Below are 57,671 nucleotides of genomic sequence, written 5' to 3'. Positions count from 1 at the left end.
GAGGGCAACCAGGGGGTCGTCTTCCTCGGCCGCGGCCCGTTGGGCGAGCAGGTCGCGATCAAGCTGCTCCACGCGCGGATGGCGAACGACACCGGCGCGCGCGAGCGCTTCATGCGCGAGCTGTCGGCCGCCAAGAAGGTCGCGCGCTTCTGCACCGCGCAGGTGCTCGACGCCGACGTCGCGGGCGACCATCCCTACATCGTCAGCGAGTACGTCGAGGGCCGCTCGCTGCGGTCCCACATCATCGCCGAGGGCCCGCGCGCGGACGGCGCGCTCGAACGCCTGGCGATCGGCACGCTGACCGCGCTCGCCGCGATCCACCGGGCGGGCATCGTCCACCGCGACTTCAACCCGCACAACGTCCTGCTGGGCCCGGACGGCCCGCGCGTCATCGACTTCGGCATCGCCCGCGCGCTCGGCGCCACGGGCAACCAGGAGTCCAACCGCGCCGGCACGCCGTCGTACATGGCGCCGGAGCAGATCACCGACGGCGAGATCGGCCCGCCGGCGGACATGTTCGCGTGGGGCTCGACGATCCTGTTCGCGGCCACCGGCCGCCCGCCGTTCGGCAACGAGGCCGTGCACGCCGTGATGCAGCGGATCGTGCACGACGACGCGGACGTCTCCGCGCTGCCCGAGCCGCTGCGCTCGGTCGTGGCCGCCTGCCTGGACAAGGACCCGGCCCAGCGCCCGACCGCCCAGCAGGCCCAGGCCGGCCTGCTCGGCCACGAGGCCACCGAGTCCCTGATGCCGCCTCCGGCCTTCGGCGCCACCACCCCGCACCCGGCCGCCCAGACCGGCCCCCACCATCCGGCCGAGTCACCGGCTCACGGCTTCCCCCCGCCCGGCTCCGTGCTGCCGGCCCCGACCGGCGCCGCCGCCCCACGACAGGACGGCGTGGCTTCCGCGCCGCCGGCACCCGGATCCGTGGAGCGGGCGACGGCCGTGCGGTCGCTCGCCGATCCCGCCCTACCGTCCGCCGCCCCGTCCACCTCGCATCCCACCGGGGCCGAGGCGCCGCACGACCGTGCGGTGGCCGGGGCGCCGCTGCACGCTCGCCCGGAACCGCCCGCCGCCGACGGTCCCGCGGTCTCCGGTGAGCGGCGTACGACCGGTCCCGGCGGATCCGCGGGCGGCAGGACGCCCGCGCGGTCCGCGCTGACGCCCGCCGCGAGCGCCGTCGTCGCGCGGCGGCGGCCCCGGGTCGGCTGGGCGCTCGGGGCGGCCGTGGCCGTCGTCGCCGCCGCGGCCGCCGTGGCGATCCCCCTGTGGCCGCACGGTGGTGACGCGGCCACCGAGCCGAAGGTACGCGTGGCCGCGGCCACCCCCGCCTCGCCCACGCCGCAGGCCACCGTCACCCACCGGCCGCAGTTCAACGGCGTGCGGTCCGGCGTGCCGAAGCCGACCCCGAAGAAGCACACGAAGCGCCCCGCCAAGGGCTGCCGCGACTACGACCGCACGTACGGCGTGACCGGCGCGGGCTCCGCCCACCTCAAGGGCTCGGTCTGCCGTGACCACTACAGCGGCACCGTGGTCCTGACCGACACCGCGCCGAAGGACGGCTGGAGCGTCTGCCTGCAGCTACGCGGCCACATCACCGGCACCGCTCCCACGTACGTCAGCACGATCGTGTCCTCCAAGGACGGCCGGGTGCGCGCCTTCGACAACGGCCCGAAGGCCCGGTTCGGCGCCAAGACCAAACGCACCGAGGACACGGTCACGGTCAACGTCGGCCGCTGCCGTGGGTCCGGCGCCGCCATCCAGACGTCCTGGCAGACCCAGCAGCAACTGGCCGCCGGATAGCCGGCGCCGCTTCCCGGACCGCCGGACGCGGCGTCGCCGGGAGCAGCAGGCCCACGAGCGCCCCGGCCAGCGCCAGCCCGGCGGCCGTGCCCACCGCCGGGGAGAACCCGTCGGTGAACGCCGCGGCCGACGCGTACCCGCCGGTCGCGCCGAACACGGCGGCCGGGACCGCCACGCCGAACGCGCCGCCGAGCTGGCGCATCGTGCTGTACGCGCCGGACGCCCGGCCGATGTCGGCCGGGGCGCTCGTGCTGACCGCCGCCTTGGTCACGGCCGGGATCGCGAGCGCGAACCCGATCCCGGCGATGCTCATCGGCGTGACCAGCGCCGCGTACGACAGGTCAGGCGAGGCGACCAGCGCGATCCAGCCCATGCCCGCGGTCTGCAGGACGAGGCCGGCGACGACCAGCGGGCGTACGCCGAGGCGGTCGGCGAGCGCGCCGGCGCGCGGCGCGATCAGGAACGGCGCGATCCCCCACGGCAGCATGCGCAGCCCGGCGCCCAGCGGCCCCAACCCCATGGCGACCTGCAGGTACTGCGTCATGAAGAAGATCGCGCCCATCATCGACCCGTTGAGCAGGAAGATCACCGCGTTGCCGGCCGAGAACGCGCGGGAGCCGAACAGCCGTAGCGGCAGCATCGGCGTACGGGCGCGCGACTGCCAGACGACGAAGGCCAGGGCGAGTACCGCGCTCCCGGCGAGCGGCCCCGCCACGGTGAGGGCGCCCCAGCCGGCGGAGTTCGCCCGTACCAGGCCCCAGACGAGCCCGAACGCGGCCAGCGTGAACAGGACGAGGCCGGGCAGGTCGACCGACGCGCCCTGGCCGAAGCCCTCCTTGACCCGGCTCAGGACGAACGGGATCGCGAGCAGGCCGATCGGCACGTTGAGCCAGAAGATCCACTGCCAGGCCAGTCCCTCGGTGATCACGCCACCGAGCACCGGTCCGAGCAGCGCGGCCAGCCCGGTGACGCTTCCGTAGACGCCGAGCGCCCAGCCGCGCCGCTCCGGCGGGAAGGCCGCGTTCAGCAGGCCGAGCGCCAGCGGCATGGTGATCGCCGCGCCGGCTCCCTGCACGACGCGGGCCGCGATCAGTGCGCCCGTGCTCGGCGCGAGCGCACACGCGACCGACGCCGCGGCGAACAGCGCGAGGCCCGCGACGTACAACCGCCTGCGCCCGAACCGGTCCCCCAGCGAGGCGCTGGTCATCAGCAGCACCGCGAAGCTCAAGGTGTAGGCGTTGACGGTCCACTCCAGGTCCTCGATCGACGCGTGCAGATCGCGCTGGATCGCGGTCAGCGCGGTGGCCACGATCAGCGCGTCGAGCACGACCATGAACGAGCCCACCGACGCCAGGACCAGCGCCCACCGCTGCTCGGCGGTCGCCCGGCCGTTATTCGTACGACTCACGGATTTTCTCCCATCACTTCGGTCGTACGTTGGGACACCGGGTGGCGGAGAGTCTGGGCGGTGACCACTTTCGGGCGTGGCCGGTGTCAGTACGGACGTGAACCGCACTGTGAAAGGTGACCCGATGCCGGGCGAAGACACTCTTCAGCGGGCGCAGGCCGGCGACGGGCAGGCGTTCCGCGAGCTGACCGAGCCCTACCGGCGTGAGCTGCAGGTGCACTGCTACCGCATCCTCGGCTCGATCCAGGACGCCGAGGACCTGCTCCAGGAGACCCTGCTGGCCGCCTGGCGCGGGCTCGACGGGTTCGAGGGGCGTTCGTCGCTGCGCTCGTGGCTGTACCGGATCGCGACGAACCGCTGCCTGAACGCGCTGCGGAACGGCGCCCGCCGCCCCGAACGCCCGGTGTTCGTCCCGGAGGTCACGTTGCCCGAGCCCACCCGCCACGGCGATCCGAGCTGGCTGGAGCCGTACCCGGACGTCCTGCTCGACGGGCTGCCCGACGGGGAGCTCGGGCCGGAGGCGCGCTATGAGAGCAAGGAGTCGGTCTCGCTGGCGTTCCTGGTCGCCCTGCAGCATCTGCCGCCGCGGCAGCGGGCGGTGCTGGTGCTGCGCGACGTGCTCGGCTTCCGCGCGGCCGAGGTGGCCGGCATGCTCGACAGCAGCGAGGACTCCGTCACCAGCGCGCTGAAGCGGGCGCGCGCGACGCTGACGGCCCGCATGCCCGAGACCGATCGCGAACGGGCGCCGCTGCCGCGGTCATCCCGCGAGCGCAAGATCGTCGAGGACTTCTCCCGCGCGTTCGAGAGCGGCGACGTGGACGCGATCCTCGCGCTGCTCACCGAGGACGTGTGGCTGACCATGCCGCCGCTGCCGCTGGAGTACCAGGGTCACGCGGCCACCGGCCACTTCCTGGCGACGATCGCGCTGCGCGACGGCCGGAGGTACCACCTGATCCCGACGTACGCGAACGGCCAGCCCGCGTTCGGCGCCTATCTGATCGATCCGGGGACGCCGATCCTGCGCGCCCACGGTGTGCTCGTGCTCACGCTGTCGGGCGACCGGATCTCCGCGCTGACCAGGTTCATGGACAACAGCCTGCTGCCGTACTTCGGCCTGCCCCGGACGCTGCGTTCGTGAGGTCACCGCCTGCCCGCCCGGACGGCCGGGCGGGCAGGCGGGAGATCGTCAGAGCAGCCAGACGGCGGTGTCCGCCGGCAGCAGGCCGCCGTCGACCGGGCCGCTCGCGAGGCAGATCTGCTGGTGCTCCGGCAGGCGTACGGGCTCGGTTCCGAGGTTGACCACGCAGGTCAGGCCGGACTCGCGGGTGAAGGCGAGCACCTCGTCGCCGAGCGGGACCCACGTGATCGTCCCGTCGCCGAGCTTCTCGTGGCGGATCCGCAGCGCCGTGCGGTACAGGTTGAGCATCGAGGTCGCGTCCGGCTCCTGGGCCTCCACGGTGAGCGGTCCCCAGTCGGCCGGCTGCGGCAGCCAGGGCTCCCCGCCGTACCCGTACGGCGGGGCGTCGCCGGACCACGGCACCGGCACCCGGCAGCCGTCGCGGCCGCGGTCGGTGTTGCCCGACCGGGCCCAGATCGGGTCCTGGAGCAGGTTGTCCGGGATGTCCTCGACCTCGGGCAGGCCCAGTTCTTCGCCCTGGTAGACGTAGACGCCGCCGGGCAGGGCCATGGCCAGCAGCGCCGCGGCCCGCGCCCGCCGGATGCCGAGGTCGCGGTCCGAGACCATGCCGTGCTTGCGGTCGTCGTGGGCGAACGAGGTGTCCGGGCGGCCGTACCTGGTGACCGGGCGGGTGACGTCGTGGTTGGACAGCACCCAGGTGGGCGGGGCGCCGATCGGCACGTGGGTGGCGAGCGTGGTGTCGATCACGCGGCGCAGCGCGGACGCGTCCCACGGGCAGGCCAGGAAGTCGAAGTTGAACGCCGTGTGCAGCTCGTCCGGCCGCAGGTAGCGGGCGAACCGCTCCTGGTCGGGCAGCCAGACCTCGCCGATCAGGAACCGGCCGGGGTAGGTGTCGGAGACCTGCCGCCACTCGCGGTAGATCTCGTGGACGCCGTCGCGGTCGGTGTAGGGGTCCAGGCCGTCCGGCTCGGCGTCCGGGTCCTTGATCAGCACGGCCGCGGAGTCGATGCGGATGCCGTCGACGCCGCGGTCGAACCAGAAGCGCAGGACGTCGAGGAACTCCTCGCGTACGGCGTCGCTGTTCCAGTTGAAGTCGGGCTGTTCGGGCGCGAACAGGTGGAGGTACCACTCGCCGTCGGCGACCTGCGTCCAGGCGGGGCCACCGAAGATCGACTGCCAGTCGTTGGGCGGGCCGCCGTCCTTGCCGGGGCGGAACCAGAACCGCTCCCGCGCCGCCGAGCCGGGCCCGGCCGCGAGCGCCTCCTGGAACCAGGCGTTCTGGTCGGAGGAGTGGTTCGGCACGACGTCAATGATGATCTTGATGTTGAGGTCGTGGGCCTCCTGGATCAGCTTCTCGGCCTCGGCGAGGGTGCCGAAGACCGGTTCGATGCTCCGGTAGTCCGCGACGTCGTAGCCACCGTCCGACATCGGCGAGGGGTACCACGGATTGAGCCAGATGGCGTCGATCCCGAGGTCTGACAGGTAGGCCAGGCGGCTGCGCAGCCCGGCCAGATCGCCGAGCCCGTCTCCATTGCCGTCGGCGAAACTCCGCAGGTAGACCTGGTAGATCGCGGCTCCCCGCCACCACGTTTCACGCATGCTGGGCTACTCCTTCTCAGGCGAAGTGTTCGTGATCGATCCGCGGCCTGCCGAGGGACGCACTCGGGCCCGCTAGGGCGGATCAGCCCTTGAGGCCACCGGCGGTGAGGCCGGCCATGATGTTGCGCTGGAAGAGGAAGAAGATCGCGACAGCTGGAATGCTCGCGATCACCAACGCGGCGATGAGTACGTTCTGCGGCATCTCCTGGGAGAGCTGCGAGATGGCGACACTGACCGGCATCCGGTTGGTGTCGGGTATCACCAGCAGTGGCCAGACGAAGTCCTTCCATACGTTGACCACGGCGAAGATCGACACGACACCGAGAATCGGCCGGGAGACCGGCAGGATGATCGACCACAACATACGTGGTGCCGAGGCCCCGTCGATGGCCGCCGCCTCCAGCAGCTCCGACGGGATGGAGTCGAAGAATCTCTTGAGCAAGAAGATGTTGAACCCGTTGGCGGCGGCCGGCAGCCAGATCGCCCACGGGGTGTTCAACAGGTTGAGGTGCAGGATCGGGATGTCCCGTACGGTCAGGTACGCGGGCAGGAGCAGGACGGTCGGCGGGATCATCAGGGTGAGCAGCATGCCGCCGAGCACGAGCTTGCCGAACATCGGCCGCAGCTTGGACAGCGCGAAGGCGGCCGAGACGTCGACCGCCAGCTGGAGGAGCCAGGCCCCCAGCGCGTAGATGAACGTGTTCAGCATGTAGCGGCCCAGGTCCATCTGGCTCCAGGCCTTCTTGTACACCTCCGGGTGCGGATGCTCGGGGAAGAGCGTCGGCGGCAGCCGTACGAGCTCGCTGGAGGACTTCATCGCGCCGGTGACCATCCAGTAGAGCGGGAAGACGAACACCAGCGTGAAGATCAGGATGGTGAGCGTCAGCACGGTCCAGTAGACGATCCGGCCGCGCCGACTCCGCAGGCTGTGCGGGGAGACCAGGGTCCGCTGCGACGGCTCGATCCGCCGCGGCCTCCTGGCCCGCCGGACGGCGGGAGGGGCGGGCGCCGCGGGGACCGGGTGGTCCAGGACGTTCGACATCGATGCTCCTAACCTCAGACCCGGGCCGCCCGGCCGTCATGGTCGTCGCGGGAGAGCCGCAGGTAGACGGCGGAGAAGATGACGAGAACGAGCATCAGCATCAGGCCGAGCGCGCCACCGCTGCCGTAGTTGTTGAAGTTGAAGGCGTACTGGTACATGAGGTACACGACGCTCACCGTGGCGTTGTCCGGTCCGCCTCCGGTGAGCAGGAAGGGTTCGATGAACACCTGCATCGTCGCGATGATCTGCAGCAGGAGCATGACCAGCAGGATCAGCTTGGTCTGCGGGATCGTGATGTGACGGATGCGGCGAATGAGCCCGGCGCCGTCCAGCTCCGCCGCCTCGTACAGCTCGGCGGGCACGGTCTGCAGCGCGGCGAGGTAGATGAGCGTGCCGCTGCCCATGTTCGTCCAGGTCGCGACGATGACCAGCGAGATCAGCGCCGTCTTTCCGGAGTCGAGCCAGGCGAGCGTCGGCAGGTGCACGAACCTCAGGATCTCGTTGAACAGGCCCGGTCCCGGGTTGTAGAACCACTTGAAGAGCAGCACCGAGACCGCCGGCGGCAGCATGACCGGCAGGTAGACCACGAACCTCAGGTAGCCGCGCGCGTGGCGCAGCTCGTTCAGCAGCAGGGCGGTCACGAACGGCACCACGTAGCCGCAGACGAGCGCGAGCAGCGTGAAGATCGCGGTGTTCTTCCAGGCGGCGCTGAACGAGGGGTCCTGGAAGATCCGGTGGAAGTTCTTCAGCCCGACCCACTTGGTGTTGCCCACGAAGTTGGTCTTCTGGAAGCTGAGGATGACCTCGCGGACGATGGGGTACCAGGAGAAGACCGCGAAGCACACCAGAGCGGCGCAGAGGAACCCGTACGCGGTCAGGTTGCGCCGAACGGCGCGACCGCGGCGGGGGCGTGGTCCCCACCGCGTCCTTCTCGAGAGCGAGATGTCCATGTGTCTCCGTTCGCCTCCGTTCTCCCCTGGCCCCGTACGGGCTGGTCGTTCAGGTGGGAGCGGGGGCCGGTGCGCACGGTGACCGGCCCCCGCAGCTTTGTCACTCGGCGTTGGCGAGGATGCCGTTGACCTTCGTCTCGGCCTTGGAGAGCAGGCTGTTGATGTCGGCGTTCTTGTTGGTGAGCACCGAGGAGACCACACCGTCCAGGACCGCGTAGATCTGCTGGGCCTGCGGCGGCTCGAGGCGGTACTTCACCTTCGGGTCACCGTCGGCGAAGGCCTTGTAGTTGTCGACCGGCATGTTGGAGTTCTGCTTGCGGATCCCGAGCTCCTCGGCCGCCGGGGCGCCGGTGAAGATGTTCGGCTGCGGCAGCCCGACCGGCTGCTTGTCGATCTTCTTCTGGGCCCAGTCGAACTGCCCCTTGCCGGGCGTGAGGTTCTCGAACTCCAGCCAGAGGATGCCGGCCTTGATCTGGTCCGGGGAGGACTTGGGGTTGAACATGTACCCGTCGCCGCCGATCAGGGTGCCCTGCGCGCCCGGCATCGGGGCCAGCCCGTAGTCGGCGTAGTTGCCCTGGAACTGGTCCTTGATCGTGGGGATGTTGTCCGGCGCGGAGAGGTACATGCCGAGCTTGCCGGAGGCCATCATCGGCTGGACGTCGGGGATCTGCAGGAGCTGCTTGGCGCCCATGCTGTTGTCGGTCCAGCGCATCTGCTGGAGGTTCTGGAGTACGGCGTGGCCCTGCGGGCTGTTGAACGCCGCCTTCTTTCCGTCGGGCGTCACGATGTCGCCGCCCTGGGAGTACATCTCGGCGGTGAAGTGCCAGCCGCCCTGGTTGCCGGCGCTGTAGTCGGCGTAACCGACGATGCCGTTGCCGAGCGCGGAGATCTTCTTGGCGTCCGCCTGCACCTCGGCCCACGTCGTGGGCGGCTGGTCGGGGTTGAGCCCGGCCTGCGTGAACAGCTTGCGGCTGTAGAGCAGGCCCATCGAGTAGTTGGTCTTGGGCAGGCCCCAGAGCTTGCCGCCGCCCTTGAAGACGTTCAGCAGCTGCGGCTGCAGGCTCGCGTAGTTCTTGACCCCGGAGACGTACTTGGTGATGTCGGCGGCCTGGCCGTTGGCGATGATGTTCTTGGCGTCGGTGAGGTAGACGTAGTAGACGTTCTCCATCTGACCGCCGGCCAGCTTGGCCGTGAAGGTCTTGGGGTCCTCACACGGGAACGCGTCCTTGCTCACGATCGTGATGTTCGGGTGCAGCTTCTCGAACGCCGCGACGTCGTTGTTCCACTCGGTCCGCAGCACCTTGGAGCTCTTCGGCGGCTGACAGCCCACCGTGATCGACACCTTGGTGTTCGGGTCCAGCGGTGCGACGTTCGCGGCCTTGGAGCCGCTCTTGTCGCCATCGTCACTGCTACTGCCACACGCGGCGACGTTGGCCAGGGCGGTTACCCCGGCCAGCGCGACCACGAGATGACGGGCTTTCATCAAAGGACTTCCCTCCTGGAGTGGCACCACGAAGACCATCCGGCCGGACGTCCCGCGCGCGGCCGGCGTCCTGACGTGTTCACGTACGGACGACGAACGCGCTTCGTGCACCCGGTTGCCAGGAACATACAGAGATGTGCAGCATGGAGCAAGAGGCAGTCATATCAATGAAAAAACTAGACAGATGACCGATTGAAGTCGCGGACCCTGAGTGGTTGGGGTCCCCCGAAGTCGCTCTACCTGCGGATATTTCGTGACGTGGGTCACTTGGCCGCCGCGTACAGCAGCGGGGAGCGGCGCGTGAGTGCGCAGCTCGTGACGGGATCGTGATCCGGCGAGTCCGAACCGTGCTCGTGTGCGTCGCGTTCTTACGCGAACCGCGACCGGATCCGGCCGCCACCGACCGGGTAGCAGGGGGTCAGATGCGCCGGGTACAGGAGCCGGGGCAGGTCATGCCCGGCCGAGACGGCGGACCACCGGCACGAGACCCGCTGAAGCGCGGGAACCGCCGAGGCTCCCGGGGGCTGCGAAGGCTCAGGCCATGGCCTCGCGCTGGGGGGCGCGGGCGGGGGCGGTCGAGCCGCGGACGACGAGCTCCGGCTCGTACAGGAGCTCCTCCGCCGTGAAGGCGGTGCGGTCGATCTGGTTCACCAGCATCGTCACCGCCGCCCGGCCCATCGACTCGATGGGCTGGCGGACGGTCGTCAGCGGCGGGTGGGTGCAGTTGATGAAGGCCGAGTCGTCGAAGCCGACCACCGACACGTCGTCGGGCACCGAGAGCCCGGCCCGGCGTACGGCGCGGATCGCACCCAGCGCCTGGGGGTCGCTCGCGCAGATGATGCCGGTGAAGCCGTTCGCCACCAGCCGGCGCGTGACCGCCTGGCCGCCCTCCAGGGAGAACAGCGCGTGCTCGACCGCGCTGTCCGGGAGCTCCAGCCCGGCCGCGGCCGCCGCCGCGGTGAAGGCGGCGAGCTTGCGGCGGGACGGCATGTGGTCCTCCGGGCCGAGGACGAGGCCGATGCGCTCGTGGCCCAGGGAGAGGAGATGCCCGAACGCCTGGTCCACCGCGACCATGTCGTCGGTGGAGACGCGCGGGAAGGTCAGCTCGTCGACGGCCGCGTTGACGAGGACGACGGGCAGCCGCAGGTCGAACAGCCGGTGGTAGTGCTCGTGCGGGGAGTTGGCCTCCGCGTAGTGGCCGCCCGCGAACACCACGCCCGAGACCTGCTGTTCGATCAGCATCTCGATGTAGTCGGCCTCCGACAGGCCACCGGCCGTACGAGTGCAGAGGACGGGCGTGAAGCCCTGCTGGGCCAGCGCTCCCCCGATGACCTCGGCCAGCGCCGGGAAGATCGGGTTGCCGAGCTCGGGGAGCACGAGGCCGACGAGGCGGGCGCGTTCGCCGCGCAACTGCGTCGGGCGTTCGTAGCCGAGGACGTCGAGGGCGGTGAGCACCGCGGCGCGCGTCGCGTCCGAGACGCCCGGTTTGCCGTTGAGGACCCGGCTGACCGTCGCCTCGCTGACCCCGACCTTCTTGGCCACCTCGGCGAGCCGTCGGGTCTTGTTCGCTTCCCCCGGTGCGCGTGTCACGTTCGCAAGCATACGGCCATAACGCGCAATTGACTTGCATCGGGGCTTGCATGGATGTGGCCCGCGGACGCAAGGCTCTCATCCACCTTGAAAGCCTTGCGTCCGCGGGTGCCCGGACGTCCGGAGGAGGATGCGTCCAGTCCTCCTCCGGACGCGTCTGTGGGTTAGGAGGAGTAGACCTCGAACTCGGACAGCTGACCGGCCGGCCAGCCCGTGTTGGCGGTGATCTCCACGCGGACGTAGCGCGTGGAGGCCGGGCTGAACGTCACGGTGGCGGTGTTGCCGCTGGAGGGGTTGAAGGTGACCCCGCGCGAGCCCGCCAGCGTGCTGAACGCCGAGCCGTCGGCCGAGCCCAGCACCGAGAGGGTCTGCGTCCGCGTGGCCCAGGCGGTCGCCGGAGGCAGCTTGAGCACGACCCGCCCGACGTTGGTCTTGGCGCACAGGTCGACCGTGATGCGCTGCGGGAACGCGTTGTTCGCACTCTCCCAGTAGCTGTTCGCGTCACCGTCGACGGCGCGGGTCTCGGCGTAGTCCTGGGTGTGGCCGGTGGCGGTGACCGTCTTGCCGGCCGCCATGTTGCCGCTGCCCGGAGTGCAGGTGGGCGGCGGGTCGGTCGGCGGCGGGGTGGTGCCTCCGCCGCCGCCTCCGGGGTAGATGTAGTTCGGGTCGGGCCACTGGCCGGTGCAGGTGGTCGAGCCCAGGCTCCAGCCGGTGTTGCCGCTGCCGTACGTCGGGGCGAACGAGGTGCCGACGCAGTTGTGGATGTCGACGCCCGCGCCGATGTAGGACGCCTTGACGCCGGTGAACGTCGCGGTCGCCCCGGCCTGCGCCTGGATCATGTACGTCCCGGTGCCGGCCACGTTGACGTTGCTGAAGTTGACCGTGTGCGTGGCGCCGCCCTCGATGAACTGGATCGCCTCGTACGAGCTGTCGACGATGTCGGAGTCGCTGACGTTCACCGTGGCGTTGATCGCCCCGTTGAGCCCGTCGAACCAGATCGCGCCGACGCCGAAGTGCCAGTTGTAGTCGGAGTTGCCCGCGCGCAGCAGGGCGTTGCGCGCCACGGTGATGGTCCCCTGCACGTCGGTGCCGCTGCCGGCGTTGACGCCGGGGTAGCGGTTGGCGACGTGGATGCCGCCGCCGTTGGTGACGGTGTCGGTGACGACGTTGTCGGTGATGGTGAAGTTCCTGCCGCCGTACGTGACGATGTTGTTCGCCAGGACCGGGGCGACCACGGTGTTGTGGGTGAAGGAGTCGTTCACGTTCGGCTGGTTCTCGGGCCAGCTCGCCAGGCCGTCGTCGCCGGTGTTCCGTACGAAGGTGTTGGTCACCGTCGAGTCGGTCACGCCGATGTGGAAGTTCACACCGTCGGCGGTCTGGTCGAGGATCCGGCTGTTCTTGATGGTGAAGTGGTTCATCGGGCCGTCCATCCAGGCCCCGACCTTCGTGTGCTGGATCCACAGGTCATCGACGGTGGAGTTGCTCATCGCCCCGCCGAGGCCGTTGACCTGGTCGGCGTCGACCCGCTCGGTGATCTCGCCGATGATGGCGAAGTCCTTGAGGCTGACGTTCTGGCTCGGCCCGCCGTCCGCGACGTACTTGCCGTAGATGCCGGCGGCGCGGCTGCGGTTGTTCGGGTCGCGGCCGGTGAGCACGCTGTACCACGGGCCCGCGCCGGCGAGCGTGACGCCGTCGACGATCACGTGCCCGTACAGCGTGTACGTGCCCTGCGGGATGTAGACGACCTTGCCCTGGGCCTTGCCCGCGTCCACGGCGGCCTGGAAGGCGGCGGTGGAGTCGGTCGCGCTGTTCTTGACCGCGCCGTAGGAGTCCACCGAGAGCGAGCCGGCGGGCTGGGCGATCGCCCCGGGCACCGCCTCGAAGTCGGCCAGGTCCACGGTCACCGCGGCCGTCGTGGCACCGGAGGTCTGGATCCGCACCTTGGTGCCCTGGGCCAGCGTCGAGCCGAACATCGTCCGTGTCTCGTCGTAGAAGTGGTGCGGGCTCCCGTCACCGGGGTTGTTGCTGAACGGGTAGCCGCCGTAGTACCAGTCGTACTTCGAGGTGAGGGACAGGTCCTTGAGCTTGGAGCCGTTCACGAGCAGGTCGACCGGGGTGGTCAGCCCGGTCCCGTTCCCGCTGTCGGGCACGCTGTAGCGCACCGACATGGCGTTCGCGGCCTTGGGGAGCGTGAACTCCACGTACTTGCCGGACCCGCTGAGGGTGACGGCGCGGCGGCCGGACGCCTCCGACGGGAGGTGCGTGTAGACGCGGTCCGGGCCGATCGCCGTGCCGTTGGTGGCGGCGTCCTCGGCCTCGACCTCGGCGAACGGGACGGTCGCGCCGCGTCCGGGGAACGACCAGGGCGACTCGGCGGCGGTCGCGGCGGAGGCGCCGGAGGACCACAGGGGAATCGCGAGAACGCTCCCGGCGAAGACCAGCGCGGAGGTCACGGCGAGAGCCGCCGCCTTGAGTGCGCCCGGGAACCGGGAGCGGCGTGGAGTGGGGGGATGACCTGACGTCACCATTGCTCGACCCTTCTGGCGCGCGAAAGCCGCGCCTGCACGAACCCCGGCGGGGGTGGGGATCTCGCCGCCTCACGGACGGCGTTGGGCTGAGCACACAGTAGGACGACGGAAGATTTCATGCAATAAACGAACGGAAGGTTGCAAAAATCTCTCTAACACGTACAGTTCGCGACGTGGGAGAACGGTGTCATGAGGCGGCCACACGATGTTGTCCGGCGCGTCAGCGTCACGTTCCGTGACCGGAAGGCGCGCGTTCTGAACTGGCAGTGTGCAACTCACACGCCGGAACCTGCTGATCGGAGCCGCCGGGCTGGCCGTCGCGCCTCGCGGCCCCCGTCGTCCCGGAGACCCCTTCACCCTGGGCGTCGCCTCGGGTGACCCGACCCCCGACGGCGTGGTCCTGTGGACCCGCCTGGCACCGCACCCCCTCGCCGAGGACGGGCACGGCGGAATGCCGTCCCGCGACGTCGACGTCGAGTGGCAGCTCGCCGAGGACGAGAGGTTCACCCGCCTCGTACGGACCGGCACGGTCACCGCGCGCCGCTCGTGGGCGCACAGCGTCCACGCCGAGCCGGCCGGCCTCCAGCCGGGCCGGGAGTACTTCTACCGGTTCCGCACCGCCGGTCACGTCTCGCCGGCCGGCCGGACCCGTACCGCGCCCGCGCCCGGCACGGCGCCGGACCTGATGTTCGCGACCGTGTCCTGCTCCAACTACGAGCAGGGCTACTTCACCGGCTACCGCCGGGTCACCGAGCTGCAGCCCGACGCCGTGCTGCACCTGGGCGACTACATCTACGAGTACGCGCCCGGCGGCTACAAGGCGGCCGACGGCATGGTCGTCCGCCCGCACACCGAGGGCCGGTGCCAGACGCTGACCGACTACCGGCGGCGGCACGCGCAGTACAAGACCGACGGCGACCTGCGGGCACTGCACGCCATGGCGCCCTGGATCACGGTCAACGACGACCACGAGGTGGAGAACAACTGGGCCGGTACGCACGCGGGCACCTCCCACGCGCCCGGGTTCGCCGAGCGCAAGCGCGCCGGTTACCGCGCGTACTACGAGCACATGCCGCTGCGCCGGACCTCGGTGCCGCGCGGGTCCCGGATCCAGCTCTACCGGCGGCTCTCCTGGGGCTCCCTGGCCACCATCCACGTGCTCGACACCCGGCAGGTGCGCGACGACCAGCCGTGCGACGACGGCGTACGGCTCGACTGCGACGAGCGCCTCGACGCCGGGCGCGTCCTGGCCGGTCCGGAGCAGCGGCGCTGGCTGGCCTCCGGCCTCCGCTCGTCCGGCGCACGCTGGAACCTCCTCGCCCAGCAGATCTTCATGGCCCAGCACGACTACCACCTCGGGCCGGGCAAGGAGCTGCTGGTCGACACGTGGGACGGCTACGCGGCCGAGCGCGACCGGGTGCTCGGCGACGTCGTCGCCTCCGGCGCGCGCAACCCCGTCGTGCTCACGGGCGACGTCCACGCGCACTACGCCAGCGACCTGCTCACGAACTTCGACGACCCGGACTCCCGGCGCGTCGGCGTCGAGCTGGTCACCACCTCGATCACGAGCGACGGCGACGGGTACGACGACGCGGCCGGGCGCGCGGTGGAGCTGGCGGAGAACCCGCACATCGCCTACGCCGACCAGCGCCGCGGCTTCGTCATGTGCCGGCTGACCCCGCGCGAGCTGCGCGCCGACTTCCACACCATGCCCTACGTCTCGAAGCGGAACGCCCCGGACACGGTCGCGGCGAGCTTCACCGTCGCCGACGGCGCCCATCGGCTCTCCCGGTCCGCGGTGTCCCCCAGGCGGCAGCAGGCCGCGGTCGCCGAGGCACCCCGCTGAGACCGCTCAGATCACGGCGTAGCCGAGGAGTTCGCCGGCTACGCCGTTCTGGAGCGGCGTACGCGTCCTCCCGTGGACCCGGTAGACCGCACCGCCGAAACCGTGGGCGCCCGGGGCGCCGACGAACAGGTCCCGGCCGCGGATCGAGAGCGTCCACCCGAACTGTGCCGTACGGCCCGCCGGCGAGGCGATGACCCTGCCGCGGGTCAGGCCGCGGCCCCGGTGGCCGTTCAGCACCTGGACGACGCCGCTGCCGGTCGCGCTCACCACGAGGTCGGCGGTGCCGTTCCCGTCGAGGTCGGCGGCCGCCAGCGTGGTGCCGAACCGGTCGTAGTGGCCGGCCCTGCGTGGCGTCCACACCTCGTCCCGGCCGGAGGCGTACAGGACGTGGACCGCACCCGTCGCGAAGTTCTCGGGGATCTTGGTCTGGTCCTCGCCGGGCGCGCCGACCGCGAGTTCGTCGACCCCGTCGTGGTCGACGTCGACGGCGGCGACCGCCGCGCCGAACTTGTCGTACCGCTCGGAGACCCCGCGGACGCCACCGCTCTCCTGGGTGACACGCCGGGACCGGTGGGCGGCCGGGTCCAGGACGGTGACCGCGCCCGACGCCTCGTCGCCGTCGCCCGGTGCGCCCACCGCGAGCTCCCGGCCACGGCCGCCGCCGAACCGGCCGATGGCCAGCGCCGACCCGAAGCCGTCGGTCTGGCTCGTACGCTGGCCGACCCACGAGGTGCGCTGGGTGACGAGCCGCCGGGTTCGCAGGCCGTGGGTGAACACGCCGACGCCGCCGCCCCCGGACAGGCCCGGCGCGCCGACCACGAGGTCGTCGCGGCCGTCCCGGTCCAGGTCGCCGGCCACGAGGGCCGCGCCGAACCGGTCGCTGCCCGGCTCGCGGCCCAGGTCGCGGGTGCCGAGCACACGGCCGGGGCGGAGTCCGGCAGGCGATCCGTAGTACAGGTACACCGCGCCCGTGCCGTCGGCGCCGGACCGCGCCGAGCCGTGGTCGGGCACCCCCACGGCGAGGTCGTCGCAGTGGTCACCGTTGAAGTCGCCGGTGGCGAGGGTCGCGCCGAAGCCCGCGTCCCGCTCGGGCGACGGCGCGGCCAGCCGGCTCACATGCCCGCCGTACCCGACGGCGACCGCGCCGGCCCGCACGCGGCCGGAGACGGTGGCGTACGGCGCGCCGGCGGCGTTGTCGCTCCGGCCGTCCCCGTCGAAGTCGGCGGAGGCGTGGCCGTGGCAGGGCTCGGCCCGTACGAAGGCGGCGCCGAGAACCGCGTGCCCGGCGGCGTGGGGAGACCGCGCCGCCGGGCCGACGGCGGAACCACAGGTCAGCAGGATCACGGTGGCGGTGGCACCCATCCGCACGGTGGTCTTCACATCCGACAGGCTGCCCCTGTCATGGAACGTCCGGATTCACGGACAGTGTCCATTGCCTGACTTCTTGGCTGTCTGTGGGTCAGTGGCGCAGTGCGCTCCCGTGGAGCCACTTGTTCCACGACATCTGGTAGAAGGACCAGCCGTTGTCCGGCTCCACCTGGCGGTCGGTGCCGGTGATGTCGACCGGGTCGCCGGGCTGGGACTGCTTGAAGTACCAGATCGCGTCCGTGGCCGGCTGGCGGATGCAGCCGTGGCTGCAGTTGCTGTTCCCGAGGCAGCCCTCGTCGCCGGGCGTCTGGTGGAGGTACTCACCGGCGTTGGAGACGCGGACCGCGTAATGGATGAGCTCGCTGTAGTAGCCGGCGTCACCGGGGCCGCGGCCGGGCGAGGTCATCGTGACGTCCTCGTCCTTCTCCATGTTGAGATGGATGCCGCTGGTCGTGGTGTACTCCGTGCTGCCGCCCATGCCCGCGCTGATCGGGACGTGGCGCACCGTCTTGCCGTCCCACTCGACCCGCATCTGGTGCCGGGCGATGTCGAGGTACGAGACGTGCGCCGCACCGATCTTGTAGGTGCGGACCAGGTCCTTGGTGCCGTAGACGCCGTCGCCGCCCTTCACCCCGCTGAGGTGGGCGACCAGCATGATCTTCTGATGGGCCGGCCAGTACGTCTTTGCGCGGTAGATGACCTGCTTGTCGCCGAACCAGTGCCACGCGCCCAGGACCGGCTTCTCCGCGACCACCTGGAGGGCCTTCTCCACCGCCGCGCGGTCGTGTACTTCTTTGTCGAAGTTGAGGATCAGCGGCAGGCCGACGCCGTACGTCTCGCCCCTGCGGCTCTCGAGGACCTCGTCCTGGCTGGCGGAGAACGTGCCGGCCGCGGTCTTGGTGGCGAAGCTGCTGGCCGCCGTCGCCAGCCGGCCGCCGGCGTTCGCGGCGCTGGCCCGTACGTTGATCGTGGCGCCCGGTCTGAGGGTCCAGCGGGACTGCCACTGGGTGCGGTCCTTGTTGTACTCCCCCAGGACGCGTTTGCCGCCGCTGGTGAGGACGACGTCGGCGAGACGCCCGCCCGTGGCGCGGACGACGACCGGGTCGTCCGGCCGCACGCCGGCGGTGCCGTTGGCGGGGGTGATCACCACCCTCGCCGCCGCGGCCTCGCCTTTCTTGTTCGCGTTTCCGCCCGCGGAACTGCCACCGCCGCCGCACCCCGCACTAATGATGACCGCGACGCCGGTGGTCGTAATGACGAGCGCTCTCAGACCACTGGCAGTGACGTGCATTCGCAACCCTTCCTGCGGCTTGAACCGTTAGGCGCAAAGCGTGATCGACCATGAGATACCCACACTGAGCGGCGGGGATGCCCGAAACGATCACCCTTTGGGAGGCAGCGGGAAAGAGCACGCGTGGCATATCGTCGTACGCCAGATGTCGCCTATTCCGACATCAGGTGAAACTTGGAGCGAAGTCCGTCGGATTTGACGGATTGTTCACCTTCACATTACCCAACCCGGTGATAACTCGCGTCGAATGCGCGCCGGAAGAGTTCGAGCGAACGGCGCGTGGCCGACTCGACCTTCGCGTGCTCGGCCTCGTCCCGTACGGTGATCTTGATCAGCTCGAACGCCTCGCGCGGGTGGGCGTCGTCGTACTCGGCGTGCTCGCTGAGCCAGAGCAGCCCCTTACTGTCATCGCCGTACCGCTTCTGGAAGGCCGGCAGGACGAGCCGCGTCCACTCCCCGGTGGTGCCCTCGATCGCGTAGTTGACGGCGCCGAACGCCTCGGCGAGCGTGCCCCGATAGCTGATGGACCACAGGTAGTCGCACAGGGCGCCCACCTCGGGACATGGACGGTGGGAGACGATCTCGTCGTACTCGACGCCGTGAAGGACGCCCCAGTCGGCGAACCACTGGGCGTGCAGCGCCTCGGTCCGGATGTTGCCGATCAGCCAGTCACGGGCGAGGTAGTCACCAGGCGTCTGGCCGAATGTGGTCTTGGCCAGGTAGACGCCCATGTACTTCGGGAAAGCCTCGACCACGCAGAAGAAGTCCAGCAGGACCCGCCGCCAGGCCTTGTCGGGGAACTCCCCGGCGGCGGTCTCGGTGAACAGCGGCGACTCGAGCACCGCCGACCAATCGGGACGGAGCGAATCGACCATGGTCAGAGCCCACTCGGGGTGGGGGGTTTCGGTCAGCTCGCGCTTGACCGTCCGGTGATGCTGTGTGCGGGAAGTGGGACGAGAGGTCGGACCGCTGGCAGTAGTCATCGCGTTACTCCTCGCTCGGGTTCTCCAGTATCCGCGTCCTTCACAGACGGTCAATATGCCTGTTTCATAGGGGCACATAACGCCCTGAACCTTTTGTCACTCCTGCCGCGACCGAGAGGCTCCAGGTGAATCGTGATCATGCCGTCGTCGTCGGCGGAAGCATGGCCGGACTGCTGGCCGTCCGCGTCCTGACCGATCATTTCGACCGCGTCACACTCGTCGAACGGGACCGGTTTCCGGCCGGGGCGGCCTTCCGGCCCGGCGTCGCGCAGTCCCGCCACCTCCACGTGCTCTGGACCCGCGGTCTCGAGCTTATGGAAGACCTTTTCCCCGGTTTGGAGCAGACGCTGCTCGGCGCCGGGGCCGAGGACATCGGCGTCCCCTCCGACCTGCTGTGGCTGACCTCGGCCGGCTGGCGCAAGCGGTTCGAGGTGACGCGGCTCCTGACGTTCAGCCGCCCGCTGCTCGACTGGGCCGTGCACTCCCGGCTCGCCGGGGACGCCGCGCTGTCGCTCGACGTCCTGGAGGACAACGAGGTGACCGGGCTCCTCACACGCGGGCCGGACGTCGCGGGGGTCGCGTTACGGTCGGGCGAGACGATCGCCGCCGACCTGGTGGTCGACACGACCGGCCGGGGTTCGCGCGCGCCGGCGTGGCTGGCCGCGCTCGGCTATCCGGCACCACCGGAGACGCTGGTCGACCCGCTGCTGGGGTACGCCAGCCGCTACTACGCCGTCCCGGACGGCTTCGACCCGGGCTGGAAGGCGCTCTACCTCCAGGCCGACCCGCCGGCGACGCGCCGTACGGGAGGGTTGTTCCCCCAGGAGGGCGGGCGCTGGATCTGCAGCCTGTCCGGAGCGGGCCGCGACTACGGCCCGACCGAGGAGAACGCCTTCCTGGACTTCGCCAAGGGACTGCGCGACCCGGTGCTGTACGAGGCGATCCGCGACGCCGAGCCGCTCAGCCCGATCACCGGCTTCCGGCGTACGGCGAACCACCGGCGGCACTACGAGCGGCTGCCCGCGTGGCCGCGCGGTTTCGTGGTGATGGGCGACGCCACGTGCGCCTTCAACCCGATCTACGGCCAGGGCATGAGCGTCGCGGCCCTGTCGGCGATGGCGCTGGACCGGTGCCTGCGGGAGGACCGCGACGACGCCGAGCGGAGATTCCAGCGGCGGGCGGCCCGGAGCGCGGCGGGAGCCTGGCTGGTCGCGACCGGCGAGGACCTGCGCTACCGCGAGACGGAGGCGGCCCCGACCCGGCTGACCACCCGCGTGATCAACGCCTACGTGGACCGCGTGGTGGCGGCGGCCAACGTCGACCGCCACGTCTGCGCGAGCCTGCTGGACGTCCTGGCGCTCACCTCGGCCCCCGCCTCGCTCTTCTCCCCCGCGGTACTGGCCAGAGTCGCCGCGAGCGGCCTCCGCCGCCCGACCGAACGCTGAGCCGGGATCACTCCTCCGGAGGAGGGAGGAAACGGCCCCGGCGGAACGACTCCGGCGGCCCCGTCACGCCGCCGAGGTCGTGGCCCGGCGGGAGATCGTGGCCGGACGGCAGGTCCGGGGACTGCGGCGAGCCCGGGAACGGCGGGAAGCGGCTCGGCGACGTCCCGTCGGCCGGCTGGCCGCCGAACTCCGCGGGGCGCGCGTGCCGGGAGCCCCGCGGGACGCTGTTCGCCAGCCGTTCGAGCTCCAGCTTCGTCTCGTCGGCCTCGGCACGCGCGGCGTCGCGTTCGGAGATCATCGTGGCCAGGGCTCCGCGTAGCTGGTCGACCATCTGGGAGTGCTCGCGCGAGCGCAGCTGCTGTTCGAGCAGGCGTGACTGCTGCTGCTCCAGGTCCTTCCGTGCGGTCTCCAGCTCGGTGGCGAGGTGCTCGCCGGCCGCCAGGCGGGGCGCGGCGGACTCCAGTTCCATCCGCAGGGACTTCAGGTCCTCGGCGAGCGAGTCGCGCTCGGCGATGATCTCGTCGCGCTCTCCGCTCATCTCCTCGGCGTGGGCCCGTGCCTCCAGGGCCTGCCGGTCGGCCTCCGCGCACGCCTGTTCGGCGGCGGCGCGGGCCTTCTGGGCGATCTCCGCCGTGGTCCGCATCTTGTCCAGCTCGGACTCGGTGGCGCGCAGCTGCGTACGCGTCTCCTCCAGTGCCATCGACCGCCGGTGGGCCTCCTTGGCGTCCGCCAGCTCGCCGTGTGCGAGGTCCAGCGCCGAGGTGAGCTCCACGACCCGGCCCATCAGGCGGTCGCGCTCCTCCCTCAGGGCGGTGACGGCCTCGTTGGCGGCCTCGGCCGTACGGGTCGCCTGGTCGCCCATGTCGCGGGCCGTGTCGCGCTCGGTCCGGGCCGACTCCAGCTGCGCGGTCAGCTCGGCGGCCGAGACCTCGGCCGCCCGCAGCTGGTCCCGTACGCCGCCGAGCTGCGCGAACGCACCCTCGGACTCCAGGCGGGCCGCCTCACGCTCGCGATGCGCGTCGGCCAGGGCGGTGGCGGCCTCGGCCCGCGCCTCGGCCAGCCGGCGGTCGATGCCGGCCACGCTCAGCCCGGTCGTGAGGGAGATCGCCAGCAGCTCCGCGACGTCCTCGAGACGTTCGACCATGTCCCAGGTCCGCGCCACCTGACCGGCGAGGCCGGCCGTGTCCTGGTCGCGGCGTCTTCGCTCGGCCGCCGCCTGCGCGCACGCGCCGCCGTTGTCCGGGCAGTAGCGCATCGCGGGAGACGAGTCGCCCGGCTGATCGAGGGGGCGCCCGCAGTAGGCGCAGGGCCGGGTTCGGGGATCGGCGTCTTCGGGAATGTCTTCCGCGTCTCTCGTGGAGGGCGATTCGTCCTGCTCCGGCGGTGCTTCATCGCCGGCGGTGAGTACGGCGGAGCCGGGTACGGGTGCGTTCTCGTCCGTCAATCCGGACACGCTCATCCCCCCCTGGTATCGGGATGATCTGGACTGTCAGCCCAAAGACCGTATCTGGTTCCAGTCGTGCCGGGAGCCAACAACCGCAACGATTCAGGTACCGATCGCCCGAACCACCCAGCGGACCGCCGAACGCGGACCCGGGCGATGCCGCGCACAAAAAACAGAGTGGCGACCCGTACGCCCCGAATGCCGCCGTCGAGCCCGAGCGGGCAACGCCTTTCCTCCTTTGCCTGAATCCGCCATAACGCGGCGCCGCGGCACGGGACCGGCGACCGGCGGGTAACCACCCCAGGGCCGCCGGTTGCGGGCCGTCCGGCGGCCGGGCCGCCGACGTCCCCGCCGGGCGCGTCGCCCGCCCCCACCTCCCTCCAACGCGTCCAAAATGTCGCAATTTGAGCCTTTAAATACTGATTAATCCCCGCCTCTGTACGCTCTCAAAAAGCCGGACAGCACGGCAGCGCAAAATAATGGGCGACCCTTATAAAAGCGACGACTGGCAGCAACTCGGACGGGCGGCCCGGGGAATATGGCCACGTGAGGGTTATTGATCCCAGCCCCGGAGTAGGCGGGGCCACGTCCGGAGGAGGAACCGTGAACTACGGCGGGAAGATCAACGCGGATGCGCAGAAGTCCATCGACGCCTGCATCGAGGCCTACAGCTGTTGCGAGCAGACGATCGCGCACTGCCTGCAGCAGGGCAAACAGCACGTCGACATGACGATGATGGGCCCGCTCATGGACTGCGTCGACGTCGCACGTGCCTGCGCGGACATGATGATGCGCCAGTCTCCGCACGCGGTGGAGATGTCCGCCACGTGCGCTCGCGTGGCGGACATGTGCGCCGAAGCGTGCATGACGATGAACAGCGACCCGGTCATGAAGCGCTGTGCCGGGATCTGCCGGACGTGCGCCGAGGCGTGCCGGAGTCTGGCCGGCGTCCGGGCCTGACGACCCGTCCGGCCCCTGCTCATGACGGGCAGGGGCCGTACGGCCGATTTTCCGTACGCTGAGGCGTACGGCTTTCTCCCGTTATGCCGCTGAATCTCTTGAAATCCTTCGCAGCAGCTTACTAACCTCTCGCTCCGTGGCTCACGGCTCCCCCGACTCCCCCGACGCCCCCGATCCCCCCGACGACGTCCTCGCCGCCTTCTTGGGCGCGACCGGCCTGGCGCAGCGGATGCGCGCCGAACGGCCACGCGACGGCACGACCCTGTCGATGATCAGTGTGCTCAGCCACCTCGACCGCGAGGGGCACGCGACCGCAGGCCGCCTCGCCGACCTCCAGCGCTCCAAGCCGCAGACCCTCACCCGTACGCTCGCCGCCCTGGAGGAACGGGGCTGGATCGAGCGCGACGCCAGCGACGACGACCGGCGCAAGGTGCTGATCCGCCTGACCGAACGGGGCGCCGACCGGCTCACCGAGGACGTACGCGCCCGCGCGCGGTGGCTCGCCCGTGCCATGGAGTCGCTGTCGCCCACCGAACGCGAGGTCCTCCGCCTGGCCGGCACGCTCATGTCCGCCCTCGCGACCTGGCAGGACATCGACGCCGAGGAGGAACGTTGAGGTCATCGCCGCGCTATCGCGTCCTGCGCGCGTTCGCCGAGGCCGCCCCCGGCCTGCTGGCGGCCGCCCTGTGCTTCATGGTGGTCGAGGCGCTGCTGCCCAACCTCGTCCTCATCGCGATGGGCCGTACGGTCGGCGACATCCCGGCCGCGATCAGGTCCGGGCTCGGCTCGTCCGACGGGCACCGGATGCTCCTCCGGCTCGCCGTCGCCGGAGCCCTGTACGCGGTCTCCCTGCTGCGCGGGCCGGTCGAGGAGGCCCTGGGAGCCGTGGCGCAGGCGCGGATGGCCCTCGTGTCGCGGCGCCGGCTCATCGAGGCCGTGTCCACCCCGGCCGGCATCGCCCACCTGGAGGACCCGGCCGTACTCGACCGGCTGTCCTCGGCGCAGGGCGAGCTGATGAACTACGAGCCCTCGGGTGCCGCGATGACCCTCATCGGCCGGATCGGCGAGCGGATCTCGGGGTGCTGGCCTGCGTGGTGCTCGCGACGTTCCACTGGTGGCTGGGGCTCGGCGTCCTGGCGACCTGGCTCGTCGTACGGCGGCCGCTGCGGGACCTGGTCCGGTCACGGGTCGGCACCTTCCGGCGGGCGACCGAGGCGCTGCGGCGCAGCTGGTACTTCGCCGCCCTCACCTGGCGGCCCGGGCCCGCCAAGGAGGTCCGGGTGTTCGGCCTCGGCGACTGGCTCATCGGCAACCACCGGAGCCTGCACGAGGAGGCGATGGGCCCGTCGTGGGCAGAGGCGCGGCGGCTCAACCGCCGGATCGCGCTGCTCGGCCTGCTCGTGCTCGCCGCGTACTCCGCGAGCACCGCGACGCTCGGCTGGGCCGCGTACCACCACACGATCTCGCTCGGCACGCTCGTGGTGATGCTGACGATGCTGCCCGCGAGCATGCAGGCGGGCGGCGTGAACGCGACCGACTTCGCGCTGGAGGGCATGCTGTCCTCGGTGCCCGACCTGGACGCGCTGACGGCCTCGCTCGCCGCCACCGAGCCCGGCGGCGACGCGCCCGCCGCCGCGGGGCTGCCGGCGCGCGACGTCACCTTCGCGGCGGTGTCGTTCCGCTATCCCGGGACCGGCCACGACGTCCTGAGCGAGCTCGACCTCGTCCTGGAGGCCGGGCGGTCCACCGCGATCGTCGGCGTGAACGGCGCCGGGAAGACCACGCTCGTCACGCTGCTCGCACGCCTGCGCGACCCCACCGGCGGGAAGATCCTCATCGACGGCCGGCCGCTCACCGAGCTGCCCGCACGCGAGTGGCAGCGGCAGGTGGCCGTGGTCTACCAGGACTTCACGAGGTTCCCGCTGACCGCGCGCGAGAACGTCGCCCTCGACCTGCTCGGCGAGCCCGTGGACCCGGACGTGCTCGCGCGGGTGGCCGGCCGGGCCGGCGCGGCCGGCCTCGTCGCGGGGCTGGCCGACGGCTGGGACACGGTGCTGTCGGCGGAGTACGCGGGCGGGCAGGACCTGTCGGGCGGCCAGTGGCAGCGCGTGGCGCTCGCCCGCGCGCTGTACGCGGTCGAACGTGGCGCACGCCTCCTCGTCCTCGACGAGCCCACGGCGCAGCTCGACGTACGGGCCGAGGCGAGCTTCTACGAACGGTTCCTGGAGATCACCGAGGGAGTGACGAGTGTGGTGATATCGCACCGGTTCTCCACCGTACGGCGGGCCGACCGGATCGCGGTCCTCGACGGCGGCCGGATCACCGAGCTCGGCGCGCACGACGAACTGCTGCGGGCCGACGGGACGTACGCGGAGATGTTCCGGCTCCAGGTCGCCCGCTTCGCCGAGGGAGGCCGGCGATGAGGGGCCTGGTGGGGCCGGCCTGGCGTGCCGCGCCCGGAATGCTGGTCTGGGCGTTCGCCGCGACCACGGTGGCGGCGCTGGCGTCGGCGACGTTCCCGATCGGGTTCCACCTCATCGTGGACGGCGCGCTGGCCCACGACGAGGCACGCGTGGTGACCGGCGCGTGCGTGGTCGCGGTCCTGTTCTCGCTCTCGTGGACGCTCTCGACGATGTCGGCGAGCCGCAACTCCACGCTCACCGACCGGGTCAGCGAGTACCTCGTCCGGCGCATCGCCCGCCTCGTCACCGCGGTGCCCGGCCTCGAACACTTCGAGACCCCGGACCTGCTGAGCCGGATCGACCAGTTGCGCGAGGGCCGCCGTACGCTCGCGGGCGCGGCGCGGCAGCTCCTCAGCGGCTGGCAGGTGGTCATCCGCGGCGGGGCGATCATGATCCTGCTCGCGACCGTGTACCCGCCGGTCATGGTCGTCCCGCTCATCGCCCTGGCCCCGATGCTGGCCGACCGGCGGGCGAGCCGCATCCAGCAGCGGTCGGGCGACGACCTGGCCGCCGACCGCAGGCTCGCCGACCGGCTGTTCACACTGGCGACGACCGCCGGCACCGCCGCGGAACTCCGCACGTACGGGCTCACGGGCGCTCTGGCCGCCCGGCACACCGAGATCGCCGAGGGGATACGCGCGCGTTCGGTCCGCAGCGCGCTACGCGCTGCGGTCTGGGAGGGCCTCGGCCGGCTGTGCTACGCCGCCGGGTTCGTCGTCGTGATCATCGTGCTGGTGCTGCGGGCGGTCCACGGGCACGCCTCCCCCGGCCAGGTGGTCATGGCGGTGAGCCTGATGCGCCGCGCCCAGGTGCAGGTCTCCAGCGTCTCGGACACGGCGGGCTCGCTGTCCGCCGCGGTCCGTACGGCCAGGCGGTTGCGGTGGCTCGAGTCGTACGCCGCCGGCTCTGCTTCCGCCGCCGGACCGGCCCCGGACGCACTCCGTACGGGCATCCGGCTGGAGTCGGTCACCTTCGCCTATCCGGGCAGTGACGCCCCCGTGCTGCACGAGGTCGACCTGACCCTGCCGGCGGGTTCGACCGTGGCGATCGTCGGCGAGAACGGCGCGGGCAAGACGACCATGGCCAAGCTGCTGACCAGGATGTACGCCCCGAGCTCGGGCCGCGTACTGGCCGACGACACGGACCTGACCACGATGGCGCCCGACGCGTGGCGCTCGCGTACGACGGCGGTCTTCCAGGACTTCCTGCGCCCGAGCCTGACCGCCCGCGAGGTCGTGGGCGTGGGCGACCTGCCGCGGATCTCGGACGAGGCCGCCGTTTCCTCCGCCGTGACCCGCGCGGGAGCGGGCCGCGTCGTGGCCAAGCTGCCGGAGGGCCTCCGTACGCCGCTGGGACGGTGGTTCACGGGCGGCCACGAGCTGTCGGGAGGCCAGTGGCAGCGCCTGGCCCTGGCCCGCGGCTCGATGCGGCCCGCGCCGCTGCTGACCGTCCTGGACGAGCCGACGGCGAGCCTGGACCCGATGGCGGAGGCGAAACTGTTCGCCCGCTTCACGGAACTGTCCCGCGCGGGCCGCTCGTACGGCGGCGTGACATTGTTGATCTCCCACCGCTTCTCGACGGCCCGCATGGCCGACCTGATCGTGGTCCTGGAGAACGGCCGCGTGGCGGAGGCCGGCAGCCACGAGGCTCTCATGGCGGCCGACGGCACGTACGCCCAGCTGTTCACCCTCCAGGCCCGCGCCTATCTTGAGGAGAGCTGAGGGGCGTTCTCCCTCGCGGATGGAGCTTGGTTTGGCAGGCATACCACTGATCCCGGTAGTCTTTCCCGGTCGCCGGACGTCCGGCCGCACGGGCGCATAGCTCAGTGGTTAGAGCACTGGTCTTACAAACCAGGAGTCGCTGGTTCGAATCCAGCTGTGCCCACAGTGTCTTCCCGGGGGGCGACCCCCCGGAGCCCCCCGGTGTGGGGGCTCCGCCCCCACAGCCCCCCTGCGGGCCGGGGTCGGCGGATGGCTTCTTCTCAGCGGTGGTGCCGTCCAGAGTCATGCAGACTCTCGGCATCCGGCCTGCAGATCTGCGGGCGGACACTGTTCGCTCGGTGTCCGTTTGTCCCTGGCCGTACGCCTGATGGCGAGGAAGCCGTGCCGAATACGTGCTGAAGACAGGTCGGCCGAACGCGAGGTCGGGCTGAATGGCGGACGGCTCCGAGACGCCGACGGGGCCCTGCCGGGACCGAGCCGCGCCGACGACCGGGTCGCGCTGGGCACGTAGCTCGGCAAGGGTGACGCCGATGGCCGGACGAGGTACTGCCCCGGCGACCCGGTACACCCTACTCTCCTGTCGAGAGCCCGATCGCGACGATCTCGCGGCGGGTAACCGCGTCGGGGCGGTCCGGACGGATGTCGCGGGAGACACTCCGCAGCGGCGGCTTCTCGTACGGGTCAGCTCCAACGTAGGTCGTTTCGCAGTCGGAGAGGTCTGCGAAGCGCGGATCGCCTGGACGCGGCGACGCAGCTCGCTCTCATCGCGGATCGTGTCGGCGTGGTCGTGCTTCAGCAGGCACACGAATGCGGCGAAGGGGATGACGGCGGCCTCCGGTGCATTGTCGTCACCGAAGACGCCGCGGGGCTGGTGAGGGATCTCGGGCACGAACGTGCCGCGTTCGGTGCGCCTGGTGGTCACCGGGACGCCACTTCCGAGTCCGTGGAGGACCCGAGCGAGCCTCATTGAGCGAGGCTCCTGGAGGCTCTGGCGTTCGGCGGAAGATCGTATTAATTTCCGACATAGATGGACACACCAAAGTTAAGAACTTACGACGAGGCGACGTTCGATCGCGTACCCGTCGCCGCGTACCGCCGTGCGCGTGGCCCGCCGTGGGGCGCGGTTCGCCTGATCCCGCCCGGGTTCGCCACCTGCTCGAAGTGGCGTCACTCGCGGCTGCGAGCCGACCGTCTTGATCGAGCACGCACCCCTTGACCCCATCCGGTGTAGCGGAGGTGTCATCGCCTCCGCTCAGCTCTCCTGAGCCGAGGTTTCCATGAAATCGATGGTCGTGAACCATCGGGCCGCTAGGCCACTGCTGGTGGCGCTCGCCGCGGCGGCCGCGCTGGTCGTCCTCCCGGCCCCCGCGCACGCGGACGCGGACGCGGGTCAGCCTCTGCCGGTCACCGGCGGGCTTCCCCTGGTCGACACGACCGAGAGGATCGGGCCGGGGATCGACCTGCAGCACGTGCAGGCGCTCGACCAGAACGGCTGGTACAACGGGCGGTTCCTGACCGTGAACCTGTCCGACAGCGCGGTCAGCACGGACCTGCTGACCGCCGGACCCGTCGCGTCCGGCGGGCCGCTCAGCGAGGCCGCCGACAAGGCCGGCGCCGTCGCGGGCGTCAACGGCGACTTCTACGACCTGGGCAACTCCACCGCGGCGCACGGTGCCGAGATCCAGAACGGGAAGCTGCTCAAGACCTCCAACCTCGGCGGCCCGGAGGCCGCCCAGACGCAGCCGCACGTCGGCGTCAGCGAAGACGGTATCGCCCAGCTCGTGAACGCCACGGTCAGCGCGTCCGCGAACTTCTCGGGCACGGACCACAAGATCCTCACGGTCAACGCCGCGGACCCCGGACCCCACCCGGTACCCGCGGGCGGCATGGTCGCGTTCACGTCCGCGTGGGGCACCTACAGCCGCAACCGCCCGTTCATCGGCGTGGACGGCGACCTCGCCGAGGTCCTGGTCGAGAACGACAAGGTCGTCTCGGTCACGCCGAACGGTCCCGCGGGCTCGGGGACGATCCCGGATGACGGGTTCTACCTGGTCGGACGCGACGCCTCGGCGGCCGCGATCCGCGCGCTGCGGCCCGGTGACCCGGTGACGCTCAGCTGGGCGCTCGCCGACCCGGTCGCCAAGACGATGAAGTTCGCGCTCGGTCACGGCGGCACCGGTGAGGGCGTCATCGTCTCAGGCGGTAAGCCCCGCGCCGGCCTGGACAACACCGCGATCTCACCGCGTACCTCGTTCGGCTTCAAGGACGGCGGGCACACGCTCGTGCTCGGCGAATGGAACGGCCCGGGCGGCACCGGCTACGGCGGCGTCACGGTCGCCAAGATCGCCCATGACATGGTCGCAATGGGCGTGCAGACCGCGGTCGTCCTCGACAGCGGGGGCTCGAGCGAGATGGTCGCCCGCGCGCTCGGCGAGGGCTCCGTGAGCATTCGCAACACCCCGTCCGACGGCCAGGAACGGCACAACACGAACGGCGTGGGCATCTTCGTCTCCAAGGGCGACGGCAGGCTGCACCAGCTCCTCGTCGAACCCGCGCCGGGTGCCGCGGCGGCCGACGGCGGCGTGAAGGTCTTCCCGGGACTGCACCGTACGCTCGTCGCGGTGGGCATCGACGACCACCAGACGCCGGTGACGGTCGACCCGACGTCCGTACGGTGGTCCGGAGCCTCCGTCGAGGGCGGTGTTCTCAGGGCTCCGGACGGGCAGCGCGGCTCGATCGGCGTCAAGGCCGAGGTGGGTCACGAGCACGCGCGTGAGAAGGTCGCCGTCCTGGGCCCGCTCGACGGCGTCGAGCTGTCGTCGCAGCGCCTGTCGATCGCCGACGCGACGCCCGAGAACGCGGTCACCGTCTCGGTGACCGGCCGCGACGCCCAGGGTTACACCGCCCCGATCGACCCGCGGGACCTCTCGCTCGACTACGACCACAGCGTCGTCTCCATCCAGCCGGCCGACGGGCGACTGAAGGTCACTCCGCTCACCGACGCGGGCACGATCCTCAAGGTCTCGGCCGGAGGGAAGTCGGTCCAGCTCCCGATCACGGTCGGCGTTCAGACCAAGACGGTCTATGACTTCGACGACGACGTGCTCGCCCGCTGGCACAACAACAGCACCGCCGCCACCACCTTCTCGACCGACCCCGACGGCCTGCGGATCGACTTCAACGCGATGCGCAACGTCGGCATCGCGGCGACGTCGGCGGCCCGGCGCGTCCCGGTGCCCGGTCAGCCGCTGCGCCTGCGGGTGCGGATCAAGTCCAGCATCAGCGTGCCGAACGGCCTGACCTACCTGCTCTTCTACGACGCGAACGGCAAGAGCACCGGCGTCTACGGCACCGGCCTGAACGCGAGCGACGACTGGCAGAACGCGACGTTCACGCTGCCGGCCAACACCGCGTTCCCGATCACGATCAACAGCTTCCAGGGCATCAACACGAGCATCACCCAGCAAAAGCCCGGCACGTTCGTCCTGGACCGCATCGAGGCCGACATCCCGACCTCGATCGACCTGCCCGCCCAGCCCGACCTGCGGCCCGATCCGCTCATCTCCGACGACGGTTCGCTGCTGTCGGGCCACGACACGTGGCGGTTCGCCACGCTGTCGGACGTGCAGTTCACCGCCGACAACCCGGCGCTGACCCAGGTCGCGACGACCGCCATCAGGCGGATCCGCCAGACCAGGCCGGACCTGCTCGTGCTCAACGGTGACGTCACCGACCGCGGCCTGCCGCAGGACCTCGCGCTGGCCCGCCAGGTGCTCACCGACGCCGGTTGCGACCTCATCCCGGTCGGCGAGGAGCCGCCGGCGAACAGCACGCCGGACCCGGAGACCGGCACGATCCCCTGCTACTACGTGCCGGGCAACCACGAGTCGTACGGTCTCAACAACACCCAGTCCGACCTGACCAACTTCACCAACGAGTTCGGCCGGCCGTACCGGACGTTCGACCACAAGGACACGCGGTTCATCCTGCTGGCCAGTTCCCTCGGGTCGCTGCGCGGCACGACGTGGGACCAGCTGCCGATGTTGCAGAAGGCGCTCGACGACGCCAGGAACGACAGGTCGGTGCACAACGTGATGGTGTTCGCCCACCACCCGGTGGACGACCCCGCCGAGACGAAGTCCAGCCAGCTCGGCGACCGTGACGAGGCCGCGCTCATCGAGAACATGCTCACGAACTTCCGTGACTCCACGGGCAAGGGCGCCGCCATGGTCGGATCCCACGCCCAGATCGCCAACGTCCACCGCGTCGAAGGTGTCCCGTACACGGTGCTGCCGTCCTCCGGCAAGGACCCGTACGGCACGCCGGACCGCGGCGGTTTCACCGGCTGGGTCGACTGGTCGGTCGACCCGAAGGCGAACGCGGACCGGCAGTGGCTCGAGGCCGACGTACGCGCCTTCGCACAGGGCATCACGCTCAACACGCCGGACTCGGTTCAGGCCGGCAGGACCGCACAGCTATCGGGCAGCATCGTCCAGCCCCAGGGCGTGTCCACGGGCACGCGTGTCGTGCCGCTGCGCTATCCGATGTCGGTCCACTGGAGCGGCTCGCCCAACCTGGCGATCGGCAGCGGCAAGGACGCCATCGACAGGGCCCGCAGGTCACGCAGGTTCGCCGCGATCCTCGACCCGCGGACCCGGACGCTCACCGCGCTGCGTACGGGCTCGGTCACCGTGTCGGTCACCAACGACTCGATGCGCGCCTACACCGACGACGGCTCGCTCGCACCGATCACGACCTCGAAGACCATCCAGATCATGCGGTGACCGTCGCCGTGGCGGTCTCCCTCCTCTGCGAGCCGGGGGTCGGCGGATCGCTTCACCTCAGCGGCGGTGCCGTCCTACCGGGCGGTGCCGCCGCTGCCGACCAGGAGTCCTGCCCCATCGAAGAGCCACTGATCGGGGATGGCGTCACCCGGGGCATCGTGCGGATCGGCGACACCGTCCGCCGCCCGGTCAGGCCGTTCACCGCCACCGTCCAGGCTTACCTCAGGCACCTGCACCAGGCCGGGTTCTCAGCCGCGCCAGTACCTTTCGGCATCGACGGACAAGGCAGGGAGGTGCTGTCCTTCGTTCCCGGCGATGCTCCACGAGAACCCTTGCCGCCGGAGGCGACAGGCGAGGATGTCCTCATCGCGCTCGCCGGGCTCATCCGCCGGCTGCACGATGCCGCGCAGGGCTGGACCCCGCCCGCGGACGCGGCCTGGGGAGGCGTTCCCGGGGCCGAGACGGTACGAATTTCGCCCGTCGATGGCGAGGCCGAGTTGGTCGGCCATCGTGACTACTGCCCCGGCAACGTCGTCTTCCGGGACGGGCTCCCCGCCGCCCTCATCGACTTCGACCTCGCCAAACCCACCACCAGGCTCTACGACATCGCGAACGCTCTGTACTGGTGGGCGCCGTTGCTGCACCCGGCGGACGCGCGCCCTCCCTCGCCGACGCCGACATCCCCCACCGCGCCGCGGTCTTCGCCGACGCCTACGGCATGACCGGACGGCAGCGCCGCGACCTGGTGCCCCTGGCGACGCGGATGGTCCATCGGTTCCGCCTCACCACTCGCGCCGCGGCCGACGCCGATCCGGTGTTCCGACGCCTCTGGGAAAACGGCGTGAAGGACCGGATGCCCCGGGCCGAGACCTGGCTCCGGCGACACGGCCCGGCGATCGCCTCTCGGCTCACCGGCGGATGAGCGCCGCACCAAGTCCCGCACGCCTCTGAGTGAGTGATCCGCGCCACGACCATTCGGGACCTGGGGAACGCACTTCCGGCCGGGGCGACTGCACGCGGTGACCAGGTCGGTAGCTTGGTTTCAGGAGTCCTGCCCACGCGGCCGAGGTGTGGCCCGCCGCCGTCATCCGTGAAGGAGTTTCGCCGATGAGGACCGTCACGCACTGGATCGGTGGCAAGCCGTTCGGAGACGCCTCGAGCCCCTCTGGCACCTGGGGTCCGGTGACCGACCCCGCGACCGGGGAGGTCACCACGCGGGTGGCGCTGGCCGGGGCCGAGGAGGCCGGTGCCGCGGTCGCGGCGGCCAAGGCGGCCTACGCCACCTGGCGTACGTCCCCGCTCACTCGGCGGATCGCGATCCTCTTCCGTTACCGCGCCCTGCTGGACGCCCGGCGCGACGACATCGCCGCGCTGATCACGGCCGAGCAGGGCAAGGTCCACGCCGACGCGCTGGCCGAGGTGGGCCGGGGGCTGGAGATCGTCGAGCTCGCCTGCGGGCTCGGCATGGCGCTCAAGGGTGACACCTCGACCGAGGTGTCCAGCCGGGTCGACGTGGCGTCGATCCGCCAGCCGCTCGGTGTGGTCGTCGGCGTCTCACCGTTCAACTTTCCCGCGATGATCAGCATGTGGATGTTCCCCATGGCGATCGCCTGCGGGAACACCTTCATCCACAAGCCGAGCAGCAAGGCCCCGTCCGCGTCGATTCTTCTCGCGGAACTCGCGGCCGAGGCCGGCGTGCCCGACGGTGTGCTCAACATCCTGCACGGCGACGAGGTCGCGGTGAACGCGCTGCTCGACCATCCGGACGTGGCGGCCGTGTCGTTCGTGGGCTCCACGCCGGTCGCCCGCCACGTCTACGGCAGGGCGTCCGCGAGCGGCAAGCGCGTCCAGGCCCTCGGCGGCGCGAAGAACCACATGCTGGTGCTGCCCGACGCCGACCTCGACGCGGCGGCCGACGCCGCCGTGGCCGCCGCCTACGGCTCCGCGGGCCAGCGCTGCATGGCGATCTCCGTGGTGGTCGCGGTCGGCGCTGCGGGCGACGCCCTCGTGTCCCGGATCACCGAGCGCGCCGCGAAGATCAAGATCGGCCCGGGCAGCGACCCTGCGTCCGAGATGGGCCCGCTCGTCACCAGGGCGCACCGCGACGAGGTCGCGGACTACGTCGCGGGCGCGGCCGCCCAGGGAGCCGACGTGGTACTCGACGGCAGGGGCTTCACCGTCGAGGGCCTGGAGAACGGCCACTGGATGGGCATGTCACTCCTCGACAAGGTCCGTACGGACTCGGACGCCTACCGGAACGAGATCTTCGGTCCCGTCCTGTGCGTGGTCCGCGCGGAGACCTACGAGGAGGCCGTGGAGATCGTCAACGGCTGCCCGTACGGCAACGCCAGTGCGATCTTCACCCGCGACGGCGCCGCGGCCCGCCGCTTCCAGTTGGAGGTCGAGACCGGCATGGTCGGCGTGAACGTGCCGATGCCGGTACCGGCGGGCTACCACTCCTTCGGCGGCTGGAAGGATTCGGCCTTCGGTGACCACCGCATGTACGGCAGCGAGGCCGTGCACTTCTACACACGCGGCAAGGTCATCACGAGCCTCTGGCCGGACCCGGCCGAGACGGTGACGGGCGTCCCCGCATCCCGCTGACCACCGCAGAGCCGCACGCGGCCGCATCGCGGTGCCGGTCCGGCCGCGGCGGTCAGCGCTGCGTGCGACCCGGCGGAGGACGGTGGGCCGTGGAGCCGATCGGCCGTCCGTCCGTCCGCCGGTCAGGTCCTCACTGCTCCGCGCGGTCAAGAGCGGCGATCTCGGTCACGGCTCCGGCGATGGACCGGAAGTCCTTCTTGAGGATCGCACCGTGGTTGCTGGCGACCTTCGCGCCGATCTTGATGTTCGGGTTGCGGGCGGTCACCGCGTCGAGGCCGCTGCGGATCTGCTCCTGCTCGTCGCCGCGGCTTCCCAGGGAGGTCCCCGACGCGACCACGTACCGGACCGGCACGGTGATGTCGTCCAGCACGGGACCCAGTTCGCTTTCGCGGGAGAGCCGGCCGAGCTCGATGTTGCTGTCCGCCTGCTGCTCGGCGGTCATCCGCGGGGCCAGGCCCGTCGGGCGGAGCAGTGGCAGGAACCAGCTCATCCGCCGGAACAGCTTCCGGATCCGCCGTTCCATGGCCTCGTCGAGCCAGTCGTAGGGAAACGCGCCGTCGACCAGGACCACGCCCAGGGTACGGCCGGGGTTCCGGCCGGCCCAGTGCGCCGCGACGACGGCTCCGTAGGACCAGCCCACCACGAGCGCCCGGTCCACTCCTCGGGCCGCGAGAACGGCGTCGACGTCCCGTACGGCGACCTCGAAGGAGTAGTCCGCCGAGCGCTTCGACTTCCCGCGGGCCCGCTCGTCGTAGGTGATGTGCCGCCAGTCCGTCCCGAGCTCGGTGATGACCCGCCGCCAGTACCCCTGAGTGGCGAACTGGCCGTTGAGGTAGACCACCGGGATGCCGGAACCGCCGGTGTCGGTGACCGCGAGGGCCGTGTCGTCGACCGGGACCATGCCGGTCCACTTGGTGTTCGTCATGGTGGTGCTCCTCAGAGGCTGCGGGCGGCGATGTCGCCGTGGGAGGTGGTGGCGTGGATGTCGAGTTCGGTGGTGCCGTTGTTCTTGAGGGCGTTGGTGACGCGGCCGTGGCCGGTGGAGGCGTCGAGGGAGGCCGAGACGCCGGATGCCGCGCCGACGGAGATGTCGCCGGATCGGGTGCGGAGCGCGAGCGTGCCGTGTGCGGCTTCGGTGATGCGGATGTGGCCTCGTGCGGTGGTGATCTGGGCGGGGCCGTTCAGGTGGCCGATCTCGATGTCGGCGTCGGTGGCGGTGAGGTGGGCGCTTGTGGTCTCGTCGAGTTTGATCTGGCGGTAGGCGCCTTCGAAGGTGACGTCGCCGAGTCGTCCGACGCCGCGGAGTTCGGTGGCGGCGGCCGTGGCCTGGACGTGGGATCCGGCGGGCAGCTGGACCGTCACCTCGACGGAACCGGAGGAGCCGAGGTGGGTGGTCTTCGCCGGGACCGTGATCCGCAGGACGCCGTCGGTGTAGGTGACCTCGGTCCGCTCCGCCGCTTTCACGTCACGGCCTTTGGAGGCGTCGGCGGGCAGGACCTCGATCGTGGTGTCGGGCCGGTCGGCGGCGATGAACCGCACGCGCCCGGCGGGGACGTTCACGACGGTGGTGATCGGGGTGGGGGTGTCGAACTTTCGCATCGCGCTTCTCCTTGACGGGTTCGTTGTTTCCAACACTGGAAAAGCTACGTTGCATTCAAGGATCACACAACAAGATCTTTGCACTGCATCAACATAGAGGCAGGTCAGAGCCAGGTATTCGTTGCAGTGGTCGTGAGGGGTAATGCAACAAGGATCGCCCAAGCGTTGCAACAGATTGAGAGTGAACGCTAAGATGAAGGCCGCAAAGCAACACGAGGGAGACCGCGATGCCCGGAGGCAGACTCACCCAGCAGGACCGTCAGCAGATCGCGCTGGGGCTGGCGGACGGCCTCGCGTACGCGGAGATCGCCCGGCGTCTCGATCGCCCGACCTCGACGATCACGCGTGAGGTGATGCGCAACGGCGGCCCCACCGCCTACCGCGCCGAGCTGGCCCACCGCGCCACCGAACGCCGCACCCACCGGCGCCGGCAGGCCGCGCCCCGGGGGCCGGACGCGTCCCCGCAGCCCCACGGACGCGACGCCGAGGCCGTACGCGAGTACGAGGAGACGCTCACCACCGACTTCATGCACTCGGGCCTGCCCAAGATGATGGCCCGGGTGCTGGGCTGCCTCTACACCACCGACTCGGGCAGCCTCACCGCCGCCGAGCTCACCCGGCGCCTCCAGGTCAGCCCGGCCTCCATCTCCAAGGCGATCACGTCCCTGGAGAGCCTGGACCTCATCCGCCGCGAACGCGACGAACGCCGCCGCGAGCGCTACGCCGTCGACGACGACCTCTGGTACCAGTCGATGATCCGCAGTGCCCGCGACAACGCCCGGCTCGTCGAGACCGCGCGCAAGGGCGTCGGCGTCCTCGGCCCCGACAGCCCGGCCGCCGTACGCCTGGAGAACATCGCCCGCTTCCTCGACTTCGTCAGCGAGAGCCTCACCCGCGCCGCGGAACAGGCCCGCGAGGTCCTCCACACCAGACCGGAGACCCAGGAGCCATGACCCGCGGGCCTCAGAAACGCCGGGCGAACGGCTGCGGGGCGCGCATCCGGATCAGCAGCAGGAGCGGCACCAGCACGTAGGGCAGGTTGAACGCGAGGAACTTCGCCGGGTTGCCGGTGCGCATGGCCGGGTCGCCGAAGAACTCGACGCCGAACACCACGATCCCGGTCAGGGTGACGATCATCGTGGCGTACATCACCGCCGGCAGCTGGATCCAGTTCAGCCCTCTCACCAGGGCGAACACCAGCACCACGTAGAACGGCATGTACACGAACGCCGACAGCCCGGTGACGATCCGCATCCAGTCCGGTGGGTGCATGAACAGCGGGTCGGCGTCGTGGGCGTACCAGTAGTTGGAATCGACGAAGGGCGGCCACGGGCTCAGCGGCTCACAACGGTCTCCCGCTCGACCCGCGACAGCTTGTCGGGGTTGCGCACGACGTAGAGCCCGGTGATCAAGCCGTCGTCGATCCGTACCGCCACGACATCGTCGATCTCCCCGTCGATCCGTACGACCAGAGCCGGGCCGCCGTTGATCTGCACCGGCTCGGCCGACACCTCGCCGATGGTGATGGGCAGGCCGACGGTCAGCACGCGCGCCACCCGGTCGGCGCCCACGATGGGCCGCGGCACGGCCTGCCTGACTCCACCGCCGTCCCCCAGGAGGACCACGTCCGGCGCGAGCAGGTCGAGCAGGCCCTGCAGATCGCCCGTCTCGACCGCCCGCTTGAACGCCTGGAGCGCGCCTTGGGTCTCGGCGGCGGAGACCTCCCCGCGCGGCCGGCGGTCCGCGACGTGCTCCCGTGCCCGGTGCGCGATCTGGCGGACCGCGGCCGGGCTCTTGCCGACGGCCTCGGCGATCTCCTCGTACGGCACGTCGAACACCTCGCGCAGCACGAACACCGCCCGCTCGGTCGGCCTGAGCGTCTCCAGCACGAGCAGCATCGCCATCGAGACGCTGTCGGCCAGCTCGACGTCCTCGGCCACGTCCGGCGCGGTCAGCAGCGGCTCGGGCAGCCAGGGGCCGACGTAGGACTCCCTGCGCCGGCCGAGCGTACGCAGCCGGGTGAGCGCCTGCCGGGCGGTGATCCGGACGAGGTACGCGCGCCGGTCCCGTACCGTGCCGAGATCGACGTTCGCCCACCGCAGCCAGGTCTCCTGGAGGACGTCCTCGGCGTCGGCGGCCGAGCCGAGCATCTCGTACGCGACGGTGAACAGCAGGTTGCGATGGGTGACGAACACCTCGGTCGCCGCGTCCGCGGTCATGTCCGGCTCCTGTTCGCTCGGGGCGGTGCCGCACACAAGACGCCGGTCCCCGCCGCTCCGTGACATCCGCGGCCGGTGGCGCACGTCACAGTCGCGGCGCTGTCACAGACGCCGGCCGGCCGGCATCTGGTGTACGTCAGGACGCCACATACGGCTCCACGAGAGAGGACCACGTCATGGATCCCCGAATCGACCTGCTCGCCAACACCGTCGGCTCCAAGATCGCCAAGCGGATGTTCAACGTCCACCTGGCCATCGAGCAGTCGCCGCTGCCCGAGGCCATCCGGAGCCTGGTGATGCTGCGCGTCAGCCAGATCAACGGCTGCGGTCTCTGCCTCGACATCCACACCAAGGAGGCCGCGGCCGCCGGCGAGACACCGCTCCGGCTCGGCCTGGTCGCCGCCTGGCGCGAGACCACCGTGTTCACCGAGGCCGAGCGGGCCGCACTGGCGCTCGCCGAGGAGGGCACCCGGCTCGCCGACACCCACCACGGCGTGTCCGACGAGACGTGGGCGCAGGCGCGTAAGCACTACGACGACGACCAGATCGCCACGCTGGTCTCCCTGATCGCCATGATCAACGCGGCCAACCGGCTCAACGTGATCGTGCGCGCCCAGGGCGGCGCCTACGAGGCCGGCACCGCCGCCGCCATGGTGAGCTGACCGGCGGCACACTCCGGGCCCCTGGGAGGCCCTGCGTAACGTCCGGCACGATGCGAGAAACCGCCCGCACATTGCGAGAAGGAGGTCTCAGGTCGTCGCACCCCGGCGTCTGAGGACGCGGCCCAGGGCCGCCTCGACCTCCTCGGACAGGCCCGGGGTGCCGCCTGAGGCGACCAGCGTGTCGCCTCCCGGCTCGGCCGTGCGTACGTGGCCGCAGTCACGGCATTCGATCTCGCCGAGACGGCAGACGAGGCTCGCCGAACGGCAGGCCGCGCACTGGTCCAGGGCGGCCGCCCACTCGGTGGTCTCCTGGCAGTCGGGACAGACCAGGACCTGCCGCTCTTCGCGTACCCCGCGCTTCCATGGGCTCGCGCCGCGGATCGGGTCGGTCTGCCGGGCCCCGCAGCGATAGCAGGGCATGGCCCCCTCCGAGGTGTCCGTGGGCCGGGCCCGCCGAGGCGGGCCCGGCCACAGGAGACTATGAGATATCGGCGAGCGCCTTGCGGTACTCGTCGAGGTCACGGGCGTCCGGGATGGCGTTCTCGACCTTCCAGCGGACCACACCGCCCTTGTCGATGATGTAGGTGCCGCGCGTGGCGAGACCCGCATCCTCGTTGAAGATTCCGTACGCCTTGGCCACGTCGCCGTGCGGCCAGAAGTCGGACAGGAGAGGGAACTGGTAGTTCTCCTGCTCGGCCCAGGCCCGGTGGGCGAACACCGAGTCGACGGAGACGGCCAGAACCTGGACGTCGTCACCGCCGAGGGTCGGGAGTTCGTCGCGGATCGAGCACAGCTCACCCGTGCAGATGCCGCTGAACGCCAGCGGATAGAAGACCAGGACGACAGTCTTCTCGCCCTGGTAGTCCGAAAGTTTGACCGGCGTGCCGTGCTGGTCCTTCAGCTCGAAGTCCGGTGCGGCGTCGCCAACCTCAATCGCCATGTTCTGTAACCTCTCAACGGATTTTCGGACGCGGATGACAGTCTGCCATCCGGGGCCGACGAGGTCGTCGCGAGACGCTCCGCCGCGCGCGGTGGTCTCACGACATGACGATCCCCCCGTACGGGGTGGGTCAACGTCGCGCCTTGGGCGTCACCAGGCGTGTGCCGGACCATTCGCCCGCCGCGCTGATGCTGCTCGTCTGCGACAGGCCCGCCGTCTGCGCGGCCTCGCCGATGTCGCTCGGCTCCACGTGGCCGTCGCGCCCGGCCTTCGGCGTCAGCAGCCAGATGTGGCCACCCGCCGCCAGCGCGGTGAGCGCGTCGGACAGGGCGTCGAACAGATCACCGTCGTCGTCGCGCCACCACATCAGCACGACGTCGACCACGTCGTCGTAGTCCTCGTCGACCAGCTCGTTCTCCGAGACCGATTCGATGGAGCTGCGCAGCTCCTCGTCGCAGTCGTCGTCATAGCCGATCTCCTGCACCACCTGGCTCGGTTTGATGCCGAGCCGTTCGGCCAGGCTGCTCTGCGCCTGACCCGCGGTCGCGCTCACGAACGTCCTCCCTGTGTCGGGGCCGCATTGTCGGGCCACGATGATCTTTGCCGGTCACCCTTGGAGGTGCGGCTTGCCGGACAGTTCACACGCCGGACCACCTCGTGCGCAAGTGTCTTGCCCGCATGGGAGCAAACCCGTCCACCTGTGTCAACCGCCGTCGACGAAGCTCAGCCGTACTTTGCGCACGACATTGTCCACGTTGAGGTCCACCACGGCCACTGATTGCCACGTCCCCAGCGCCATGCTGCCCTCGATCACGGGGAGGGTGGCGTGCGGCGGAACGATGGCCGGCATGACATGTGACCTGCCATGTCCGGGCGACCCGTGGGAATGGGTCCACCGGTCGTCGCGGGGAAGCAGGGTGCGCATGGCGTCCAGGAGGTCGGTGTCGCTGCCGGCGCCGAGCTCGATCAGGGCGATGCCGGCGGTCGCGTGCGGGACGAAGACGTTCAGCAGGCCGTCCCGCGCCTCGATCCGCTCCAGGAACGCGTGGCACTCGCCCGTGATGTCGTGCACCGTCTCCCTGCTACCGGTGGCCACACGGATCACTTCAGTTCGCATGCGCCCTATCTCTACCGTCGGCCGCGCCCGGCGCATAGCCACCACGGCTCCTTCGTGCCGCCGCATATTCCGTTTCACCCCCTGACGGCGGGTATCCCCTGTGTACGGGCTCCGCACACGGCGCCACCCCGAGTACGGGGATCGATCACTGCGGTTACCCAACGGTAGAGATGCGTTAATGGTCACGACGTACGACGATGGTCTAGACAACGAACGATCCAGACCTGCACCTGGGTGAGTAAGAAGGGGAACCCGTGGCTTCCGGACGCCAGCGCTTTTCGATCATCAGCGACGGCCTCCCCAGTCAGCTTCCGGACATCGACCCCGATGAGACCCGGGAGTGGCTGGAGTCGCTCGACACCGTCATCAAGACGGAGGGCCGTTCACGCGCCCGCTATCTCATGCTGCGGCTGTTGGAGCGCGCGCGAGAGCAGCAGGTGGGCGTGCCCGGCCTGCGCAGCACCGACTACATCAACACGATCTCGCCTGAGCGCGAGCCCTGGTTCCCCGGCGACGAGTACGTCGAGCGCCGCATCCGCGCGTACATCCGGTGGAATGCCGCGATCATGGTCTCCCGGGCGAACCGCCCGGAGCTGTCGGTCGGCGGGCACATCGCTACGTACGCCTCGGCGGCCTCTCTGTACGAGGTGGGCTTCAACCACTTCTTCCGCGGCAAGGACCACGGCGAGTCCGGCGACCAGGTCTTCATCCAGGGTCACGCCGCGCCGGGCATCTACGCGCGCGCGTTCCTCGAAGGGCGCCTGCAGCAGGAGAGCCTGGACGGGTTCCGGCAGGAGATCTCCCACCCGGGCGGTGGCCTGTCCTCCTACCCGCACCCGCGGCTGATGCCGGACTTCTGGGAGTTTCCCACGGTGTCCATGGGCCTCACCGCGATCAACTCGATCTACCAGGCGCGGTTCAACCGCTACCTCTACAACCGCAAGATCAAGGACACCTCGCGCTCGCACGTGTGGGCGTTCCTCGGCGACGGCGAGATGGCCGAGCCCGAGTCCCTCGGCGCGATCGGCGTCGCGGCCCGCGAAGAGCTCGACAACCTGACCTTCGTCATCAACTGCAACCTCCAGCAGCTCGACGGCCCCGTACGCGGCAACGGCAAGATCATCCAGGAGCTGGAGTCGTACTTCCGCGGCGCCGGTTGGAACGTCATCAAGGTCATCTGGGGCCGCGACTGGGACCCGCTGCTCGCCCAGGACGTCGACGGCGTTCTCGTCAACAAGATGAACACCACGCCCGACGGCCAGTTCCAGACGTACTCCGTCGAGACCGGGGAGTACATCCGGGAGAACTTCTTCGGCGACGACCCGCGGCTGCGCAAGATGGTCGAGCACATGACGGGCGACGACATCAGCAAGCTGTCGCGCGGCGGGCACGACTACCGCAAGGTGTACGCGGCGTTCAAGTCCGCCCGCGAGCACGTCGGCCAGCCGACCGTCATCCTCACGCACACCATCAAGGGCTGGACGCTCGGGCCGGACTTCGAGGCCCGCAACGCCACGCACCAGATGAAGAAGCTGACCAAGGCCGAGCTCAAGGAGTTCCGCGACCGGCTCTACCTCGAGATCCCCGACTCGGCGCTGGAGGCGGACCTCCCGCCGTACTACCACCCGGGCGAGGACTCCGACGAGATCCAGTACATGCGCGAGCGGCGCATGGCGCTCGGCGGCTACCTGCCGAAGCGGCACAACCGGGCCAAGGCCCTCAAGCTGCCCGGCGAGCCGGTGTACGCCGAGCTCAAGAAGGGCTCGGGCAAGCAGAACGTCGCCACGACGATGGCGTTCGTACGGCTGCTCAAGGACCTGATCAAGGACAAGGAGATCGGCGCCCGGTTCGTACCGATCGCGCCGGACGAGTACCGCACGTTCGGCATGGACTCGCTGTTCCCGTCCGCGAAGATCTACTCTCCGCACGGCCAGACGTACGAGGCGGTCGACCGCAAGCTGCTGCTGTCGTACAAGGAGTCCGAGCAGGGCCAGATGCTGCACGAGGGAATCAGCGAGGCCGGCGCGATGGGCTCGGCGATCGCGGCGGGCACGGCGTACGCCACGCACGGCGAGCACATGATCCCGGTGTACATCTTCTACTCGATGTTCGGCTTCCAGCGGACCGGCGACAGCATCTGGGCGTTCGGCGACCAGATGGGCCGCGGCTTCCTCCTGGGCGCCACGGCCGGCCGTACGACGCTGACGGGCGAGGGCCTGCAGCACAACGACGGCCACTCGCCGCTGCTGGCCGCGACCAACCCGGCGTGCGTGTACTACGACCCGGCGTGGGCGTTCGAGCTGACGTACATCATTCAGGACGCGCTCCGGCGGATGTATGAGACCAGCGAGGAGCACCCGCAGGGCGAGAACATCTTCTACTACCTCACGTTGTACAACGAGCCCTACCAGCAGCCGGCGCAGCCTGAGAACCTCAACGTGGAGGGCCTGCTCAAGGGCCTCTACCGCTACGCGGAGGCGCCAGAGGTCGAGGGCGAGGCGCCGGGCGCCCAGATCCTCGCCTCGGGCGTCGGGGTCCGCTGGGCGCTGGAGGCGCAGCGGATGCTGGCCGAGGAGTGGGGGGTGGCCGCCGACGTGTGGTCGGCCACGTCCTGGACCGAACTCCGCCGCGAGGCCATCGCCTGCGAGGAGTGGAACCTCCTGCACCCGGAGGGCGACCAGCGAGTGCCGTACGTCACCCAGACGCTGGACGGCCAGCCGGGCCCGGTCGTGGCGGTGAGCGACTTCATGCGCGCCGTCCCGGACCAGATCTCCCAGTGGGTCCCGGCGGACTACTCGTCGCTGGGCACGGACGGCTACGGCTTCAGCGACACCCGCGCGGCGGCCCGCCGGTTCTTCCACGTGGACGCGGCCTCGATCACCCTGGCGGTGCTCACGAGGCTGGCCCGCGTCGGCGAGATCAAGCCGGAGGTGCTGCAGCGCGCCATCGAGCAGTACCAGCTGGGCGAGGGCGCAGAGGTCGTCGTCGGCGCGGACAAGACCCCGCCGGAGAGCTCCACGGGGACGATGTCGGTCGGCTGACCTTCCGGCTTCGGCAGAACGAGCGAGGGCGCCCTACGGGGCGCCTTCGTCCGTTTCCGGGCAACACGCGTGTCAGCGGACGAACACGACGGCGACATTCACGCATCGGCCGATGCTGTGCGGTGAGCTCCGCCAGGACAGGCCATCGGATGCTTGCCTGGCAGGCCGGCTGGTGGCTTCCTCAAGCCATTGCCTGAAAAGCGAGTCCAGGTCATTCATATCGTCATAGCCCCATGAGCGCATCGCGGCTTCGGCTTCGGCGAGCCGACGCCTGCCGACTCCAGCAGCTCTTCCCATTTCCGGGCGTCCACCCGCAATGCCTTCAGCATCAAGATACCGCTGGCCGTTTCGGCACTTTCGTCGAAAGGCGAGTCATGGGCACCTCGTACGATCTCATCGGGAAAGAGACCGTCGACAGCGACATTTCGGCGGAGCTCCTCCTCCGCCGGCGTTCCCAATGATCGATATCGACGCCAGTCATCCGTGTATTCCAGCCCGTACTTACCGCCGTGCTGGGCGTCCCACAGGGCAGCGCCTCGCATGATCTCATGGACCGTATGGTTTCCGACCGAGACCATAGCGCCGATCAAGCCGGCCCGCACCAACTCCCAATCGACCGGGAAGCGGCGCTCCCTAGAAAGATCAAGCACGTTCTGCAGAATCAAATGTGTCGTACCGGATGTTCCGGTGGAGATCAATGCGTGCGCATTCTGACCTTCTTGATGCAATGGGGAGCTCAGCGGAAATGACGTGTGCAGCTCACCGCGGACCCATCGGAGTTTTCCATTTTTGACCGAATGGGATCGCTCGCGGTCGCTGAGCGGTGGCCTGACGTCCGACGGGAGTTGCCGCGTCCGGTGATTCCCTTGTTCCGACGCTCCCGGGCCCGTGGGACCCGTCGAAGCCCAGCTTCAGTGCGGCCTCGCGTCCACCTATCTTGAGCGTCAGTCTCCACGCGTGTCGTGTGATCTTTTGGATCTCTGCCACCACGGCGGCATGCTCGACAAGGTATCGGCCAAGCCTGTATTCGAAATCTTCGGTGTCCGATGGGACCAGCACCGAGCCGTTGGACCCCGTGAACGACCCGTCGGGAGACAGCGCCCCCGCGAGGACCTGCACACACGCCACCCCATGCCCGGCCAGGCGCGGCACGGCCGTGCTGTGCCGTGACGTGCGCCACCCGACCGCCGCCTGAACACTGTCCTTGATCGACACGGCCCCACCCCTCCCACGGGCCATAAAAAACCCGACCTCGTACACCGAAGATTGGTACGCAGCCAAACACGGATGTTACGGCCAGTCGGACCCTCGACGAGTGGGGCTGGGCGGGCCAGGCCCGGTTCGTGGGTGGACGCGTCGGTCCGGTGCGTCCACCCACCCGGTGGTCAGGCCTTCTGCGGTGGGGTGAAGATGCCGAAGTGGTTGCCCGTCGCGTCCTGGAGCTGGGCGAAGACGAGGCCGTCCGGGCTCGTGGTCGCAGGGACCAAGACCTTGGCGCCCAGCGCCTCGGCCTTCGACAGCGTCGCCGCCACGTCCTCCACCGTCACGTAGAAGATCGCATAACTCGGGAAAGCACCCTGAGAGTCGAAGACACCACCCGACACGTGGTCCGAACCCGGCGTCGTGATCTCGCTGTACTGCCCGGCGCCGGTGAACGTCCAGCCGAAGAGCTCCCCGTAGAACTTCTTCACGTCCTCCGGCCGGTCCGTCCCGACCTCGAACCACTCCACCGCGTTGTACCGCTGCGCGCTCACTATGCCTCCTGAAGAATCCACCAAGGTCACCAACGACGCCCACTCTCCCGTCCCGGCGCGACAGCCCTATGTCGGTGTTTCGAAACGATCAGCCGAGTTCGAGCGCATGCGCGACCAGATCGGGGATTCTCGGGGCCATGTCGTGGAAGTCGCGCGACGGGGCGGTCTCCTCCAGCAGGGCGGCCCGCCGGATGCGGTCGACGCGGAACAGCCGCGGGCCCTCGCGCAGGCGGCACCAGCCGATCAGGTACCAGTCGCGTACGCCCGACACGAACGCCACCGGCTCGACGTCGCGGTCGGTCTCCGCGCCGTTGCGGTCGACGTACGCCAGGCGGATCACCTGACGTGTGGCCACCGCCTCCTCCACCACCGCCGGGACCGAGGCACGGTCGTCCGGGGACTCCGGCACGAGGAACTGGATCCGCTCGGCCAGCCTGCGCGCCTCGGCGCCGTCGGCGGCGGACATCGCGGCGACGATCTTCAGCAGGGCCGTACGCGCGGAGCGGGCGAAGGGGGCCTCGCCGGTCCGGCTCAGGGCGATGCCGACGGCCACCGCCTCGGACGGGGTGAAGTTCATCGGGGGCAGCGTGCGGGTCTTGTCCAGGGCGTAGCCGCCGCCACGGCCCGTGTCGGCGTAGATCGGCACGCCGGCCTGCTGGAGCGCGTTCACGTCACGCTCGATGGTGCGCACGCTGACCTCGAAGCGTTCGGCCAGGGCGCGGGCGCTACGGCGGCCCGGGGCGGTCGCGCGGAGTTCCTCGACGATTGCGTAGAGCCGGTCGGTACGGTTCACGCCCACGGACGTTAGGCCGCGACACCGACATTCCGCCCCCCGGTTCGCTATCTCTTCGGGAAGGGGTCTCCGTTGCCGTACCGGCCGTACCGTGCCATGACCCGGTCACGCAGGCCCGAGTCGTCGCGCGGGACGGGTTCGAGGAAGATCTCGTACACCTCGAGGTACTTCTCGTGCAACTCGCCGTCGAGGCGCGCGCAGGCGCGCTCGACGTCGGCGGCGCCCAGTCCGTCGTCGAAGTCCAGCCGGGCGCACACGAGGATCTGGTCGGTGCCGACGTTCATCGTCATGAGGTCGACCACCTCCTCCACCTCGGGCGCGGCGGCCAGCATGTCGCGAATGCCATCGAGCACCGCCGGCCGGGCCTGGCGGCCGATGAGGAGCTCCCGGTTCGTACGGCCCAGCAGGAACGCCACCAGCGTCAGCATGAGGCCGATCATCAGCGACGCGATGCCGTCGCCGACCGCGGAGCCGGTGAGCTGGTGCGTGGCGAGGCCGCCGGCCGCGAACGCGATGCCGAGCAGCGCCGCCGAGTCCTCGAACAGCACCGACTTGGCGGTCGGGTCGTCGGTCGTCCGCAGGAACTCCAGGAAGCCCTGGCCGCGCTCACGCGAGTGCCGCCGGGTCTCACGGAACGCCTGCCGCCACGAGATGGTCTCCAGGACGGCCGAGACGGCGAGCACGACGTAGCCGATGAGCGGGCTGGCCTCCTCGGCCCCCTTGCCGAGGAGTGCGCCGAAGCCCTGCAGGAACGCGAAGAGCGCGCCCATGCCGAAGATGCAGACCGCGACGAGCAGGGACCAGAAGTAGCGTTCGTTCCCGTGCCCGAACGGGTGCCGCTGGTCGGCGGGGCGCTCGCTGCGCCGCAGCGCGGTGAGCAGGAGCACCTCGTTGATCGTGTCGACGTAGGAGTGTCCGGCCTCGGCGGCCATGGACGCCGAGCCGGTGATGATCGCGGCGACCGTCTTGGCGAGGGCGATGCCCAGATTGGCGGCAAGCGCCAGCAGAACGGTCAGCCGGCCTTTCTGTTCCTTTTCCTTCGCCACGCGCCTTAGCGTGTCATGCCGCAGCTGAAACACCCAATACGGCCTCAGCCGCGGTCGCGAGCTGGATGAGCCGTTCGATCTCGGTCCGGTGGAACGGCGGGGCCGCCACACGAGCCAGGAGCAGCAGCTGGGCGTCGTTGCCGACCGGCACGCAGGCGTACCGGACCCCGTCCTCGCCGGTGAAGGCGCGTCCGGCGGACGCGGTCAGCGACGGCGGGGTCAGCGGGTCGGGCGCCTGCCAGCTCGCGTGGATCACCGTGCCCCGGGCGCTCAGCATCGCCGCCCAGTCCGCGCCGAAGATCTTGGGCACCGCCTCGACCAGTGCGACGACCCCATTCGGCGGGTTGGCCGCCATCTGGCCCACGACCTCGACGTCGGCGAAGACGCCGGGGGCCTCGTTCGTACGCCAGACACCGTCGACCACGACACCGCGCACGGAGCACAGGGCGTCGCACAGGACGTCGAGCGACACGCCGTCCGGCCAGTTGACCGTGACGTCGTCGACCGCGCGCCCGGCGGTGCGTTCGAGGACCACCACCTGGACGATGTCGGCACCGGCGGCACCGAGCGTACGGGCGACCGTTCCGAGCGATCCGGGCCGGTCCGGTAGCTTGATTCGGATGCGCAAAAGCGTCATCGCGCTCACCTCCCTGCCGGACAGGGTGCCGCACAGGTATTTCCGAGATGTTGCTTATGTGTATCCGCGGCGCTACCGTCCGGAAAGTCCGGGTTCACCTGCGGTGACGACCTGCCCACGCGAGCAGGTCCCCGGCCTCCATGGTGTTCACGACGTCGTCCGGGCCGACGCCGCAGCGGGCGGCGCGCTCGCAGCCGAACGGCTGCCAGTCGAGCTGCCCCGGGGCGTGCGCGTCGGAGTCGATCGAGAACCGGCAGCCCGCCTCCAGGGCGCGCCGCACGAGCCGCTTGGGCGGGTCGAGACGGTCCGGCCGGGAGTTGATCTCCACGGCGACCTCGTGTTGCGCGCAGGCGGCGAAGACCCGCTCCGCGTCGAACTCCGATTCCGGCCGCGTGCCGCCGCGCCGTCCTCCGGCCTTCACGATCCGGCCCGTGCAGTGGCCGAGGACGTTGACCCGGGGGTTCTCGACGGCGCGCAGCATCCGGCCGGTCATGTCGGCGGACGGCATGCGCAGCTTGGAGTGCACGCTCGCCACGACGACGTCGAGCTCGGCCAGCAGGCCGGGGTCCTGGTCGAGCGAGCCGTCCTCCAGGATGTCGACCTCGATGCCGGTGAGGATGCGGAACGGCGCGAGCGCCTGGTTGAAGCCGGCCACCAGCTCGAGCTGCGAGCGGAGCCGCTCGGCCGACAGGCCGCCTGCGACCTTGAGGCGGGGCGAGTGGTCGGTCAGCGCGATGTAGTCGTGGCCCAGGCCGATCGCGGTCGCCGCCATCTCCTCGATCGGCGCACCCCCGTCCGACCAGTCCGAATGGGTGTGCAGGTCGCCGCGGAGCGCCTCGCGCAGCGTCTCGGCCGCCTCGTCGAGCGGCTGCCCCTCCGTGGCCTCCAGCCGCCGGAGGTAGACCGGGGTCTCGCCGTCGAGCGCCTCCTTGATCGCCAGCGCGGTGACCTTGCCGACGCCGGGCAGCGCCTCCAGCGTGCCGTCGCGCGCCCGCCCGGCGAGCTCGGCCGCCGGGGTCGTGGCCGCCGTGTCCGCCGCGCGGCGGAAGGCGCGTACGCGATAGGTCGCCTCGCCCGCCCGCTCCAGCAGGAACGCGATGCGCTTGAGTGCCTCGACCGGCTCCATGCCTCCTTTTCTACACGTCCCCGCCGACACCCCCTACCGAGGTAGCACCTCAGGGATCACTCCTGCGGCGTATGCCCTCATTAGCGGCAAAGCCCTAGGCTCGGGCCCGTGACCGGCGACTTCGGCGACCCGCGGCCCGCGCGGCGCGGCCGTATCCGGGCGCGCCTGCGCGTCGGCCCGGTCGACCTGGTCGTCGCGCTCGACGTGCTCATCACCTTCATCGTGTTCGCCGCCGACAACGCGTGGCTGCGGTCGCAGAAGCACACGCTGAACGGCCGGCGCGACGACTTCCTGCTCCTCCTGGTCGCGTTCATCACGGCGCTGCCGCTGCTCCTGCGCGACCGGCGGCCGCTCGCCGCCTGGCTGTGCTCGGCGTCCGCCATCACGGTGGGCGCGTTGATCGTCGTACCTCGCCACGACATCTCGACCCCGTACGTCCCCGGCTCGGTCGTGGTCTACGTGCTGTGCCTGTACGCGGTCGCCGTCCGCGGCGGGAACCGCGTCACGGTCACCGCCGCCGCCGTGACGGTCTTCGGCGCCGCCAGCCTCGACGCCACGTCCATGGCGATCTCGCTGCCGGCGATGATCCCGATCGTGCTGGGCCATCTCGTCCGCACGCGCCGCTCCACCCGGCAGGCCCTCGCCGAGCAGGAGGAACGGCACGAGGCCGAGACCGCCGTGCTGGAGGAGCGCCAGCGGATCGCCCGCGAGCTGCACGACGTCGTCGCCCACCACATGTCGGTCATCGCGATCCAGGCCGAGGCCGCGCCGTACAAGGTGCCCGATCCCCCGCCTGAGCTGGCGGAGAGCTTCGCCGAGATCCGCGTCAGCGCCCTGGAGGGGCTGACCGAGCTCCGCCGGGTCCTCGGTGTGCTCCGCACCGGCGACGAGCCCCAGACCGCGCCGCAGCCCGGGATCGAACGCCTCGAGGAGGTGCTCACCTCGGCGCGGGCCGGTGGCCTGACCATCGAGGTCTCCTCGACCGGCGAACCGTCGACGCTGCCCCAGGGCGTGGCGCTGTCGGCGCACCGCATCCTGCAGGAGGCGCTGAGCAACGCCATGAAGCACGCGCCCGGCGCGACGGTGGCCGTCGGCATCACCTATCGCACGGACGAGCTCCGGCTGCGGGTGGTCAACGGGCCCGGCACGGAACCACGGCCGGTGGCCGAGAGCGGCGGCGGTCACGGTCTCGTCGGCATGCGGGAACGTGTGATCATGCTCGGTGGCAGCCTCTCCGCCGGCCCCGAACCCGGCGGCGGCTTCGCCGTCACCGCCGTCCTCCCGTTCCAGAAGGCCGTCACATGATCCGCGTGCTCATCGCCGACGACCAGGGCATGGTCCGCTCCGGCTTCTCCATCCTCCTGAACGCCCAGCCCGACATCCAGGTCGTCGGCGAGGCCGTCAACGGCGAGGAGGCGGTCACCCGTGCGGCCGAGCTGCGCCCGGACGTCGTGCTGATGGACGTCCGGATGCCGGTGATGGACGGCCTGGCGGCCACGCGGCTCATCACCGCCGGCGAGGATCCGGCGAGGGTACTGGTCCTCACGACGTTCGACCTCGACGACCATGTCTACGAGGCGCTGCGGAGCGGTGCCAGCGGGTTCCTGCTGAAGGACGCCTCCGCGCGCGAGCTGTCCGACGCCGTACGCGTGGTGGCGGCGGGCGACGCGCTGCTCTCACCGGGCGTGACCCGCCGGCTGATCGCCGAGTTCGCCCGCATGGGCGCCCCGCGCGGCCCGGACGGTCGGCGCGCCGAGGGCCTCACCGAGCGCGAGACCGAGGTGCTCGGCCTGGTGGCGCGCGGCATGTCCAACGGCGAGATCGCCGCCGAGCTCGTCGTCGCCGACCAGACGGTCAAGACGCACGTCGGGCGCATCCTCATGAAGCTGGGGCTGCGCGACCGTACGCAGGCGGTCGTCTTCGCGTACGAGACCGGCCTGATCCGCCCCGGCGGGTAGCCCCGCAGGGGTACGCGCCGATGCGCTCTCGCGGGTGACGCGGACGACGGCCTCTCATTCGTAACTTCCTGTCCTGCCGACCGGCTGAACAGCCCGGTCAGGAAGGACAGCGCGATGAGAGCCGGCCGTACAGCCCTTGCGGTGCTCACCTGCACCACCGTCGCCGTCTGCACCGCGGGGGCGGCGGAGGCGGCACCGCGGCCGATCCCGCCGCGGCCCCTGCCGGGCCTCACCCGGCAGGCCCTCGCGGCCCGGTACGCGGCCGACCGCGCGGCGATCGGGGTCGCCGCGAGCGCCACCGGGGACGCCCGCGCGTCGGAGCGGCTGCGCGCCCTCGCCGCGCCCGGCCGTACGTTCCTCGACTTCGACCCGCGGGGACGCGCGGTCGAGGTGATCGGTGACCTGGCCACCGCGCGGCGCGTCGCCGTGGTCGTGCCCGGCGCGGACACGACGCTGAGCACCTTCGACTCCCGTGGCACCGCCTCACCGGGCGGCGGGGCGCGCGCCCTGTACGCCGAGGCCCGCCGCCTCTCGCCCGGCGCGCACCTGGCCGTCCTCGCCTGGCTCGGGTACGACACCCCGGACATGGTGAGCCTGGACCTGCTGACCGCCGGGCGCGCCGACCAGGGCGCCCGCGCGCTGCGGCCGCTGGTCTCGTGGCTGGGCACGGGCGGCGCCGGCGTCGCGCTGCTGTGCCACAGCTACGGCACCGTGGTGTGCGGGCGGGCGGCGCGGAAGGGCGGGCTCAGCGGTGCCGTGAGCGACATCGCGGTGTTCGGCAGCCCGGGCCTGACCGTCTCCTCGGCGGCGGGCCTGCGCACCGGCGCCCGGCTGTGGGCGGGCCGGGGAGCGGGCGACTGGATCCGGTACGTGCCCGGCATCCGCGTCCTGGGCGTCGGCGTCGGCTTCGGCGCCGACCCGGCCGCGCCCGGATTCGGCGCCCGTCCGTTCACCGCCGGGTCCGGCGGGCACGGCGACTACCTGTCCCCCGGCGGTGTCTCACTGCGCAACCTCGCTTTGATCGCCCTCGGGCGTACCGTCCAGGTAACCCCCTGACCTGCCTCTTCCCGCCCCAGCGGGGGTCGCGTACGCCGGTGTCCGCCCTGTCCGATGCCCTGTTCGGCCGGTCAGATGGGAGGGTGGACGGTGTGAAGAACGACCGCGACATCCGCGAACAGACCACCGAGCGACTCGAGCAGGCCATGGGATCCCTCGGGACCGCCGCCACGGCCAGCATGGAGGAACGCCTCCCGTGGTTCCGCGCGATGTCCGCCGAATACCGATCGTGGGTCGGCCTGGTGGCACAGGCCGGCATCGCCGGATTCGTGGAGTGGTTCAAGCATGAGGAAAAGATCCGGCCGGCCATAGCGGGCGAGGTCTTCGGCACCGCGCCCCGCGAACTGATGCGCGCCGTACGCCTGCAGCAGACCGTTGAAATAGTGCGAGTGGTCATCGACGTGGTCGAGGCGCAGGTCAACGAGCTCGCCGTCTCTGGCGGGGAGACCCAGCTGCGCGAGGCGATCCTCCGCTACACCCGGGAGGTCGCGTTCGGCGCCGCGCAGGTGTACGCGCGGGCGGCCGAGACCCGCGGGGCCTGGGACGCGCGGCTCGAGGCGCTGATCGTGGACGCGCTGCTGCGCGGCGAGGTCGACGAGTCGCTGCACTCGTGGGCCGCCGCGCTCGGCTGGGCCTCGACCTCGGTGGCGGTCATGGCGGGGCACACCCCCGACGACGAGCCCGAGGCGATCATCGACGACATCCGCATCGCCTCCCGCCGCGCGCGGGTCGACGTGCTCGCGGGCGTCCAGGGCAGCCGGCTCATCATCATCGTCGGCGGCGTCGAGGAGGACCCGCTCGCCGCCGCGAAGCCGTTCACGGCCAAGTTCGGATCCGGCCCGGTCGTCGTCGGCCCGCGCGTCGAGGACCTGTACGCCGCGACGGGCTCGGCCCGCGCGGCGCTCGCCGGGCTGCAGGCCGTGGCCGGGTGGCCGGACGCGCCCCGGCCGGTGCTCGCGGGCGCCCTGCTCGCCGAGCGCGCCCTCGACGGCGATCAAGACGCACGGGGGTTTCTTGTAGAGGAGGTCTACGAACCGCTGCGCGCGGCCGGTGCTCCGCTGCTCGACACCCTCACCACGTATCTGGAGCAGGGCTCGTCGCTGGAGGCCACCGCGCGACTGCTGTTCGTCCACCCCAACACCGTGCGCTACCGGCTAAGACGGGTCACCGAGCTCACCGGTTACGTCCCCGCCGACGGCCGCGCGGCGTTCACCTTGCGCATCGCGCTCGTCCTCGGCCGATTCGGGTCACGTCCCGTCAACTTGTAGGACTCTCACAAGCCACGCCGCCCCAAGTTCGTACCTCCCCGCATGAACATGGCGGACCCCTACAGGGCACTGTTGGATGCGTGCTCGTCATCGCCGCGCCCGGACAGGGCGCCCAGACACCCGGATTCCTCGAAGCCTGGCTCGAGCTCCCGGGAGTGGCCGAACGCCTCGAATGGTGGTCGGCCGTCACCGGGCTCGACCTGATCCGCTACGGGACGACCGCCGACGCGGACGAGATTCGCGACACCGCCGTCGCGCAGCCGCTGCTGGTCAGCGCCGCCCTCGTCACGTACGAGCTGCTGGGCGTCACCCCCGACCTGACGACCGGGCACAGTGTGGGCGAACTCGCCGCCGCGGCGATCGCCGGTGTCCTCTCCCCCGAGGCGGCGCTCGTCCTCGCGCGTGAGCGCGGCAAGGCGATGGCCAAGGCCGCCTCCGTCACCGAGACCGGTATGACGGCGGTGCTCGGCGGCGACGCCGACGAGGTACAGGCCGTCCTCAAGGAACACGGCCTGACGCCGGCCAACATGAACGGGGCCGGCCAGGTGGTGGCCGCGGGCACGATGGAACAGCTCGCGGCGCTGGCCGACAGGCCGCCCGCGGGCGCGCGGCTGCGCAGCCTGAAGGTGGCCGGAGCGTTCCACACCGAGCACATGGCCCCCGCGGTCGACACGCTCCTGCGGATCACGCCGGGCATGCCCGTCGCCGACCCGGGTATACAGGTGCTGTCCAACCGCGACGGCGCCGTCGTGGAGCGTGGTGGGGACTTCGTCGCCCGTCTCGCAGAGCAGGTCAGCACCCCGGTGCGCTGGGACTCCTGCATGGAGACGATGACGGATCTCGGCGTCACGGCGATCATCGAGCTTCCGCCGGCCGGCACGCTGGCCGGTATCGCCCGGCGCGCGCTGCCCGGCGTCGAGGTGGTCGCGCTCAAGACACCGGACAAACTCGACAGCGCGCGTGCGCTCGCCGGGTCCGACGCAAGTCCCAGTGATGACTCTTTGGAGAACGCGTGACGTCCTTCCAGCTCCGTACCGGCGCGCCCGGCGCGCGCATCCTCGCGTTCGGTCACTACCAGCCGTCCAACGTCGTCACCAATGACGACCTCGCCAAGACAGTCGAGACCAACGACGAGTGGATCCAGAGTCGCGTCGGCATCAAGCAGCGCCGGATCGCCGGTCCGGACGAGTCGGTCGTCGACATGGCCGTGCAGGCGGGCGGCAAGGCCCTCGCCAACAGCGGGCTGTCGCCCGCCGACATCGACCTGGTCGTCGTCGCCACCTGCACGCAGGAGGCGACGATCCCGAACGCCTCCGCGCAGGTCGCCCACCGGCTCGGCATCGTCTCGCCCGGCGCGTACGACGTGAACGCCGCCTGCGCGGGCTTCTGCTACGCACTGAACAACGCCTCCGACGCGATCCGCGGCGGCTCGGCGCGCAACGTGCTCGTCATCGGCGCGGAGAAGCTGTCGCAGTGGGTGGACTGGACGGACCGTTCCACCTGCATCATCTTCGCCGACGGCGCGGGCGCCGCGGTCCTCGGCCCCTCCGAGGAGACCTCGGTCGGGCCGGTAGTGTGGGGAAGCGCCGGCGACATGGCCGAGCGGATCTACATCAAGGACCGCAACAGCTTCCTCTTCCAGGAGGGCCAGAGCGTCTTCCGCTGGACCACCACCAACCTCCACACGGTGGCCAAGGAGGCCTGCGAACTCGCCGGCGTCAAGCCGTCGGAGCTGACGGCCTTCGTCCCGCACCAGGCCAACCTACGGATCATCGAGGCGATCGCCCGCAAGCTCAAGGCGGAGAACGCGGTCGTCGCGGACGACATCGTCGAGGCCGGCAACACCTCGGCGGCCTCCATCCCGCTCGCCCTTTCCCGCATGATCGAGCGGGGTGACGTGCCGTCCGGCACGCCGGCCCTGCTCATCGGGTTCGGCGCAGGTATGACGTACGCGGCCCAGGTGGTCGAGATCCCGTAGCCCCCGGCTCCGGACTCGCCCTCCCGGGGTACACGTACGGCCAACGCAGTACAGCATCACCCAACAACAGAGGAGAAAAAGCACCATGGCATCGTCCGACCAGGAGATTCTCAGCGGCCTCGGCGACATCATCGAGGAGATCGCGGGTGTCCCCGCTGCCGACGTCACCCCCGAGAAGTCCTTCGTCGACGACCTCGACATCGACTCGCTGTCGATGGTCGAGATCGCCGTCGCCGCCCAGGACAAGTTCGGCGTCGAGATCCCCGACGACGAGCTCAAGAACCTCAAGACGGTCAAGGACGTCGTCGTCTACGTGCAGGGCCACGACGTATCAGTCTGAAACCGACGCATACCGCAGCCAGCAAAGGAGAGCGTGACCACATGAGTACCTCCGTCGTCGTAACCGGACTCGGCGCGACCACGCCACTCGGCGGCGACGTGGCGTCGACCTGGTCCGCTCTGCTCGCGGGCCGCTCCGGCGTCAAGTCTCTCGACGTTGACTGGGCCAAGGACCTGCCGGTGAGAATCGCCGCGACGATCGCGGTGGAGCCTTCGGAGGTCCTGCCCAGGCATCGGCTGCGTCGTCTCGACCGGTGCCAGCAGTTCGCGCTCATCGCCGCGCACGAGGCTTGGCGCGACGCGGGTTTCGCGTACGGCGAGGAGGAGTCCGCCGAGGGCTTCCGCGTCGACTCCGACCGGCTCGGGGCCGTCATCTCGACCGGTATCGGGGGCATCATCACGACCCTCGAGAACTACGACACGCTGCGGGAGCGCGGCTGGAAGCGCGTCTCGCCGTTCGCCGTGCCGATGCTGATGCCCAACGCGGCCGCAGGCCAGGTCAGCATCGAGTTCGGCGCGCGCGCCGGCGCGCACGCGCTGGCGAGCGCCTGCGCCTCCAGCGCCGAGGCCATCGGCTACGCCATCGACATGATCCGCGCCGGCCGTGCCGACGTCGTCATCGCCGGTGGCACGGAGGCGGCGATCCACGCGCTCAACCTGGCCGCCTTCGCGTCGATGCGCGCCATGTCGACGCGCAACGACGAGCCGGAGCGGGCCTCGCGGCCGTACGACAAGAACCGCGACGGGTTCGTGCTCGGCGAGGGTTCGGGGATCGTCATCCTCGAGTCCGAGGAGCACGCGCGGGCCCGTGGCGCGCGGATCTACGGTGTCGCTGCCGGTGTGGGCTACTCCGCCGACGCCAACGACATCGTGCAGAACGACGCGGCCGGCATGGCCAAGGCGATGGGCCGCGCGCTCACCGACGCCGACCTCCAGCCGTCGGACATCGTCCACATCAACGCCCACGGCACGTCCACCCCGATCGGCGACGTCGGCGAGATCAAGGCGATCAAGAAGGCCCTCGGCGACGCCGCGGGCCAGGTCGTCGTGACCAGCACCAAGTCGATGACCGGTCACCTGCTCGGCGGCACGGGCGCGGTCGAGTCCATCGCCACCCTGCTCGCACTCCGGGACGGCCTCGTACCTCCGACCATCAACCTCGACGATCTCGACGACGAAGTCGACCTCGACATCGCTCAAGGGGAGCCGCGCAAGCTCGCCGGCGGCCCGGCCGCCGCTCTGAACAACTCGTTCGGCTTCGGTGGCCACAACGTCTGCGTCGCCTTTAGGAGGCATGAGTCGTGACCGTTGTCGACAGTCGCACCGCCACCGAACCCGCCCCTGAGGAAGAGGTCGTACCACCCGATCCCCGGGACCCCCGGGTCCGCCTCGAAGCGCTCTTCGACGAGGGGTCGCTGCGTCCTTTGACCGAGGAGGACGACAGTGGTGCCCTGGCGGGTGTGGGCCGGATCGAGGGGATGCCGGTGGTGGCGTTCGCCAGTGATCCGCGTTTTCAGGGTGGGGCGATGGGTTCGGCGGGGTGTGAGCACATCGTTCACGCTTATGACCACGCGGTGCGTGAGCGGTTGGCGATCATCGGTTTGTGGCATTCGGGCGGGGCGCGTCTGGCCGAGGGTGTGGAGTCGCTGCACGGTGTGGGGCGGATCTTCAAGGCGATGACGCACGCCT

50 protein-coding genes and 1 tRNA gene (1 of these 51 running past the window's edge) are annotated in these 57,671 nt (G+C 70.6%); 25 read left to right on the top strand and 26 right to left on the bottom strand.

What is annotated here, in order from left to right; genetic code table 11:
- Nucleotides 1–1,803: the 3' portion of a serine/threonine protein kinase gene (locus tag QWU11_RS20560; protein ID WP_290115653.1), read on the top strand. Its footprint begins 75 nt before the window's first position; only the last 1,803 of its 1,878 coding nucleotides appear in the window; its start codon lies off the left edge, out of view; the stop codon is at nt 1,801–1,803.
- On the opposite strand, the gene QWU11_RS20555 is transcribed toward QWU11_RS20560, so the two are convergent.
- On the bottom strand, nt 1,724–3,211 hold the full coding sequence (locus tag QWU11_RS20555) for a DHA2 family efflux MFS transporter permease subunit (RefSeq protein ID WP_290115652.1): 1,488 nt from the start codon (nt 3,209–3,211) through the stop codon (nt 1,724–1,726). The genes QWU11_RS20560 and QWU11_RS20555 overlap by 80 nt on opposite strands.
- Before the next feature lie 124 nt (nt 3,212–3,335).
- Here QWU11_RS20555 and QWU11_RS20550 point away from each other — a divergent pair, with 124 nt between their 5' ends.
- Nucleotides 3,336–4,349, top strand: a complete 1,014-nt coding sequence (locus tag QWU11_RS20550) for a sigma-70 family RNA polymerase sigma factor (RefSeq protein WP_290115651.1) — start codon at nt 3,336–3,338, stop codon at nt 4,347–4,349.
- A gap of 48 nt (nt 4,350–4,397) precedes the next feature.
- On the opposite strand, the gene QWU11_RS20545 is transcribed toward QWU11_RS20550, so the two are convergent.
- From QWU11_RS20545 to QWU11_RS20520, 6 genes are all read right to left on the bottom strand, one after another.
- The gene (locus tag QWU11_RS20545; protein ID WP_290115650.1) at nt 4,398–5,948 is read right to left on the bottom strand and encodes a glycoside hydrolase family 13 protein; all 1,551 of its coding nucleotides are present in this window, start codon (nt 5,946–5,948) and stop codon (nt 4,398–4,400) included.
- Nucleotides 5,949–6,030: 82 nt separating this feature from the next.
- Nucleotides 6,031–6,990, bottom strand: a complete 960-nt coding sequence (locus QWU11_RS20540; protein WP_290115649.1) for a carbohydrate ABC transporter permease — start codon at nt 6,988–6,990, stop codon at nt 6,031–6,033.
- A gap of 14 nt (nt 6,991–7,004) precedes the next feature.
- Nucleotides 7,005–7,940, bottom strand: a complete 936-nt coding sequence (locus QWU11_RS20535) for a sugar ABC transporter permease (protein ID WP_290115648.1) — start codon at nt 7,938–7,940, stop codon at nt 7,005–7,007.
- A 100-nt stretch (nt 7,941–8,040) separates the two neighbouring features.
- Nucleotides 8,041–9,423, bottom strand: a complete 1,383-nt coding sequence (locus tag QWU11_RS20530) for an extracellular solute-binding protein (protein ID WP_290115641.1) — start codon at nt 9,421–9,423, stop codon at nt 8,041–8,043.
- A 534-nt stretch (nt 9,424–9,957) separates the two neighbouring features.
- The gene (locus tag QWU11_RS20525) at nt 9,958–11,013 is read right to left on the bottom strand and encodes a LacI family DNA-binding transcriptional regulator (RefSeq protein ID WP_290115640.1); all 1,056 of its coding nucleotides are present in this window, start codon (nt 11,011–11,013) and stop codon (nt 9,958–9,960) included.
- 164 nt (nt 11,014–11,177) lie between these two features.
- Nucleotides 11,178–13,466: a discoidin domain-containing protein gene (locus QWU11_RS20520; RefSeq protein WP_290115639.1), complete on the bottom strand. Its 2,289-nt coding sequence runs from the start codon at nt 13,464–13,466 to the stop codon at nt 11,178–11,180.
- 343 nt (nt 13,467–13,809) lie between these two features.
- Between QWU11_RS20520 and QWU11_RS20515 the strand changes: the two genes are divergently transcribed.
- The gene (locus QWU11_RS20515) at nt 13,810–15,387 is read left to right on the top strand and encodes an alkaline phosphatase D family protein (protein WP_290115638.1); all 1,578 of its coding nucleotides are present in this window, start codon (nt 13,810–13,812) and stop codon (nt 15,385–15,387) included.
- 6 nt (nt 15,388–15,393) lie between these two features.
- On the opposite strand, the gene QWU11_RS20510 is transcribed toward QWU11_RS20515, so the two are convergent.
- From QWU11_RS20510 to QWU11_RS20500, 3 genes are all read right to left on the bottom strand, one after another.
- On the bottom strand, nt 15,394–16,767 hold the full coding sequence (locus tag QWU11_RS20510) for an FG-GAP repeat protein (RefSeq protein WP_290115636.1): 1,374 nt from the start codon (nt 16,765–16,767) through the stop codon (nt 15,394–15,396).
- Between the two features lie 79 nt (nt 16,768–16,846).
- Nucleotides 16,847–17,905, bottom strand: coding sequence for an Ig-like domain-containing protein (locus QWU11_RS20505; protein WP_290115631.1), 1,059 nt, complete (start codon nt 17,903–17,905; stop codon nt 16,847–16,849).
- Between the two features lie 359 nt (nt 17,906–18,264).
- The gene (locus QWU11_RS20500) at nt 18,265–18,921 is read right to left on the bottom strand and encodes an iron-containing redox enzyme family protein (protein WP_290115630.1); all 657 of its coding nucleotides are present in this window, start codon (nt 18,919–18,921) and stop codon (nt 18,265–18,267) included.
- A 233-nt stretch (nt 18,922–19,154) separates the two neighbouring features.
- Here QWU11_RS20500 and QWU11_RS20495 point away from each other — a divergent pair, with 233 nt between their 5' ends.
- Nucleotides 19,155–20,474, top strand: a complete 1,320-nt coding sequence (locus QWU11_RS20495; protein WP_290115629.1) for a hypothetical protein — start codon at nt 19,155–19,157, stop codon at nt 20,472–20,474.
- Between the two features lie 7 nt (nt 20,475–20,481).
- On the opposite strand, the gene QWU11_RS20490 is transcribed toward QWU11_RS20495, so the two are convergent.
- Complete coding sequence (locus QWU11_RS20490) at nt 20,482–21,927, bottom strand: hypothetical protein (protein ID WP_290115628.1); 1,446 nt, start codon at nt 21,925–21,927, stop codon at nt 20,482–20,484.
- A gap of 594 nt (nt 21,928–22,521) precedes the next feature.
- On the opposite strand from QWU11_RS20490, the gene QWU11_RS20485 reads away from it, so the two are divergent.
- Entirely contained in the window at nt 22,522–22,878 is a 357-nt protein-coding gene (locus QWU11_RS20485) for a four-helix bundle copper-binding protein (protein ID WP_290115622.1), read from the top strand.
- A 136-nt stretch (nt 22,879–23,014) separates the two neighbouring features.
- Nucleotides 23,015–23,494: a MarR family transcriptional regulator gene (locus QWU11_RS20480; RefSeq protein ID WP_290115621.1), complete on the top strand. Its 480-nt coding sequence runs from the start codon at nt 23,015–23,017 to the stop codon at nt 23,492–23,494.
- A 2-nt stretch (nt 23,495–23,496) separates the two neighbouring features.
- Here the strand turns inward: QWU11_RS20480 and QWU11_RS20475 are convergent, their stop codons facing one another.
- Complete coding sequence (locus QWU11_RS20475) at nt 23,497–23,841, bottom strand: hypothetical protein (RefSeq protein WP_290115620.1); 345 nt, start codon at nt 23,839–23,841, stop codon at nt 23,497–23,499.
- A gap of 116 nt (nt 23,842–23,957) precedes the next feature.
- On the opposite strand from QWU11_RS20475, the gene QWU11_RS20470 reads away from it, so the two are divergent.
- The 7 genes from QWU11_RS20470 (at nt 23,958) to QWU11_RS20440 (ending at nt 34,449) form a co-directional block, all read left to right on the top strand.
- A complete protein-coding gene (locus tag QWU11_RS20470) occupies nt 23,958–25,301 on the top strand; it encodes an ATP-binding cassette domain-containing protein (RefSeq protein ID WP_290115619.1) in 1,344 nt (447 codons plus the stop codon).
- A complete protein-coding gene (locus tag QWU11_RS20465; protein ID WP_290115618.1) occupies nt 25,298–27,061 on the top strand; it encodes an ABC transporter ATP-binding protein in 1,764 nt (587 codons plus the stop codon). The genes QWU11_RS20470 and QWU11_RS20465 overlap by 4 nt, the downstream gene beginning before the upstream one ends.
- Before the next feature lie 90 nt (nt 27,062–27,151).
- Nucleotides 27,152–27,224, top strand: a tRNA-Val gene (locus tag QWU11_RS20460).
- Between the two features lie 1,123 nt (nt 27,225–28,347).
- Entirely contained in the window at nt 28,348–31,845 is a 3,498-nt protein-coding gene (locus tag QWU11_RS20455) for a phosphodiester glycosidase family protein (protein WP_290115617.1), read from the top strand.
- Nucleotides 31,842–32,567 carry an aminoglycoside phosphotransferase family protein gene (locus tag QWU11_RS20450; protein WP_290115616.1) on the top strand — a complete coding sequence of 242 codons (726 nt, stop codon included), beginning with the start codon at nt 31,842–31,844 and terminating at the stop codon, nt 32,565–32,567. The genes QWU11_RS20455 and QWU11_RS20450 overlap by 4 nt, the downstream gene beginning before the upstream one ends.
- Entirely contained in the window at nt 32,564–32,767 is a 204-nt protein-coding gene (locus tag QWU11_RS20445; protein WP_290115615.1) for a hypothetical protein, read from the top strand. The genes QWU11_RS20450 and QWU11_RS20445 overlap by 4 nt, the downstream gene beginning before the upstream one ends.
- A 185-nt stretch (nt 32,768–32,952) precedes the next feature.
- Nucleotides 32,953–34,449, top strand: a complete 1,497-nt coding sequence (locus QWU11_RS20440; protein ID WP_290115614.1) for a CoA-acylating methylmalonate-semialdehyde dehydrogenase — start codon at nt 32,953–32,955, stop codon at nt 34,447–34,449.
- A gap of 130 nt (nt 34,450–34,579) precedes the next feature.
- Here QWU11_RS20440 and QWU11_RS20435 read toward each other — a convergent pair whose 3' ends face one another.
- Both QWU11_RS20435 and QWU11_RS20430 read right to left on the bottom strand, forming a co-directional pair.
- On the bottom strand, nt 34,580–35,374 hold the full coding sequence (locus QWU11_RS20435) for an alpha/beta hydrolase (RefSeq protein WP_290115613.1): 795 nt from the start codon (nt 35,372–35,374) through the stop codon (nt 34,580–34,582).
- Between the two features lie 11 nt (nt 35,375–35,385).
- Nucleotides 35,386–36,048, bottom strand: coding sequence for a DUF4097 family beta strand repeat-containing protein (locus QWU11_RS20430; RefSeq protein ID WP_290115612.1), 663 nt, complete (start codon nt 36,046–36,048; stop codon nt 35,386–35,388).
- Nucleotides 36,049–36,275: 227 nt separating this feature from the next.
- Between QWU11_RS20430 and QWU11_RS20425 the strand changes: the two genes are divergently transcribed.
- Nucleotides 36,276–37,001, top strand: a complete 726-nt coding sequence (locus QWU11_RS20425) for a helix-turn-helix domain-containing protein (protein ID WP_290115611.1) — start codon at nt 36,276–36,278, stop codon at nt 36,999–37,001.
- Nucleotides 37,002–37,011: 10 nt separating this feature from the next.
- Here the strand turns inward: QWU11_RS20425 and QWU11_RS20420 are convergent, their stop codons facing one another.
- Nucleotides 37,012–37,386 (bottom strand): emopamil-binding family protein, encoded by a 375-nt coding sequence (locus QWU11_RS20420; protein ID WP_290115935.1) that lies wholly within the window; start codon nt 37,384–37,386, stop codon nt 37,012–37,014.
- Nucleotides 37,383–38,267, bottom strand: coding sequence for an RNA polymerase sigma-70 factor (locus tag QWU11_RS20415; protein ID WP_290115610.1), 885 nt, complete (start codon nt 38,265–38,267; stop codon nt 37,383–37,385). The genes QWU11_RS20420 and QWU11_RS20415 overlap by 4 nt, the downstream gene beginning before the upstream one ends.
- Nucleotides 38,268–38,443: 176 nt before the next feature.
- On the opposite strand from QWU11_RS20415, the gene QWU11_RS20410 reads away from it, so the two are divergent.
- Nucleotides 38,444–38,929: a carboxymuconolactone decarboxylase family protein gene (locus QWU11_RS20410; protein ID WP_290115609.1), complete on the top strand. Its 486-nt coding sequence runs from the start codon at nt 38,444–38,446 to the stop codon at nt 38,927–38,929.
- A gap of 87 nt (nt 38,930–39,016) precedes the next feature.
- Here the strand turns inward: QWU11_RS20410 and QWU11_RS20405 are convergent, their stop codons facing one another.
- The 4 genes from QWU11_RS20405 to QWU11_RS20390 form a co-directional block, all read right to left on the bottom strand.
- Nucleotides 39,017–39,349 carry a hypothetical protein gene (locus QWU11_RS20405; RefSeq protein WP_290115608.1) on the bottom strand — a complete coding sequence of 111 codons (333 nt, stop codon included), beginning with the start codon at nt 39,347–39,349 and terminating at the stop codon, nt 39,017–39,019.
- A 58-nt stretch (nt 39,350–39,407) separates the two neighbouring features.
- Complete coding sequence (locus tag QWU11_RS20400) at nt 39,408–39,869, bottom strand: peroxiredoxin (RefSeq protein ID WP_290115607.1); 462 nt, start codon at nt 39,867–39,869, stop codon at nt 39,408–39,410.
- Between the two features lie 130 nt (nt 39,870–39,999).
- A complete protein-coding gene (locus QWU11_RS20395) occupies nt 40,000–40,422 on the bottom strand; it encodes a DUF3052 domain-containing protein (protein ID WP_290115606.1) in 423 nt (140 codons plus the stop codon).
- A gap of 150 nt (nt 40,423–40,572) precedes the next feature.
- The gene (locus tag QWU11_RS20390) at nt 40,573–40,986 is read right to left on the bottom strand and encodes a secondary thiamine-phosphate synthase enzyme YjbQ (protein ID WP_290115605.1); all 414 of its coding nucleotides are present in this window, start codon (nt 40,984–40,986) and stop codon (nt 40,573–40,575) included.
- Between the two features lie 254 nt (nt 40,987–41,240).
- Here QWU11_RS20390 and aceE point away from each other — a divergent pair, with 254 nt between their 5' ends.
- A complete protein-coding gene (gene aceE / locus QWU11_RS20385) occupies nt 41,241–44,027 on the top strand; it encodes a pyruvate dehydrogenase (acetyl-transferring), homodimeric type (protein ID WP_354670871.1) in 2,787 nt (928 codons plus the stop codon).
- 215 nt (nt 44,028–44,242) lie between these two features.
- On the opposite strand, the gene QWU11_RS20380 is transcribed toward aceE, so the two are convergent.
- From QWU11_RS20380 to QWU11_RS20355, 6 genes are all read right to left on the bottom strand, one after another.
- Entirely contained in the window at nt 44,243–44,725 is a 483-nt protein-coding gene (locus tag QWU11_RS20380; protein WP_290115604.1) for a hypothetical protein, read from the bottom strand.
- A 687-nt stretch (nt 44,726–45,412) separates the two neighbouring features.
- Nucleotides 45,413–45,781: a VOC family protein gene (locus QWU11_RS20375; RefSeq protein WP_290115603.1), complete on the bottom strand. Its 369-nt coding sequence runs from the start codon at nt 45,779–45,781 to the stop codon at nt 45,413–45,415.
- Between the two features lie 88 nt (nt 45,782–45,869).
- Nucleotides 45,870–46,574, bottom strand: coding sequence for a YafY family protein (locus QWU11_RS20370; protein ID WP_290115601.1), 705 nt, complete (start codon nt 46,572–46,574; stop codon nt 45,870–45,872).
- A gap of 47 nt (nt 46,575–46,621) precedes the next feature.
- Complete coding sequence (locus tag QWU11_RS20365; RefSeq protein WP_290115600.1) at nt 46,622–47,620, bottom strand: cation diffusion facilitator family transporter; 999 nt, start codon at nt 47,618–47,620, stop codon at nt 46,622–46,624.
- A 13-nt stretch (nt 47,621–47,633) separates the two neighbouring features.
- Nucleotides 47,634–48,257, bottom strand: coding sequence for an amino acid-binding protein (locus QWU11_RS20360; RefSeq protein ID WP_290115599.1), 624 nt, complete (start codon nt 48,255–48,257; stop codon nt 47,634–47,636).
- Between the two features lie 94 nt (nt 48,258–48,351).
- Nucleotides 48,352–49,383 carry a PHP domain-containing protein gene (locus QWU11_RS20355; RefSeq protein ID WP_290115598.1) on the bottom strand — a complete coding sequence of 344 codons (1,032 nt, stop codon included), beginning with the start codon at nt 49,381–49,383 and terminating at the stop codon, nt 48,352–48,354.
- Between the two features lie 108 nt (nt 49,384–49,491).
- Here QWU11_RS20355 and QWU11_RS20350 point away from each other — a divergent pair, with 108 nt between their 5' ends.
- The 9 genes from QWU11_RS20350 to QWU11_RS20310 form a co-directional block, all read left to right on the top strand.
- On the top strand, nt 49,492–50,688 hold the full coding sequence (locus QWU11_RS20350) for a sensor histidine kinase (protein WP_290115597.1): 1,197 nt from the start codon (nt 49,492–49,494) through the stop codon (nt 50,686–50,688).
- Entirely contained in the window at nt 50,685–51,341 is a 657-nt protein-coding gene (locus tag QWU11_RS20345; protein ID WP_290115592.1) for a response regulator transcription factor, read from the top strand. Before QWU11_RS20350 ends, QWU11_RS20345 begins: the two co-directional genes overlap by 4 nt.
- A gap of 114 nt (nt 51,342–51,455) precedes the next feature.
- Nucleotides 51,456–52,397 (top strand): alpha/beta hydrolase, encoded by a 942-nt coding sequence (locus QWU11_RS20340; protein WP_290115588.1) that lies wholly within the window; start codon nt 51,456–51,458, stop codon nt 52,395–52,397.
- A gap of 146 nt (nt 52,398–52,543) precedes the next feature.
- Nucleotides 52,544–53,665 (top strand): PucR family transcriptional regulator, encoded by a 1,122-nt coding sequence (locus QWU11_RS20335; protein ID WP_290115933.1) that lies wholly within the window; start codon nt 52,544–52,546, stop codon nt 53,663–53,665.
- An 80-nt stretch (nt 53,666–53,745) separates the two neighbouring features.
- Nucleotides 53,746–54,681: an ACP S-malonyltransferase gene (locus QWU11_RS20330; RefSeq protein ID WP_290115587.1), complete on the top strand. Its 936-nt coding sequence runs from the start codon at nt 53,746–53,748 to the stop codon at nt 54,679–54,681.
- Nucleotides 54,678–55,643 carry a beta-ketoacyl-ACP synthase III gene (locus QWU11_RS20325; RefSeq protein ID WP_290115586.1) on the top strand — a complete coding sequence of 322 codons (966 nt, stop codon included), beginning with the start codon at nt 54,678–54,680 and terminating at the stop codon, nt 55,641–55,643. Before QWU11_RS20330 ends, QWU11_RS20325 begins: the two co-directional genes overlap by 4 nt.
- Nucleotides 55,644–55,728: 85 nt before the next feature.
- Nucleotides 55,729–55,983: an acyl carrier protein gene (locus QWU11_RS20320; protein ID WP_290115585.1), complete on the top strand. Its 255-nt coding sequence runs from the start codon at nt 55,729–55,731 to the stop codon at nt 55,981–55,983.
- A 41-nt stretch (nt 55,984–56,024) separates the two neighbouring features.
- Nucleotides 56,025–57,287: a beta-ketoacyl-ACP synthase II gene (gene fabF, locus QWU11_RS20315; RefSeq protein WP_290115584.1), complete on the top strand. Its 1,263-nt coding sequence runs from the start codon at nt 56,025–56,027 to the stop codon at nt 57,285–57,287.
- Nucleotides 57,284–57,671 (top strand): carboxyl transferase domain-containing protein (locus QWU11_RS20310; protein ID WP_290115583.1); only part of this gene is annotated, 388 nt, incomplete at its 3' end. The genes fabF and QWU11_RS20310, both read left to right, overlap by 4 nt.

The sequence above is a fragment of the Actinomadura sp. DC4 genome (assembly GCF_030406325.1).
GTDB lineage: Bacteria > Actinomycetota > Actinomycetes > Streptosporangiales > Streptosporangiaceae > Actinoallomurus.
Note: the sequence above shows the minus strand (reverse complement) of the source record. Positions and strands in the feature narration are given on the sequence as shown.

What these genes read in the sequence shown, in the direction of transcription:
- QWU11_RS20550 (WP_290115651.1), top strand. Translation starts at nt 3,336, where the DNA reads ATGCCGGGCGAAGACACTCTTCAGCGGGCGCAGGCCGGCGACGGGCAG.
- QWU11_RS20545 (WP_290115650.1), bottom strand. Translation starts at nt 5,948, where the DNA reads ATGCGTGAAACGTGGTGGCGGGGAGCCGCGATCTACCAGGTCTACCTG.
- QWU11_RS20540 (WP_290115649.1), bottom strand. Translation starts at nt 6,990, where the DNA reads ATGTCGAACGTCCTGGACCACCCGGTCCCCGCGGCGCCCGCCCCTCCC.
- QWU11_RS20535 (WP_290115648.1), bottom strand. Translation starts at nt 7,940, where the DNA reads ATGGACATCTCGCTCTCGAGAAGGACGCGGTGGGGACCACGCCCCCGC.
- QWU11_RS20530 (WP_290115641.1), bottom strand. Translation starts at nt 9,423, where the DNA reads ATGAAAGCCCGTCATCTCGTGGTCGCGCTGGCCGGGGTAACCGCCCTG.
- QWU11_RS20500 (WP_290115630.1), bottom strand. Translation starts at nt 18,921, where the DNA reads ATGGTCGATTCGCTCCGTCCCGATTGGTCGGCGGTGCTCGAGTCGCCG.
- QWU11_RS20465 (WP_290115618.1), top strand. Translation starts at nt 25,298, where the DNA reads ATGAGGGGCCTGGTGGGGCCGGCCTGGCGTGCCGCGCCCGGAATGCTG.
- QWU11_RS20455 (WP_290115617.1), top strand. Translation starts at nt 28,348, where the DNA reads ATGGTCGTGAACCATCGGGCCGCTAGGCCACTGCTGGTGGCGCTCGCC.
- QWU11_RS20445 (WP_290115615.1), top strand. Translation starts at nt 32,564, where the DNA reads ATGACCGGACGGCAGCGCCGCGACCTGGTGCCCCTGGCGACGCGGATG.
- QWU11_RS20440 (WP_290115614.1), top strand. Translation starts at nt 32,953, where the DNA reads ATGAGGACCGTCACGCACTGGATCGGTGGCAAGCCGTTCGGAGACGCC.
- QWU11_RS20435 (WP_290115613.1), bottom strand. Translation starts at nt 35,374, where the DNA reads ATGACGAACACCAAGTGGACCGGCATGGTCCCGGTCGACGACACGGCC.
- QWU11_RS20430 (WP_290115612.1), bottom strand. Translation starts at nt 36,048, where the DNA reads ATGCGAAAGTTCGACACCCCCACCCCGATCACCACCGTCGTGAACGTC.
- QWU11_RS20425 (WP_290115611.1), top strand. Translation starts at nt 36,276, where the DNA reads ATGCCCGGAGGCAGACTCACCCAGCAGGACCGTCAGCAGATCGCGCTG.
- QWU11_RS20415 (WP_290115610.1), bottom strand. Translation starts at nt 38,267, where the DNA reads ATGACCGCGGACGCGGCGACCGAGGTGTTCGTCACCCATCGCAACCTG.
- QWU11_RS20410 (WP_290115609.1), top strand. Translation starts at nt 38,444, where the DNA reads ATGGATCCCCGAATCGACCTGCTCGCCAACACCGTCGGCTCCAAGATC.
- QWU11_RS20405 (WP_290115608.1), bottom strand. Translation starts at nt 39,349, where the DNA reads ATGCCCTGCTATCGCTGCGGGGCCCGGCAGACCGACCCGATCCGCGGC.
- QWU11_RS20400 (WP_290115607.1), bottom strand. Translation starts at nt 39,869, where the DNA reads ATGGCGATTGAGGTTGGCGACGCCGCACCGGACTTCGAGCTGAAGGAC.
- QWU11_RS20390 (WP_290115605.1), bottom strand. Translation starts at nt 40,986, where the DNA reads ATGCGAACTGAAGTGATCCGTGTGGCCACCGGTAGCAGGGAGACGGTG.
- QWU11_RS20360 (WP_290115599.1), bottom strand. Translation starts at nt 48,257, where the DNA reads ATGACGCTTTTGCGCATCCGAATCAAGCTACCGGACCGGCCCGGATCG.
- QWU11_RS20355 (WP_290115598.1), bottom strand. Translation starts at nt 49,383, where the DNA reads ATGGAGCCGGTCGAGGCACTCAAGCGCATCGCGTTCCTGCTGGAGCGG.
- QWU11_RS20345 (WP_290115592.1), top strand. Translation starts at nt 50,685, where the DNA reads ATGATCCGCGTGCTCATCGCCGACGACCAGGGCATGGTCCGCTCCGGC.
- QWU11_RS20340 (WP_290115588.1), top strand. Translation starts at nt 51,456, where the DNA reads ATGAGAGCCGGCCGTACAGCCCTTGCGGTGCTCACCTGCACCACCGTC.
- QWU11_RS20335 (WP_290115933.1), top strand. Translation starts at nt 52,544, where the DNA reads ATGGGATCCCTCGGGACCGCCGCCACGGCCAGCATGGAGGAACGCCTC.
- QWU11_RS20320 (WP_290115585.1), top strand. Translation starts at nt 55,729, where the DNA reads ATGGCATCGTCCGACCAGGAGATTCTCAGCGGCCTCGGCGACATCATC.
- fabF (WP_290115584.1), top strand. Translation starts at nt 56,025, where the DNA reads ATGAGTACCTCCGTCGTCGTAACCGGACTCGGCGCGACCACGCCACTC.